The organism is Bradyrhizobium sp. USDA 3311 (genome assembly GCF_054062495.1).
In genome coordinates this window covers 7956597-8014267 of record NZ_JBSSFI010000001.1, presented here as the reverse complement: position 1 = coordinate 8014267, position 57671 = coordinate 7956597, and the positions used below count along the sequence as shown (strand labels likewise).

Annotated in this window: 48 protein-coding genes and 1 pseudogene (2 of these 49 cut by a window edge); 31 read left to right on the top strand and 18 right to left on the bottom strand. The window is 64.1% G+C overall.

The genetic code is table 11. From position 1 onward, the window contains the following. The 5 genes from ACVWW6_RS38190 to ACVWW6_RS38170 form a co-directional block, all read left to right on the top strand. Positions 1–750, top strand: partial view of an NAD(P)/FAD-dependent oxidoreductase gene (locus tag ACVWW6_RS38190; RefSeq protein WP_456682573.1) — the 3' portion only. 468 nt of this gene lie to the left of the window's left edge; the window shows 750 of its 1218 coding nt (coding positions 469–1218); its start codon lies beyond the left edge, outside the window; the stop codon is at positions 748–750. A 14-nt stretch (positions 751–764) separates the two neighbouring features. Next, positions 765–3470 carry a nitrate reductase gene (locus ACVWW6_RS38185; protein WP_456682572.1) on the top strand — a complete coding sequence of 902 codons (2706 nt, stop codon included), beginning with the start codon at positions 765–767 and terminating at the stop codon, positions 3468–3470. 276 nt (positions 3471–3746) lie between these two features. After that, entirely contained in the window at positions 3747–4586 is an 840-nt protein-coding gene (locus ACVWW6_RS38180; protein ID WP_456682571.1) for an aldo/keto reductase, read from the top strand. A gap of 187 nt (positions 4587–4773) precedes the next feature. Next, complete coding sequence (locus tag ACVWW6_RS38175; RefSeq protein ID WP_028174794.1) at positions 4774–5715, top strand: DMT family transporter; 942 nt, start codon at positions 4774–4776, stop codon at positions 5713–5715. Between the two features lie 60 nt (positions 5716–5775). Next, the gene (locus ACVWW6_RS38170) at positions 5776–6855 is read left to right on the top strand and encodes a zinc-binding dehydrogenase (RefSeq protein WP_456682570.1); all 1080 of its coding nucleotides are present in this window, start codon (positions 5776–5778) and stop codon (positions 6853–6855) included. Positions 6856–7045: 190 nt separating this feature from the next. On the opposite strand, the gene ppk2 is transcribed toward ACVWW6_RS38170, so the two are convergent. Together ppk2 and ACVWW6_RS38160 are read right to left on the bottom strand one after the other, a co-directional pair. After that, positions 7046–7966: a polyphosphate kinase 2 gene (gene ppk2, locus ACVWW6_RS38165; protein WP_028174795.1), complete on the bottom strand. Its 921-nt coding sequence runs from the start codon at positions 7964–7966 to the stop codon at positions 7046–7048. A 96-nt stretch (positions 7967–8062) separates the two neighbouring features. Continuing rightward, positions 8063–8524: an Lrp/AsnC family transcriptional regulator gene (locus tag ACVWW6_RS38160; RefSeq protein WP_027546512.1), complete on the bottom strand. Its 462-nt coding sequence runs from the start codon at positions 8522–8524 to the stop codon at positions 8063–8065. A 133-nt stretch (positions 8525–8657) separates the two neighbouring features. On the opposite strand from ACVWW6_RS38160, the gene ACVWW6_RS38155 reads away from it, so the two are divergent. After that, positions 8658–11021 (top strand): transketolase, encoded by a 2364-nt coding sequence (locus tag ACVWW6_RS38155; protein ID WP_456682569.1) that lies wholly within the window; start codon positions 8658–8660, stop codon positions 11019–11021. Positions 11022–11270: 249 nt separating this feature from the next. Further along, positions 11271–12701, top strand: coding sequence for an aldehyde dehydrogenase family protein (locus ACVWW6_RS38150; protein WP_161535906.1), 1431 nt, complete (start codon positions 11271–11273; stop codon positions 12699–12701). Between the two features lie 218 nt (positions 12702–12919). Here the strand turns inward: ACVWW6_RS38150 and ACVWW6_RS38145 are convergent, their stop codons facing one another. After that, positions 12920–13888: an SMP-30/gluconolactonase/LRE family protein gene (locus ACVWW6_RS38145; protein WP_161535905.1), complete on the bottom strand. Its 969-nt coding sequence runs from the start codon at positions 13886–13888 to the stop codon at positions 12920–12922. 91 nt (positions 13889–13979) lie between these two features. On the opposite strand from ACVWW6_RS38145, the gene ACVWW6_RS38140 reads away from it, so the two are divergent. The 3 genes from ACVWW6_RS38140 (at position 13980) to ACVWW6_RS38130 (ending at position 16321) form a co-directional block, all read left to right on the top strand. After that, positions 13980–14804 carry an NAD-dependent epimerase/dehydratase family protein gene (locus ACVWW6_RS38140; protein ID WP_271558339.1) on the top strand — a complete coding sequence of 275 codons (825 nt, stop codon included), beginning with the start codon at positions 13980–13982 and terminating at the stop codon, positions 14802–14804. Between the two features lie 328 nt (positions 14805–15132). Further along, positions 15133–15429: a hypothetical protein gene (locus tag ACVWW6_RS38135; protein ID WP_028174799.1), complete on the top strand. Its 297-nt coding sequence runs from the start codon at positions 15133–15135 to the stop codon at positions 15427–15429. A 112-nt stretch (positions 15430–15541) separates the two neighbouring features. Beyond that, positions 15542–16321, top strand: coding sequence for a hypothetical protein (locus tag ACVWW6_RS38130; RefSeq protein ID WP_028174800.1), 780 nt, complete (start codon positions 15542–15544; stop codon positions 16319–16321). Between the two features lie 52 nt (positions 16322–16373). Here the strand turns inward: ACVWW6_RS38130 and ACVWW6_RS38125 are convergent, their stop codons facing one another. Beyond that, positions 16374–17279 (bottom strand): transglutaminase family protein, encoded by a 906-nt coding sequence (locus tag ACVWW6_RS38125; protein ID WP_011085605.1) that lies wholly within the window; start codon positions 17277–17279, stop codon positions 16374–16376. 193 nt (positions 17280–17472) lie between these two features. Here ACVWW6_RS38125 and ACVWW6_RS38120 point away from each other — a divergent pair, with 193 nt between their 5' ends. Together ACVWW6_RS38120 and ACVWW6_RS38115 are read left to right on the top strand one after the other, a co-directional pair. Beyond that, on the top strand, positions 17473–17736 hold the full coding sequence (locus ACVWW6_RS38120) for a GlsB/YeaQ/YmgE family stress response membrane protein (protein WP_028174801.1): 264 nt from the start codon (positions 17473–17475) through the stop codon (positions 17734–17736). A gap of 23 nt (positions 17737–17759) precedes the next feature. Then, positions 17760–18173 carry a hypothetical protein gene (locus ACVWW6_RS38115; RefSeq protein WP_456682568.1) on the top strand — a complete coding sequence of 138 codons (414 nt, stop codon included), beginning with the start codon at positions 17760–17762 and terminating at the stop codon, positions 18171–18173. 44 nt (positions 18174–18217) lie between these two features. Here the strand turns inward: ACVWW6_RS38115 and ACVWW6_RS38110 are convergent, their stop codons facing one another. Both ACVWW6_RS38110 and ACVWW6_RS38105 read right to left on the bottom strand, forming a co-directional pair. After that, a complete protein-coding gene (locus ACVWW6_RS38110; RefSeq protein WP_456682567.1) occupies positions 18218–19147 on the bottom strand; it encodes a hypothetical protein in 930 nt (309 codons plus the stop codon). Positions 19148–19372: 225 nt separating this feature from the next. Then, positions 19373–20056 carry a GntR family transcriptional regulator gene (locus ACVWW6_RS38105; protein WP_060912985.1) on the bottom strand — a complete coding sequence of 228 codons (684 nt, stop codon included), beginning with the start codon at positions 20054–20056 and terminating at the stop codon, positions 19373–19375. 175 nt (positions 20057–20231) lie between these two features. On the opposite strand from ACVWW6_RS38105, the gene ACVWW6_RS38100 reads away from it, so the two are divergent. The 4 genes from ACVWW6_RS38100 to ACVWW6_RS38085 all read left to right on the top strand — a co-directional run bounded on the left by ACVWW6_RS38100 (position 20232) and on the right by ACVWW6_RS38085 (position 25132). Further along, positions 20232–21950 (top strand): IlvD/Edd family dehydratase, encoded by a 1719-nt coding sequence (locus tag ACVWW6_RS38100; RefSeq protein WP_456682566.1) that lies wholly within the window; start codon positions 20232–20234, stop codon positions 21948–21950. A 61-nt stretch (positions 21951–22011) separates the two neighbouring features. Continuing rightward, positions 22012–23007, top strand: a complete 996-nt coding sequence (locus ACVWW6_RS38095) for a TRAP transporter substrate-binding protein (protein WP_011085611.1) — start codon at positions 22012–22014, stop codon at positions 23005–23007. 209 nt (positions 23008–23216) lie between these two features. Beyond that, positions 23217–23795, top strand: coding sequence for a TRAP transporter small permease (locus tag ACVWW6_RS38090; RefSeq protein ID WP_028174806.1), 579 nt, complete (start codon positions 23217–23219; stop codon positions 23793–23795). Next, entirely contained in the window at positions 23792–25132 is a 1341-nt protein-coding gene (locus ACVWW6_RS38085) for a TRAP transporter large permease (RefSeq protein WP_028174807.1), read from the top strand. The genes ACVWW6_RS38090 and ACVWW6_RS38085 overlap by 4 nt, the downstream gene beginning before the upstream one ends. A 2-nt stretch (positions 25133–25134) precedes the next feature. On the opposite strand, the gene ACVWW6_RS38080 is transcribed toward ACVWW6_RS38085, so the two are convergent. After that, a complete protein-coding gene (locus ACVWW6_RS38080; protein ID WP_028174808.1) occupies positions 25135–25929 on the bottom strand; it encodes an enoyl-CoA hydratase/isomerase family protein in 795 nt (264 codons plus the stop codon). 228 nt (positions 25930–26157) lie between these two features. On the opposite strand from ACVWW6_RS38080, the gene ACVWW6_RS38075 reads away from it, so the two are divergent. Then, complete coding sequence (locus ACVWW6_RS38075; RefSeq protein ID WP_456682565.1) at positions 26158–27378, top strand: NAD(P)/FAD-dependent oxidoreductase; 1221 nt, start codon at positions 26158–26160, stop codon at positions 27376–27378. 51 nt (positions 27379–27429) lie between these two features. On the opposite strand, the pseudogene ACVWW6_RS38070 reads toward ACVWW6_RS38075, so the two are convergent. Beyond that, a pseudogene (locus ACVWW6_RS38070) lies at positions 27430–28339 on the bottom strand (ribokinase). A gap of 17 nt (positions 28340–28356) precedes the next feature. Continuing rightward, entirely contained in the window at positions 28357–29250 is an 894-nt protein-coding gene (locus tag ACVWW6_RS38065) for a sugar kinase (RefSeq protein ID WP_011085617.1), read from the bottom strand. Positions 29251–29474: 224 nt separating this feature from the next. Here ACVWW6_RS38065 and ACVWW6_RS38060 point away from each other — a divergent pair, with 224 nt between their 5' ends. The 9 genes from ACVWW6_RS38060 to ACVWW6_RS38020 all read left to right on the top strand — a co-directional run bounded on the left by ACVWW6_RS38060 (position 29475) and on the right by ACVWW6_RS38020 (position 38964). Continuing rightward, positions 29475–30323 (top strand): VOC family protein, encoded by an 849-nt coding sequence (locus ACVWW6_RS38060; RefSeq protein ID WP_028174812.1) that lies wholly within the window; start codon positions 29475–29477, stop codon positions 30321–30323. A gap of 179 nt (positions 30324–30502) precedes the next feature. Beyond that, entirely contained in the window at positions 30503–31210 is a 708-nt protein-coding gene (locus ACVWW6_RS38055; protein WP_171463747.1) for a TetR/AcrR family transcriptional regulator, read from the top strand. Positions 31211–31514: 304 nt separating this feature from the next. Next, positions 31515–32324 carry an ABC transporter permease gene (locus tag ACVWW6_RS38050; RefSeq protein WP_404523350.1) on the top strand — a complete coding sequence of 270 codons (810 nt, stop codon included), beginning with the start codon at positions 31515–31517 and terminating at the stop codon, positions 32322–32324. 51 nt (positions 32325–32375) lie between these two features. Further along, the gene (locus tag ACVWW6_RS38045; protein WP_456682564.1) at positions 32376–33368 is read left to right on the top strand and encodes an ABC transporter substrate-binding protein; all 993 of its coding nucleotides are present in this window, start codon (positions 32376–32378) and stop codon (positions 33366–33368) included. A 118-nt stretch (positions 33369–33486) separates the two neighbouring features. Further along, positions 33487–34335 carry an ABC transporter ATP-binding protein gene (locus ACVWW6_RS38040; RefSeq protein ID WP_456682563.1) on the top strand — a complete coding sequence of 283 codons (849 nt, stop codon included), beginning with the start codon at positions 33487–33489 and terminating at the stop codon, positions 34333–34335. Positions 34336–34339: 4 nt separating this feature from the next. After that, positions 34340–35728, top strand: a complete 1389-nt coding sequence (locus tag ACVWW6_RS38035) for a hypothetical protein (protein ID WP_456682562.1) — start codon at positions 34340–34342, stop codon at positions 35726–35728. 5 nt (positions 35729–35733) lie between these two features. After that, positions 35734–36885 carry a Gfo/Idh/MocA family protein gene (locus ACVWW6_RS38030; RefSeq protein ID WP_011085624.1) on the top strand — a complete coding sequence of 384 codons (1152 nt, stop codon included), beginning with the start codon at positions 35734–35736 and terminating at the stop codon, positions 36883–36885. Positions 36886–36895: 10 nt separating this feature from the next. Further along, complete coding sequence (locus tag ACVWW6_RS38025; RefSeq protein ID WP_456682561.1) at positions 36896–38101, top strand: dihydrodipicolinate synthase family protein; 1206 nt, start codon at positions 36896–36898, stop codon at positions 38099–38101. After that, positions 38101–38964 (top strand): sugar phosphate isomerase/epimerase family protein, encoded by an 864-nt coding sequence (locus tag ACVWW6_RS38020; protein ID WP_456682560.1) that lies wholly within the window; start codon positions 38101–38103, stop codon positions 38962–38964. Before ACVWW6_RS38025 ends, ACVWW6_RS38020 begins: the two co-directional genes overlap by 1 nt. Before the next feature lie 28 nt (positions 38965–38992). Here the strand turns inward: ACVWW6_RS38020 and ACVWW6_RS38015 are convergent, their stop codons facing one another. Genes ACVWW6_RS38015 through ACVWW6_RS38005 form a run of 3 tightly spaced genes read right to left on the bottom strand, consistent with a single transcriptional unit; the run spans position 38993 to position 41957 of the window. Then, positions 38993–40642: a DUF5939 domain-containing protein gene (locus tag ACVWW6_RS38015; protein WP_456682559.1), complete on the bottom strand. Its 1650-nt coding sequence runs from the start codon at positions 40640–40642 to the stop codon at positions 38993–38995. Next, positions 40530–41141 carry an ABC transporter substrate-binding protein gene (locus ACVWW6_RS38010; protein ID WP_231166667.1) on the bottom strand — a complete coding sequence of 204 codons (612 nt, stop codon included), beginning with the start codon at positions 41139–41141 and terminating at the stop codon, positions 40530–40532. Before ACVWW6_RS38010 ends, ACVWW6_RS38015 begins: the two co-directional genes overlap by 113 nt. A 60-nt stretch (positions 41142–41201) precedes the next feature. After that, entirely contained in the window at positions 41202–41957 is a 756-nt protein-coding gene (locus tag ACVWW6_RS38005; protein WP_304551519.1) for a hypothetical protein, read from the bottom strand. 948 nt (positions 41958–42905) lie between these two features. Here ACVWW6_RS38005 and ACVWW6_RS38000 point away from each other — a divergent pair. Together ACVWW6_RS38000 and ACVWW6_RS37995 are read left to right on the top strand one after the other, a co-directional pair. Continuing rightward, positions 42906–43142 (top strand): hypothetical protein, encoded by a 237-nt coding sequence (locus ACVWW6_RS38000; protein ID WP_011085631.1) that lies wholly within the window; start codon positions 42906–42908, stop codon positions 43140–43142. 520 nt (positions 43143–43662) lie between these two features. After that, positions 43663–45384: a SulP family inorganic anion transporter gene (locus ACVWW6_RS37995; protein WP_456682558.1), complete on the top strand. Its 1722-nt coding sequence runs from the start codon at positions 43663–43665 to the stop codon at positions 45382–45384. A gap of 147 nt (positions 45385–45531) precedes the next feature. Here the strand turns inward: ACVWW6_RS37995 and ACVWW6_RS37990 are convergent, their stop codons facing one another. From ACVWW6_RS37990 to ACVWW6_RS37980, 3 genes are all read right to left on the bottom strand, one after another. Beyond that, positions 45532–47205, bottom strand: coding sequence for a Spy/CpxP family protein refolding chaperone (locus ACVWW6_RS37990; RefSeq protein WP_271558361.1), 1674 nt, complete (start codon positions 47203–47205; stop codon positions 45532–45534). Positions 47206–47509: 304 nt separating this feature from the next. Further along, a complete protein-coding gene (locus tag ACVWW6_RS37985) occupies positions 47510–48697 on the bottom strand; it encodes a 6-phosphofructokinase (RefSeq protein WP_028174826.1) in 1188 nt (395 codons plus the stop codon). 90 nt (positions 48698–48787) lie between these two features. Beyond that, a complete protein-coding gene (locus tag ACVWW6_RS37980) occupies positions 48788–49933 on the bottom strand; it encodes a fructose-1,6-bisphosphatase (protein ID WP_304565964.1) in 1146 nt (381 codons plus the stop codon). Positions 49934–50554: 621 nt separating this feature from the next. On the opposite strand from ACVWW6_RS37980, the gene ACVWW6_RS37975 reads away from it, so the two are divergent. Next, positions 50555–50917 (top strand): hypothetical protein, encoded by a 363-nt coding sequence (locus ACVWW6_RS37975; protein WP_038965801.1) that lies wholly within the window; start codon positions 50555–50557, stop codon positions 50915–50917. Between the two features lie 535 nt (positions 50918–51452). On the opposite strand, the gene ACVWW6_RS37970 is transcribed toward ACVWW6_RS37975, so the two are convergent. Next, the gene (locus ACVWW6_RS37970; RefSeq protein ID WP_162603502.1) at positions 51453–53159 is read right to left on the bottom strand and encodes an adenylate/guanylate cyclase domain-containing protein; all 1707 of its coding nucleotides are present in this window, start codon (positions 53157–53159) and stop codon (positions 51453–51455) included. 173 nt (positions 53160–53332) lie between these two features. Here ACVWW6_RS37970 and ACVWW6_RS37965 point away from each other — a divergent pair, with 173 nt between their 5' ends. Then, on the top strand, positions 53333–54199 hold the full coding sequence (locus tag ACVWW6_RS37965) for a hypothetical protein (RefSeq protein ID WP_456682557.1): 867 nt from the start codon (positions 53333–53335) through the stop codon (positions 54197–54199). A gap of 378 nt (positions 54200–54577) precedes the next feature. On the opposite strand, the gene rocD is transcribed toward ACVWW6_RS37965, so the two are convergent. Both rocD and ACVWW6_RS37955 read right to left on the bottom strand, forming a co-directional pair. Then, the gene (gene rocD / locus ACVWW6_RS37960) at positions 54578–55792 is read right to left on the bottom strand and encodes an ornithine--oxo-acid transaminase (protein WP_456682556.1); all 1215 of its coding nucleotides are present in this window, start codon (positions 55790–55792) and stop codon (positions 54578–54580) included. A gap of 194 nt (positions 55793–55986) precedes the next feature. Further along, the gene (locus tag ACVWW6_RS37955; protein WP_456682555.1) at positions 55987–57219 is read right to left on the bottom strand and encodes a cytochrome P450; all 1233 of its coding nucleotides are present in this window, start codon (positions 57217–57219) and stop codon (positions 55987–55989) included. Positions 57220–57324: 105 nt separating this feature from the next. Here ACVWW6_RS37955 and ACVWW6_RS37950 point away from each other — a divergent pair, with 105 nt between their 5' ends. Beyond that, a protein-coding gene (locus ACVWW6_RS37950; RefSeq protein ID WP_456682554.1) for a phosphonopyruvate decarboxylase crosses the window boundary here: on the top strand, positions 57325–57671 show its 5' portion. The gene runs 196 nt beyond the window's last position; 347 of the gene's 543 nt are visible here — the first part of the coding sequence; its start codon is at positions 57325–57327; its stop codon lies off the right edge, out of view.

The following is a 57671-nucleotide window of genomic DNA, read 5'->3' as shown; positions in this document are numbered from 1 at the left end:
TTGGAGGCGGCCTATGGACTTGCCAAGGCCGGCGCCCCGGTGACGCTGCTGCATCTGATGGACCGGCTGATGGAGCGCCAGCTCGATGGGCCGGCCGCCGATCTGCTCAAGACGCTGGTCGAGCGCAAGGGCATCCGCATCCTGCTCAATGCCAGCACGAAGTGCATCCATGGCGACGGCCACGTCGAGGCGGTCGAGCTTGCCGACGGCAGCCGCATCGAGGCCGATGCCGTGATCTTTGCCGCCGGCATCAGGCCCAATGTCGCGCTGGCCAAGGACGCCGGTATCGCGGTCAACCGCGGCATCGTGGTCAACGACGTCATGCAGACGGCGTCACCCGACATCTTCGCGCTCGGCGAATGCGCCGAGCATCGCGGCACCTGCTATGGCCTGGTCGAGCCGGCCTATGAGCAGGCGCGCGTGCTGGCGCGGCATCTCGCCGGCCGGCCCGCCGCCTATCAGGGCAGCGTGGTCTCGACCAATCTGAAGGTCTCGGGCGTCAGCGTGTTCTCCGCAGGCGACTTCATGGGCGGGGAGGGCAGCGAGAGCCTCGTGCTGTCAGACCGCAGGCGCGGCACCTACAAGAAGCTCGTCATCGCCGACGGCCGGCTCACCGGCGCGGTGCTGATCGGCGATACCGTCGATGCGCTCTGGTACCTCGAGCTGATCCGCAACCGCGACAAGGTGGCGGCGATCCGTACCGACATGATGTTCGGCCGCGCGCTCGCGCGTCCTTCCAAGGCGGCTTGACAAGGCAGCTCGATATGACGGCGATCGACCCGAAGCTCCGGACCACCAAGACCACCTGCCCCTATTGCGGCGTCGGCTGCGGCGTGCTCGCAACGCCGGACGGCAAGGGCGGCGCGGCGATCGCCGGCGACCCCGATCATCCCGCCAATTTCGGCCGGCTGTGCTCCAAGGGCTCGGCGCTCGGTGAGACCGTCGGGCTGGAGGGCCGGCTGCTTTACCCGATGATCCGCTGCAAGGGCGTGCTGGAGCGCGTTGCCTGGAGCGATGCGCTCGACCACGTCGCCCACCGCATGCAGCACATCGCGGCGCGCGACGGTGCCGACGCGGTCGCGTTCTATCTCTCCGGCCAGCTCCTGACCGAGGATTACTATGTCGCCAACAAGCTGATGAAGGGCTTTGTCGGCACCGCCAATGTCGACACCAATTCGCGGCTCTGCATGTCGTCCTCGGTCGCCGGCCATCGCCGCGCCTTCGGCGCCGACACCGTGCCCGGCTGCTACGAGGATCTCGACCAGGCCGACCTACTGGTCTTCGTCGGCTCGAACGCGGCGTGGTGTCACCCCGTGCTGTTCCAGCGCATGCTGAAGAACAGGCAGGAGCGCGGCGCCCGCATGATCGTGATCGACCCGCGCCGCACCGACACCGCGAGCGACGTCGATCTGTTCCTGGGGCTGAAGCCCGGCACCGACACCGCCTTGTTCTCGGGCCTGTTCGTCCATCTCGCCGACAGCGGCGCGCTGGACCAGGCCTACATCGCGAGCAACACGTCGGGCCTCGACGACGCGCTGGTGCGCGCGCGCAACATCGCCGGCAGCGTCACTGCGACCGCGCTGGCCACAGGCCTCTCCGAGCAGGACGTCGCGACCTTCTTCAAGATGTTCCGTGACACGCCGCGCGTCGTCACGCTCTATTCGCAAGGGGTCAACCAGTCGGCGCAGGGCACCGACAAGGTCAACGCGATCCTCAACTGTCATCTCGCCACGGGCCGCATCGGCAAGCCGGGCGCCTCGCCGTTCTCGCTCACCGGCCAGCCCAACGCGATGGGCGGCCGCGAGGTCGGCGGCCTCGCCAATCAGCTCGCCGCGCACATGAATTTCACGCCGCCGGACATCGACCGTGTCAGGCGGTTCTGGAAGGCACCGCGCATCGCTACCCATGAGGGGCTGAAGGCGGTGCAGCTGTTCGAGGCGATCAACCGCGGTGAGGTCAAGGCGCTGTGGGTGATGGGCACCAACCCCGCGGTGTCGCTGCCCGACGCGGACTTCGTGCGCGAGGCGCTGAAGAAGCTCGAGCTGTTCGTGGTCTCCGAGAACGTGCTCTCCAACGACACGGTCGAAGCCGGCCCGCACGTGCTGCTGCCCGCGCTCGCCTGGGGCGAGAAGTCGGGCACGGTGACCAACTCCGAACGGCGCATCTCGCGCCAGCGCTCGTTCCTGCCGGCGCCGGGCGAGGCGCGGCCGGACTGGTGGATTCTCAGCGAGACCGCCAAACGTCTCGGCTTCGGCGACAGTTTTGACTACAAATCCGCCGCCGATATTTTCCGCGAGCACGCGGCGCTTTCGGCGTTCGAGAACGATGGCAGCCGCGATTTCGACATCGGCGCGTTGACCTCGCTATCGAACGAGGCCTTCGACGCCTTGAAGCCCGTGCAGTGGCCGGTGCGCGAAGGCGGGGCGCCCGGCGAGCGCTTCTTTGCGAGCGGTGGTTTCTTCACCAATGACGGCAAAGGCCGTTTCGTCGCGCCGGAGGTGCCGGCGCTGCGTAGCGAGACCGGTGCGTCGCGCCCCTTGCGGCTTAACACCGGGCGCATCCGCGACCAGTGGCACACCATGACGCGCACGGGCCTCAGCCAGCGGCTGGGCGCGCATCTGCCCGAGCCGTTCGTCGAGGTCCATCCCGACGACGCCGGCAAATTCGGCATCGCCCATGACGGCTATGCCCGCATCACCACCGATTACGGGCAGTGCATCCTGAAGGTGGTCGTCAGCGATCGGCAGCAGCGCGGCACGCTGTTCGTGCCGATCCACTGGAGCGCGATGAATGCCTCGCACGGCCGCGTCGGCGCGCTGGTGCAGTCCTTCACCGACCCGTTTTCGGGCCAGCCGGAATCCAAGGCGACGCCGGCCGCGATCGCGCCCTATGAATACGTCTTCCGCGGCTTCGCGCTGTCGCGCAAACAGCTCGACCTGCCGCCCAATCTGCTGTGGACGCGGGTCACGGTCAGCGGCGGCTTCGGCTATCTCTTCGCCGACAATGCCGACCTGTCGCGCTGGCCCGCCTGGCTCGAGGGTGTCGCGGGCGAGGATGTCGCCGAGTACCGCGATTTCGGCGGCGGCGTCTATCGTGCGGCCTCGTTCGCGGGCGATCGCATCGAGACCTGCCTGTTCGTCGGACCCGCCCATGATGCCGGCGACTGGGAGGTGGTGAAGAGCCTGTTCGTGGCCGATCAGGTCACCGACGACCAGCGCCGCATGCTGCTGTCGGGCAAGTCCGGCGAAGGCGCCGCCGCGACCGGCCCGATCGTCTGCGCCTGCTTCGGCGTCGGCCGCGGCACCATCTGCGACACCATCGCGAGCGGCGCGCGCACGACGGCCGAGATCGGCGCCAGGCTCAAGGCTGGCACCAATTGCGGCTCCTGCATCCCCGAGCTGAAGCGCCTGATCGCGACGACGGAGGTCGCGCCAGTGAAGCAGGCCAAGGTGGCCGGCGCGGCGGGTTAGCGGTCGGCTCTTTCCATCGTCATAGCGAGCGCAGCGAAACAATCCAGCGTCTCTCCGTGGAGACAGCCCGGATTGCTTCGCTGCGCTCGCTATGACGATGTTGATGCATTGCGCAAGCTAGCTCCCCATCGTCGTCCTGGCGAAAGCCAGGGCCCATTATCCCGGTCAGCGTGGCGAAGGCACGCTGGGGCCACCATCTACTGCAACAACACCTCCTTGTGCTAATGGGTCCTGGCTTTCGCCAGGACGACATGAATATCGAAGATCGGACCGCACATGAACACAAACCCCTTCGGCAAGACCGGTGCCAACGTCTCCGTCATCGGGCAGGGCACCTGGTATCTCGATCATGGCGATCGCAAGCGCGCGATCGCGGCGCTTCAGCGCGGGCTCGATCTCGGCATGACCCATATCGACACCGCCGAGATGTACGGCGATGCCGAGCTGGTCATTGCGGACGCGATCGCGGGCCGGCGCGACGAGGTGTTCCTCGTCTCGAAAGTGCTGCCGAGCAACGCCTCGCGCCGCAGCACCATCACGGCGTGCGAACGCTCGCTGAAGCGGCTCAAGACCGATCGCCTCGACTGCTATCTTCTGCATTGGCGTGGCTCCTATCCGCTCGAAGACACCGTCGCTGCGTTCGAGGAACTTGTGAAGGCCGGCAAGATCAAATCCTGGGGCGTCTCCAATTTCGATGTCGACGATCTCGACGAGATGCTCGACGTCGCGGGCGAGGGCCGCATCGCCTGCAATCAGGTGCTCTATCATCTCAAGGAACGCGCGATCGAGCATGCCGTGATTCCGTGGTGCGAGCGGCACGGCGTCGCGGTCGTCGCCTATTCGCCGTTCGGCCATGACGATTTTCCGGCAGGCAACAGCAAGGGCGGCGCCGTGCTGGCGCGCATCGCGGAGGCGCGGCGCGTGACACCGCGTCAGGTCGCGCTGAGCTTCCTCACCCGTGCGATTACGGTGTTCGCGATCCCGAAGGCGTCGTCGGCGGAACATGCCGGCGAAAATGCCGCTGCCGGCGATCTCGTGCTGACGAAAGAGGAGATTGCGGCACTGGATGCGGCGTTTCCGCGCGGTCCGAAGCCGCGAGGTCTGCCCATGCTGTAGTGCAGCAAGCGCGCATTCTTAATGGAGTATTGACGCGCGCAGCCCTCAGCGCATATCGGCATCCTGTTTTCGGAAGTTGTGAACGCGGCGCATTTGTCGTTTTTTACGAGCGCTCGATTCGCATTTTTCCCGAGTTCCAGCCGTGACCCCGCCGCCAGCCGCAGCCGCAAGGCTCGACAGTATTTCCGTGTCCATGCCCGAGAAGAAGCATGTCGGCCGCCGCGCACCTGCGCGCGTCGATCATCCCTTCAAGGGCATCGCGCTGATCCTGTTGTCGACGGTGTTTCTCGGCTGCTCCGACATCACCGCGAAATATCTTTCGACCAGCCTGCCGTCGATCCAGATCACCTGGATCCGCTTCCTCACCTTCGCGCTGATGTTCACGCCCGTGATGCTGCCGGCTTCGCCGCTCTACGCGATGCGCACCCAGCGCCTTGGCCTGCACGTGATGCGCGGTGCGGCGCTGCTCGGCTCCTCGCTGTTCTTCATCACCGGCCTGCGCTTCCTGCCGATCGCGGAAGCTTCCGCTACCGGCTTCGTCGCGCCGCTGTTCGTCACCGCGCTCTCGATCGTCTTCCTCGGCGAGAAGGTCGGCATGCGCCGCTGGTTTGCGACCGCGCTCGGTCTCATCGGCGTGCTCATCATCCTGCGGCCGGGCACCAGCGCGTTTCATCTGGCGGCGTTCTTCCCCGTGGTCTCAGCGGCCTGCTGGGCCGGCACGCTGATCCTGACGCGCATGATGAGCGGCCGCGAAGCGGTCATCACCACCATGGCCTATTCCTCGTTGACCGGTCTTGCGATCCTGACCGCGATGGTGCCGTTCGTCTGGGTCACGCCGTCCTGGACCGCGATCGCGCTCGGCATCTTTATCGGCGTCGCCTCCACCGCGGGCCAGTGGATCGTCGTGCTCGCCTATCGCTACGGCGACGCCTCGGTGCTCGCGCCGTTCTCCTATACGCAGCTGCTCTGGGTCAGCATTCTCGGCTTCTTCATCTTCGGCGAGGTGCCTGATGTCTGGACCGTCGTCGGCGCGGCCTTCATCGTCGCCAGCGGTCTCTACATCGCCCATCGCGAGCGCGTCCGCCGGGCCCAGCTCCTGGTGCTGGAAGAGCGTTCGCCGAACGCCTGACGCAAGTGCGCGCATCGCGCGTCGTGCTATCAATGCCTCCAACAACACGGGAGGAGCCGGATGCGCGCTGCGATCTTCAGGAACGGTGAGATTGTCGTTGGCCAGATGGTCGAGCCGAAGCCGGGCCCTGGCCAGGTGCTGGTCAAGACGCTCGCCTGCGGCATCTGTGGCTCCGACCTGCATGCGCGCCAGCACGCCCACCGCATGGTGGAGATGGCGCGGAAGGTTGGCCGCAAGCCGATGGACCTTACCCGCGACGTCGTGTTTGGTCATGAATTCTGCTGCGAGATCGTCGACTACGGCCCTGGCACCGGGCGCAAGCTCAAGCCCGGCACCCATGTCTGCTCGCTGCCGGCACTGGTGACGCCGCAAGGCATCGAGGGCATCGGCTATTCCAACGACAATATCGGCGGTTATGCGGAAGCGATGCTGCTCAGTGAAGCGCTGCTGCTCGAGGTGCCCAACGGTCTGGCTCCCGAACCTGCCGCACTGACCGAGCCGCTCGCCGTCGGCGTCCACGCCGTCGCCAAAGCCAATATCAGCGGCGGCGAGGTGCCGCTGGTGGTCGGCTGCGGACCGGTCGGGCTCGCGGTGATTGCCGCGCTGAAGATCAGGGGGCTGCATCCGATCGTCGCCGCCGACTATTCGCCGGCGCGGCGTGCGCTCGCAGCTCAGCTCGGCGCCGACATCGTGGTCGATCCCAAGGTGTCGCAGCCCTACACGGCCTGGGCCGAGCACGCGCAGATGTCAGACGCCGAGAAGGCGGCGCGACCGCCGTTCCAGGCGATGCTGCCGGCGCTCAAGCCCGCTATCATCTTCGAATGCGTCGGCGTGCCCGGTCTGTTGCAGCAGGTGTTCGAGGGCGCCCCGCGCGATGCCAGGATCGTCGTGGTCGGCGTCTGCATGGAGAGTGACAGAAACGAGCCCATGCTCGGCATCATGAAGGAGCTCAACGTCCAGTACGTGCTCGGCTACACGCCGGAGGAGTTCGCAAGCTCGCTGCGCTTGATCGCGGAAGGGCAGGTGGACGCCGCAGCCATGGTGACGGCCGAGGTCGGCCTCGACGGCGTCGCAAAAGCCTTCGCCGACCTCGCCAATCCCGAGGCGCACACCAAGATCATCGTGCAGCCGTGGCGGTAGCTGTGCAGCCGCAACGGCGGTGGGCTCCCTCCCCCGCTTGCGGGGGAGGGTTGGGGAGAGGGTGCTTCCTCATCGGCAGTCCCAGTGTGGAGAGAACCCTCACCCGGCGCTATGCGCCGACCTCTCCCGCAAGCGGGAGAGGTTGACCGAGCTCGCGGCTGCTCGCCTCGCCTCAGGAGCAGGGCCTCGCTCAATACTTCGCAGGCACATACATCTCCGGCGGAACTGGCCCGCGGTGATAGTCGGGGTTGCGCATGCGCGGCGGCAGCACCACCGGCACGCGTGCGACCTCCTGGTACGGGATCTGGCTGAGCAAATGCGCGATGCAGTTGAGCCGCGCCCGCTTCTTGTCCACGGCATCGACGATCCACCATGGCGAGTCGGGCAGGTGGGTGTGCTCCAGCATCGTCTCCTTGGCCTTGGTGTACTGCTCCCAGCGGCTGCGCGCCTCGACGTCCATCGGGCTCAGCTTCCACTGCTTGAGCGGATCCCTGATGCGCATGCTGAAGCGGAACTGCTGCTCGTCGTCGGTGATCGAGAACCAGTACTTGACCAGGATGATGCCGGAGCGGATCAGCATCCGCTCGAACTCCGGCACCGTCTTGAAGAACTCCTGGTACTGATCTTCGGAGCAGAAGCCCATCACGCGCTCGACGCCAGCGCGGTTGTACCAGCTGCGGTCGAACAGCACCATCTCGCCGCCGGCGGGAAGATGCGCCACGTAGCGCTGGAAATACCATTGCGAGCGCTCGCGCTCGCTCGGCGCGGGAAGCGCGGCGACGCGACAGATGCGGGGATTGAGCCGCTGGGTGATGCGCTTGATGACGCCGCCCTTGCCGGCGGAGTCGCGGCCCTCGAACAGCACCACGACCTTCTTCTTTTCGCTCTGCACCCAGTCCTGGAGCTTGACCAGCTCGCCCTGCAGCCGCAGCAGCTCACGGAAATAGAGCCTGCGATCCACCGTCGGGCGGAGCGTGCCGGTCTCGTCCAGCAGCTCGTCGAGCCTGCTGTCATCGAGCTCCATCTCCAGCTCTTCGTCGAGATCGTCGGTCATTTCCCGGATGATGCGCTCGCGTTTGGCCATTTCAGGGGTGCGGTCCGATGCGGTCATGGGTCCTTCTTTCGGCAGGGTGCCTGTCGCCCGTGACCATCGGCGGGGTTTATTGCGCCCTTGTGACACCGGTTCCGAAATAACCCGGCGGGGCCATCAGACCGGCAACGCGATCGAATATTTCACCTGACTGAGCGCAAAGCTCGACTCGATCGAGGCGATGCCGTCGAGCCGGGTCAGCTTGGTCTTCAGGAAGGTTTCGTAGGAGGCGAGGTCGGCTGCGACCACGCGCAACAGATAGTCGCGGTTGCCGGTCATCAGATAGCACTCCAGCACCTCGTCCCATTTCGAGATCGCGCGCGCGAAGCGGTTGAGGTCCTCCTCCTTCTGTCGCGCCAGCTTGATCGAGATGAAGACGCTGACATGCAGGCCGAGCGCCTTCTGGTCGACGGTCGCGATATAGCGCGAGATGACGCCGCGCTCCTCCAGGAGCTTGACACGGCGATGGCAGGGCGACACCGAGAGCCCGACCTTGTCGGCGAGCTCCTGCATGGTCAGCCGGCTGTCGTTCTGGAGGTAGCTGAGGATCTTGCGGTCGATGGCGTCGAGCTCGGGCATTGGGATGAAACCTGGGTCAGGGGGCATTCGATTGGTAAAATATCCCAATATCGGCAGGTATGGCGCGAAAAATTGAGAAGTTTGGCGGGGCCGGCAGGCGTATCATCGGGGCGTCATTTTCCGGAGCATCGCCATGCCCGTCGATTCCGCGCGCCTCGAAACCCTGACCGCCCTCAGCCGCAAGGCGCTGTGGCTGTCGTCATGGACCATCCACCACGCCAACCATATCCGTGCGAACGCGGACGGGTTGAAGGTCGGCGGCCACCAGGCCTCGTCGGCCTCGCTCGCCACCATCATGTCGGCGCTGTATTTCCATGTGCTGCGCCCTGAGGACCGCGTCGCGGTGAAGCCGCATGCGAGTCCGGTGTTCCACGCCATCCAGTATCTGTTCGGCCGGCAGAGCCGCGAGAAGCTGGAGAATTTTCGCGGCTTCAAGGGCGCGCAGTCCTATCCCTCGCGCACCAAGGACGTCGACGACGTCGACTTCTCGACCGGTTCGGTCGGCCTCGGCGTCGCGCAGACGCTGTTCGCCTCGCTGGTGCAGGACTACGTCAAGGCGCATGGCTGGATGAAGGACCGCCGCGAAGGGCGGATGATCGCGCTGGTCGGCGATGCCGAGATGGACGAGGGCAATATTTTCGAAGCGCTCGCTGAGGGTTGGAAGCACGGCCTGCGCAACACCTGGTGGGTGGTCGACTACAACCGCCAATCGCTCGACGCCGTCGTGCGCGAAGGGCTGTGGGAAAAGTTCGAGACCATGTTCCGCAATTTCGGCTGGGACGTCGTCATCGTGAAATACGGCCGCCTGATGCGCGAGGCCTTTGCCGAGCCCGGCGGCGAGGCGCTGAAGAGGTGGATCGACAATTGCCCGAACGCGCTTTATGCGGCGCTGTGCTTCCAGGGCGGCGCGGCCTTCCGCAAGCATCTGCACGACGAGATCGGCGACCAGGGGCCGATCACCAAACTGATCGACAAGCGCAGCGATGAGGAACTGCTGGCGCTGATGTCGAACCTCGGCGGCCATGACATGGCGAGCATGCTGGAGGCGTTCGAGTCCATCGACCACGACCGTCCGGTCTGCTTCATCGCCTACACCATCAAGGGCGTGGGCCTGCCGTTCCAGGGCCACAAGGACAACCACGCCGGCCTGATGACGGTCGCGCAGATGGAGAAATATCGCGAGAGCCAGAGCATCCGCCCCGGCTACGAGTGGGACAAGTACGAGGGCCTCGCGCTGGCTCCCGCCGAGCTCGATGCCTTCCTTGCGCGCGTGCCGTTCAACCAGGACGGCCGCCGGCTGACCGCCCCGGTGGTCGAGGTGCCCGCGCAACTCGCCTTCAAGCCGGCGCCGCAGATGTCCACCCAGCAGGGCTTTGGCCTCGTGCTGAACGAGATCGCGCGCGGCGACAGCGAGCTCGCCAGGCGCATCGTCACGACCTCGCCCGACGTGACCGTTTCGACCAATCTCGGCCCGTGGGTGAACCGGCGCGGCCTGTTCGCAAACGCCGAGAAGGCGGACTTATTCCGCAGCGAGAAAATTCCGTCCACCTACAACTGGGACGCCTCGCCCAAGGGCCAGCATCTCGAGCTCGGCATCGCCGAGATGAACCTCTTCATCATGCTCTCGGCGCTCGGCCTGTCGCACCAGATCAACGGCGCGCGGCTCTTGCCGGTCGGCACGCTCTACGACCCCTTCATCGAGCGCGGCCTCGATGCGCTGAACTATGCCTGCTATCAGGATGCGCGCTTCATGGTGGCGGCGACGCCGTCAGGGATCACGCTTGCGCCCGAGGGCGGCGCGCATCAGTCGATCGCGACGCCGCTGATCGGCATGGCGCAGGATGGCCTCGCCTCGTTTGAGCCGGCCTTCGTCGACGAGCTCGCCGTGATCATGGGCTGGGGCTTCAATCACATGCAGCGCGATCCGGGCGAGGGCGGTTCCGTCTATCTGCGGCTCTCGACGCGCAGCATCGAGCAGGCGCAGCGGATCATGACGCCGGAGCTTCAGCAGGGCATCACCGATGGCGCCTATTGGCTGCGCAAGCCGGGCCCCAATGCCGAGCTCGTGATCGCCTATACCGGCGCGATGGCGCCCGAAGCGATCGAGGCGACCGGCTTCATCGGCGAGAGCCGGCGTGACATCGGGCTGCTCGCGATCACATCGGCCGACCGCCTGCATGCGGGGTGGACCGCAGCACGGAAATTGCGGCGTGACAGGCGCGGCGTGCAGCACCTCAGCCATATCGAGAAGCTGCTGGCACCGCTGCCGCGCGACTGCGGCATCGTGACCGTGATCGACGGCCATCCGTCCGCACTCGGCTGGATCGGCAGCGTCCGCGGCCACCGCGTCGAGGCGCTCGGCGTCGAGCAGTTCGGCCAGACCGGCAGCATCGCCGACCTCTACCGCCACTACGGCATCGATGCCAACGCCATCATCGATGCGGCCGAAAGCCTCACCACCGGCGCGCCGGTGCTGCATCGGAAGATGGCGGTGTAGTGGAAGTAACTACGTCGTCATTCCGGGGCGCGCGTTAGCGCGAACCCGGAATCTCGAGATTCCGGGCTCGGCTCTTCGAGCCGTCCCGGAATGACGCCTGAGGGAGCCTTGCCTCGTTCCCGCCATCGGCTCATATATCCTCCGTCCGCCGCAACGCTGGCCCCGCATATGGCGGGTTCAATTGCCGGCGCTTTCGTGCAAGGATGCCTGCCGAAACGCCCCCACCATGCCCCCAAGAAGAGGTTAACGATGGTCAATCGCATGCAATTCTACATCGACGGCGCCTGGGTCGATCCCGCCGTCAAGAAGTCCACCGCCGTGGTCAATCCGGCGACGGAAGAGGCGATGTACGAGGTTGCGCTCGGCTCCAAGGCCGATGTCGACAAGGCCGTTGCCGCCGCCAAGCGCGCCTTTGCAACGTTCTCCCAGACCAGCCGCGAGGAGCGCGTCGCGCTGCTCACGAAAATCATCGAGATCTACAAGGGGCGCCTCAAGGAGATCGGCGCCGCCGTCTCCGACGAGATGGGCGCACCGCTGCCGATGGCGGAGAAGCTGCAGGCCGGCGCCGGCCTAGGCCATCTCATGACCACGCTCGACGTGCTCAAGAACTATCATTTCGAGGAGCCGGTCGGCACCGCCATGGTGCTGCGCGAGCCGATCGGGGTGGTCGGCATGATCACGCCCTGGAACTGGCCGCTCAACCAGATCGCCTGCAAGGTCGCGCCCGCACTCGCCGCCGGCTGCACCATGATCCTGAAGCCGTCGGAGTTTACGCCGACCTCGGCGCTGATCTTCGCGGAAATCCTCCATGAAGCCGGCGTGCCGAAGGGCGTGTTCAACCTCGTCAACGGCCTCGGCCCCGAGGTCGGCGCCGCCATGAGCGAGCATCCCGATATCGACATGATCTCGTTCACCGGCTCGACCCGCGCCGGCATCGACGTGGCCAAGCGCGCCGCGCCGACCGTGAAGCGCGTCAGCCAGGAGCTCGGTGGCAAGTCGCCGAACGTCATCCTCGAAGGCGCCGACCTCACGAAGGCGGTGACCGGCGGCGTGATGCACATGTTCAACAACTCCGGCCAGTCCTGCAACGCGCCCTCGCGCATGATCGTGCCGCTGTCGAAGATGAAGGAAGTCGCCGCGATCGCGAAGGCCGTCGCCGACAAGACCAAGGCGGGGGATCCGCGCGCCGAAGGCACCACCATCGGCCCCGTGGTCAACCGCGGCCAGTGGGACAAGATCCAGGGCCTGATCAAGAAGGGCATCGACGAGGGCGCAACGCTCGTCGCCGGCGGCCCGGGCCTGCCCGAAGGCGTCAACAAGGGCTTCTACGTCCGTCCGACCATCTTCGCCGACGTCACTCCCGACATGACGATCGCCCGCGAAGAGATCTTCGGACCGGTGCTGACCATCATCGGCGCCAAGGACGAAGCCGACGCCGTGCAGATCGCCAACGACACGCCCTATGGTCTCGCCGGCTATGTCTCGGCCGACACGGTCGAGAGCGCCAAGCGTGTCGCCCGCCAGATCCGCGCCGGCAACGTCAACCTCCAGGGCGTGCCCAACGACCGCACCGCACCGTTCGGCGGCTACAAGCAGTCCGGCAACGGCCGCGAGTGGGGCAAGTACGGCCTCGAGGACTTCCTCGAAGTGAAGGCCGTCGCCGGCTTCAACGCGGCGTAAGGCTTAGCGCCTGAACCAACATGACGCCGGAGCGGGAAACCGCTCCGGCGTTTTTCGTTTGGTCTCTCTCCCGTCATTCCGGGGCGTCGCGAAGCGACGAGCCCGGAATCCATTTTGCCTCGAGCGCTGCCGCACGATGGATTCTCAGATGCGCAATTGCGCATCATAGCTCGCGCCGAAGACGGCGCGCCCCGGAATGACGGAGGAGAGAGCTGCGCCTATCCCCCCAGCGCGCCTTGCGTGTTCACATACAGCGCGTAGATCGACTGGCTCGCCGCCATGAACAGGCGGTTGCGCTTGACGCCGCCGAAGCAGAGATTGGCGCAGCGTTCGGGCAGGGCGATGCGGCCGATCATGACGCCGTCGGGCGCGAACACCACGACGCCGTCGAGCTCGGGATCGCCCATGCCCCAGCCGCACCAGAGATTGCCGTCGTTGTCGCAGCGCATGCCATCAGGCGTGCCGGGACCTGCGTCGATGTGCACGCGCTTGTTGGAGATCGTGGTGCCGTCGGCTGAGACGTCATAGGCGAGGATCTTGCGGTTCGGCACGCCGCGCGATTCCACGACATACAGAATCTTCTCGTCCGGCGAGAAGCACAGCCCGTTCGGCCCGAGCACGCCCTCGGCGACGATGGTCGCCTGGCCGGCTGCGGGATCGAGCCGGTAGACATTCGGCTCGATCTCGGGCTCGGCCTTGTAGCCTTCGTAATTGCCGAGCAGGCCGAAGGTCGGATCGGTGAACCAGACGGAGCCGTCGGATTTCACCACGACGTCGTTCGGCGAGTTCAGCCGCTTGCCGCCGAAGGAATCCATCAGCACCGTGATGCTGCCGTCATACTCGGTGCGGGTTACGCGGCGCCCGCCATGCTCGCAGGTGACGAGCCGGCCCTGGCGGTCGCGCGTGTTGCCGTTGGCGAAATTGGAGGGCTTGCGGAACACCGAGACGGCGCCGGTCTCCTCCTCCCATTTGATGATGCGCTGGTTCGGGATGTCGCTGCACAGGAGATAGCGGCCGTCGCCGAACCACACCGGACCCTCGGCCCAGCGCAGGCCGGTCGTCAGCCGTTCCACCGCCGACAGTTTCAGCCAGTATTTTTCGAAGCGGGGATCGAGTGCCTTTATCGCCGGATCGGGGTAATAGGTCGCCGGCCGCCAGCCTTGAGTGTGGGACGATGCATCGTTCATGTGCAGGTCTCGTTGTTGCGTTCCCTCTGTCCAAGTCTGCTAGCATCAGTTATCTACGGCCGCAAATCGGTCACCACAGGCGAGGGAAGACATGCCGCGTATTTTGATGACGGGAGCTTCGGGCGGAATCGGCACGAGCCTGCGAAAGCTGCTGCCGCCGATCTATCCGGATCTCCTGCTCTCCGACATCAAGCCGCCCGCCGATCTCGGCGCGAACGAAAAATTCAAGGCGGCGGATCTCGCCGATCTCGCGCAGTGCGAGGCGATCTGCGAGGGCGTCGACGGCATCATCCATTTCGGCGGCTATTCGGTCGAGGGCCCCTGGAACGACATCCTCCAGGCCAACATCATCGGCGGCTACAATCTGTTCGAGGCGGCGTACCGCAAGGGCGTCAAGCGCGTGGTGTTCGCCTCGTCCAACCACGCCGTCGGCTTCTATCCCCGCCACCACAAGATCGGGACCGATGTCACCCCGCGCCCCGATGGCCGTTACGGCGTCAGCAAGGTGTTCGGCGAGGCCGTCGGTGCGCTCTACGCCGACAAGCACGGCCTGAAGGTGACGTGCCTGCGCATCGGCAATTTCGGCGACATGCCGCTCGACCAGCGCCGGCTCTCGATCTGGCTGAAGCCCGACGACCTCGTGCAGCTCTGCCGCATCGGGCTCGAACATCCCGACATCCATTTCGAGGTCTTCTACGGCGCCTCCCTCAACGAGCGCGCCTGGTGGGACAACCACCGCGCCTACGAATTCGGCTATCGCCCCACGGGACGCGCCGAGGATTTCCGCGAGCACGCGATGGCCGAGCAGGCCAAGCTGAAGCCGGATCCGGTCGGCGACCACTACCAGGGTGGCGCATTCTGCAGCAACGAGTTCGACGGCGATGCGAGCCGCATCATCGACTGGACCAAGCGCTAGCGTCGTTGCCTGGAGGAATGCAGGTGCGCTCTCCCGGCCCCGCTTGCGGAGCCGGGAGAAATTCACTCGTGCGGTGAGCGTTGGGATTCCCGGTGGGGCGGGCCAGACTGGTGGAGGGGCCCCATCCCGAGTTGACGCGCATACGATCGTGATGGCGGCAGATATCCGAACGGCTCCTTGCGACTAACGTCTGTGTGCACACCGTAGAGTTCCGGATTTCCGTTTTTGGAAATAGGCGTTCTATTGTCGGAACACGTCAACGTTTCTTCTATGCATTGCGTTGCGCGGAAGTGACCGCCCTTTTCATTCTAGCGATTGTGGAAGCAAGATGCGCAAGATGGTTCTGTCAGGGGCCGCGGTGTTGACTGTCGTTCTCGTCGCGGCAGCATCCTGGCCAACGCCACGTCCGGATGTGGATCGATTCGGGGACAGTGTCTACGAAACCATCTGGTTCTGGCGCATCCCGGCCTACGCCTACAATCCGGCCTGGCGCGTGCGCTGGATGTGGAGCGATCCGCTCCGCGCGCAGGCAAGATGCTGCCGGATCACGCCGCAGCCAGTGTCCGGACCGGACTTGCGGGTTCCTCCGGCCGGTCAGACGATCGCGCGCTTGGCGGGCAAGTAGAGCGGCTCGCTGATCAAGAGCTTCATGGGACCGCGCGCTGAAATTCGCGCTTTCCACCTTGCGTGTGAATCGCAAGGGTGCCGAGCGTCTGATACGATCTTGAGGCGTCCGGGTGCGTCGCACGCTGCTGCCAGGCAGGCGCGTGGTTCCAGATATCTTGCATTTCTCTTCAAATGAGTTCCTTGCTTTAAGCTTAACCAGAAACCTGATCTTCGATTTACAGAAGCAATTCACAGTTTACCTTGTTCTTGAATCGGCAATTCAAGGACGCCAAACAATGCGCCGCTTAGCGCCCAACCTATGTCTTGTTATTGTTCTGGCGGCATCCAGTTTCAGCGCGCATGCCGACGAGAACAAATCTGGCGGCAGCTCCGCGTCGCTTGTTCCCCGCGCCAGGATCGAATGTTCGCTCAAGCGCAAGCCCGGCGAACCTCTCGATCCCCCGTCAACGGCGGCCATTCCCCACGCGGAATCCTTCGTTGCGAGCGAGCATTTCAAGGAGGACATCACGCCGACCGCGCCTGTCAAGATTTCGTGGCTCGGCGCGACCTTTGCGCGCCGGTTCGCCGTCAAGGTCGAAGCCGCGGACGATACGTCTCTGCAGACGCATGTTTTGAACAATCCCTCGAATTCCGGGCAGATCCTCGGCGAGCTGGGCGCTCGCGCCGAGAGCAAACTTGCCGACATCTGGTGTCTCTTGAGGCTGCAGGCCAACGGCGAAAGCGGGGCGCTGCAGACCAGCTCCGCTCCCAACCTCTTCTTTGTCCGTGACGGCGCGGGCGATCTTGGCGTGGTTGATGCCCTATGGGGTGGCGCTGGCTGGGAAATCGGGGCCAGTCCGGTCGGAAACCAACGGGCATGGACGTCAGGCACGCGCGTCTTCTCTCACTGACATCATCCGGCCCTCGCCCGGCCTCGGGACGTTTGACCGCCGCGCCTGTGGCCTATCCCTCCGAAGGATCGAGCATTTCGCTGAGCTTGCGAACGGCGACATTGATCGACATGCCGAGGTAGTCGCCGGAATCGCCGAACCACGAGCCGGCCAGCGGCACGGCCTGCCCCGGATGCCGCGCTATGGCCACCGGGATGAGGTCGAAGCCGGCGCTCAGGCTGTTCGTTGGATCGTAATCGAGCCAGCCAGCGCCGGGCAGGAATACCTGCACCCATGCATGGGTGGCGCCGGAGCCGGTCATCCCCACGGCGCCGCCGTCGAGCGCGGCGTCATAGAGATAGCCGCTGACGAAGCGCGCGGCAAAGCCGAGGCGGCGCAACGTCTCGATCATGAGCCAGGCGAAGTCCCGGCAGGTCCCGGATTTCGTACGCAGCGTCTCGCCGGGGGACTGGGTGCCTTCCGCATCTCTTCCGCGATAGCTGAACTCGCTGCGAAACAGGCCCAGCATCCGGCGCAGCACGTCGGCGGTCCGGTCCTGATCGCCGGCAACGAAGCTCTTGGTCCACGCCGCATGGCTGCCGTCTGGATCGTCGGCATGCGGACGCAGGTATCCTGCAAGATCGGTCCACTCATCCGGCGTGTACTGCACGGGGACTTCCTCGGCCCGCGGCTCCAGCGGAAACGTCTCCAGCCCCTTGACGCCGAAATAGATGCCGCGAACCTTGAAGGTGAAGGTCAGCTCGCTGCCGGGCTCGCTGAAGTCCATCACGGTGACGGCATTCGAGCGGGCGTCGGTGATCCAATGCACCTTTGATGGCAGACTGGTCGACGCGGACCAGCGAAGCAGCCGGGTGGAGGCGCCGCGCCGCGGCAGGAACATGGCCCGGTGCGTGCCGAACGTCACCGGCTTTGCATAGCGATAGGTCGTCGTGTGCGTGATCTCGCCGATGATCGCCATGCATCATCCCGCTTCGCGTTGCGGAGCTCGTTGAGCGCCGTCTCACCAGGAAGAGCAGCCTGCAGCTTTCCGCTCGGCTGCTTTGGCCCATTGATCTAGATCAACGTCGTTCCCGGCGTCGTCTGGCCCATCAAGCGATCACGCATTCCTTCAGACGTTTGATGTCTCGAATTGACCGAATGGAGCGATGGACATGAGCATCCTTTGGACGATCATCATCGGATTTCTCGTCGGACTGGTCGCGAAGTTCATCATGCCCGGCGATAAGTCCGAGCCCAGAGGGTTCATTTTGACCACGGTCCTGGGAATTGTCGGCGCGTTCGTTGCGACCTGGCTCGGCCAGGCCGTGGGATGGTACCGGTTCGGGGAGGGCGCCGGCTTCATCGGAAGCGTGGTCGGTGCCATCATCCTCCTGTTTCTGTACGGCCTTTTCATGAGTCGTCAGGGGCGCGCCTGATCGATCCACATGATCGGCCGAGCATGAAAATCAAACTGCCAGCCGTCTCGTTGCTCGTACTAATCGTGTCAGGGCCGGCGCAGGCCGCGACGCTCAGCGAGGCCGAAGCAACGTTCCTCGACCAGCTCGTCACCGCATCCGCGGTGCTGGAGCAGCGATGCACCGGCTATGAGGTCGATGGTGCCGGCAGCGTTCAACTCGGCGCGCGACTTCTCGGCAGCCCCGATGCCGCGATGGCGATGATCGACGCCTATGCTGCGGCCATCAAGGCCCATGACGGCGAGAGCTACGATCCCGGAAAATTCCGCCCAGAGGTGGCCGAGTCCGCCGGAAGGACATTCAGGCGGGTCCGGACGGACTTGATCAGGAATCCGAAACGGGCCTGCGCCGGTCATGGCGAGACCAGCGTGGCGCGCGGCCTGTTGAGACGGTACTGAATGGTCATTGCGCGCCCGGCGACGAGCGAAGCGCGTCACCGAAATCAGCCGCTGGCGATGTCGCGGCTTATCTTTTGCAACCGCGCGAAAGCTGCCCACGCTTTTGGATATTCGGCGTGTCTTGAATCGATCGTGAGCAGCGCGCGGCATGCCTCGTTGATGTCCTCCGGTGATGGGCGCATCGAAATGTCGGCCGACGACTCCGCCTGCTTCCAGCGGTCCTCGACGTCTTTCGCCAGGGCCAGTGCTTCGGACGGGGTTCGTTTCCGGGTTGATCTCGCCAATGCGTGATCCGGAGGAAATGTGGGCCACGCGGCCGGAGGTCGATCGGCTTGCCACTCACTCTCCTTGGCGACCCCACGGTTCGCGGTCGGGCTTGGTGGCTGTCCATTTGCAGCATCGGGCGGAACGGTCCGGGCGGCCAGCTCGCGGACCTGCTGCTCCATTGTGCCGCCAGATGACGATCCGCCCGCCGACGGTGCAGGCGTCGTGAGGCCGGGTGCAACCGACATGCGCACGTCGGGGGCGACTTTCTGAACGGTTCTGACGACCGACGACACGCCGGGTGACAGAGCCGGTCGCTGCTGCACGACCTTGTCCTCCTCAGTCGGGCAAGGTCTGTATCCCGAATGCTGATGCGTGATCCGACCGTCGTCATCGATGCGGGCAAAATCAATGGCCACGGTATAGACGAAAGCGGTTCCGATGGACTGGCCGGACTTGTCCCTTGCCTCGACACCGCCGCAAACATACCTCGCCGCGCCGGCCTCGATTGAACGCAATGCGCTGAATTTGGCCGAGTCCGGATCGATCAGCGCTTTTCGGACTGCTGCGCGCGCTTTCATATGTTCCGAGGAGAACGTGCTGATCAAGACGTCCGGGTTGATGAAAGCGGGCTGGTAGTACCACACATACTCCCCGGCAAAAAATGCTGCGCCAAAGGCCGTTGCGATCAGGAGACCAGGTACATTCATGCGATTGCTCCGGGCAATGGAACCCGGCATGGTTGTTATTTGTTCTAGAAACCATTTGGGATAGAGTCCTCTAACAACCCGTTAATCGGTTGAGCGATTGAGCAGCTTCTACCAGAAGATTATCGTCTGGTTGGATGAGTTCCGCCGGGTTCCATTGCCCCGGCGAGTGGTTCATCCTTCTCCGCATCGGCTGTTGCTGCGCCGGCGGGCCGACAGGCGCACGCGCTAGCGCTCGGTTTCGCCAGAAATCCGCGCCAGATAATCCGACTTGCTGAACTGCATGTGATCGACGCAGAGCTGCGCCAATGCCCAGCTGTCGCGGCCCTTCAAGAGCTCGATCATCAGCTCGTGCTGGCGCCGCGATTGCGCGAGCCCGTCGCGGTCGGCGAGGTTCTTGGCGCGCATCGGCAGCGTCAGGTTCATGTAGTCCTGGAGCGAGCGCACCAGATAGGGATTGCCGCAGGCGGAGAACAGCGCGAGGTGGAAGGCGTCGTTGGCTTCATGGATGCCGCGCAGGTCCTGCACGTCGGCCTTGGCGCAATATTGCCGTTGCAGCGTGGTCAATTCGTCGATCAGGCCTTGCGGCGCGGGCAGGGGGATCATCAGCGCGGCCTGCCGGGTCAGCATCTCCCGGACCTCGTAGATCTGCCGAACCTCCTCGGCCGAATAGAACCGCACGGTGGCGCCGACATTCTTCTCGCGGCGGACGATGCCGCGCCGCTCGGCAACCACCAGCGCCTGGCGCACGAAGTGGCGCGAGGTGCCGTAAGCCGACATCAGCGCGTCCTCGGTCAGGCGCGCGCCGGGCGCAAGGCGGCCGAAGATGATGTCCTCCTCCAGCCGCGCGACCACGTCGTCCGGATCGTCGCGCCGGACCGTCATGGCGTCTGCGGTGTGAATGTCGGACATCCTCTCAGCCTTCAGCACCGGGCCGGTCCGTCCTGTGGAGCAGGGAAGGGTCGGATTGTCAATAATTTGTGTCGCGGGCGGTGTCAGGAGCCGGAAATTGCCACCATAGGCGCCTGCGTTATTGACAATCAGGGGGTAGCCTGTACGACAATGGCAAGGTGAACGGAGTGGCATGATGACGAGTGGCTTGCGCAAGGGTCTGACGAGCTATGGCGATGCCGGCTTCTCGCTGTTCCTGCGCAAGGCGTTCATCAAGGCCATGGGCTATTCCGACGACGCGCTGGAGCGCCCGATCGTCGGCATCACCAACACCTACAGCGACTACAATCCCTGCCACGGCAATGTCCCCCAGATCATCGAAGCCGCCAAGCGCGGCGTGATGCTGTCGGGCGCGATGCCGTTCGTGTTCCCGACCATCTCGATCGCCGAGAGCTTTGCGCATCCGACCTCGATGTATCTGCGCAATTTGATGGCGATGGATACCGAGGAGATGATCCGGGCACAGCCGATGGATTCGGTGATCGTGATCGGCGGCTGCGACAAGACGCTGCCTGCCCAAGTCATGGCCGCGATCAGCGCCGATCTGCCGACCGTTGTCATCCCGGTGGGGCCGATGGTGGTCGGCCACCACAAGGGCGAGGTGCTCGGTGCCTGCACCGATTGCCGCCGTCTCTGGGGCAAATATCGCGCCGGTGAAATGGACGATGCCGAGATAGAGGCGGTCAACGGCCGCCTCGCGCCGTCGGTCGGCACCTGCATGGTGATGGGCACGGCCTCGACCATGGCCTGCATGATCGAAGCGATGGGCCTGTCGCTGCCGATGAGCGCGACGATCCCCGCGCCGCATGCCGAACGCTTCCGCCTCGCTGAGGCGAGCGGCAGGGTTGCGGCCGAGATGGCCAAGACCAAGGGCCCGAAGCCGAGCGAGCTCTTGACGCCGGCATCCTTCAAGAACGCGCAGGTCGTGCTCCAGGCGATCGGCGGCTCGACCAACGGCCTGATCCATCTGACGGCGATGGCGCATCGCTCGCCGCACCGGCTCGATCTCGAAGTGTTCGACCGGATCGGCCGCGAGGTGCCGGTGCTGGTCGATCTCAAGCCGTCGGGCGAGCACTACATGGAGCATTTCCATCACGCCGGCGGCGTGCCGAAATTGCTGGCGCAGCTCGGCGATCTCGTCGATCTCGACGCGAAGACCATCACCGGCCAGACGCTGCGCGATATCGCGGCGAATGCGGAAGACGTGCCCGGCCAGGACGCGATCCGTCCGCGCAATAATCCGATCAAGAAGGAAGGCGGCCTTGCCGTCCTGCACGGCAATCTCGCCCCGCGCGGTGCCGTGATCAAGCAATCGGCTGCGAGCCCCAAGCTTTTGCAGCACACGGGGCGCGCGGTGGTGTTCGAATCCGTCGAGGACATGACCTTGCGGGTCGACGATCCCGATCTCGACGTGACCGCCGACGACGTGCTGGTGCTGCGCAATGCCGGCCCGAAGGGCGCGCCGGGCATGCCGGAGGCGGGCTATCTGCCGATCCCGAAGAAGCTCGCGCGCGGCGGCACCAAGGACATGGTGCGCATTTCCGACGCGCGGATGAGCGGCACGGCGTTCGGCACCATCGTGCTGCACATCACGCCCGAGTCCGCCGTCGGCGGGCCGCTGGCGCTGGTGAAGAACGGCGACATGATCCGGCTCGATGTTGCCAGGCGCAGCATCGAGCTGCTGGTCGACGCCGCCGAGCTGGAGCGCCGGCGCGCCGCCTTGAAGCCGGCGGCGGCGCCCGAGGAGGCGCGGCGCGGCTACGCCTGGCTGTTCAACGAGACCATCATGCAGGCCGACGAGGGCTGCGACTTCGATTTCATGCAGAGGACTGGGAAGCAGACCGAGAAGGGGTGACCAACCACCCGAACGAACGCCCAGACCGCTGAAGCGGCGGGCGATAAAACAGGGGGAAACGATGATTGCACGATCCATGCGTGGGTTGGCGGTTCTGTCCGCCATGCTGTTCGTCACGGCGGCCGGGGCGCAGGAGGTGAAGCATTATCGCTTCGCCTACGACCAGCCGCGCAACACCGGCTATTCGATCGCGGGCGACCTCTTTGCCGACAAGCTCAAGGAATTGAGCAAGGGCACCATGATCATCGACCAGTATCCCGGCGCGCAGCTCGGGCAGGAGCCGCAGGTGCTCCAGCTCGTCAAAGCCGGCGACGTCGAGTTCGCCATCATCTCCTCGGCCAACACCGCGACGATCTCGCCGCAGGCCGGCGTGATGTCGCTGCACTTCCTGTTCCGCGACGAGAACCACGTCGTCAAGGGCCTGGCCGATCCCCGCGTGTTCGAAGCGCTCAAGACCATGATCGACGAGACCACGCAGGGCCTGCACGTGATCGCGACCGGCTCGCAGGGCGTGCGCCATATGTACAGCAGGCGGGAAATCCACAATGTCGGCGACGTCAAGGGCCTGAAGGTCCGCGTCCAGGCGACCGCGACCGAAGACCTGATGTTCCCGGCCTATGGCGCCCAGACCGTGCACATGCCGTTCGGCAGCGTCTACACGAGCTTGCAAACCGGCGTGGTCGACGTCGCCGAGAACAGCATCAACGTCTACCTCGTCAACAAGCACTACGAGGTCGCGCCGGTCCTCAACATCACCGAGCACGAAGCCAACAACGCGCTGGTGTTCATCTCCGACAAGCTCTGGCAGAGTCTGTCGGCGGAGCAGAAGGGGTGGGTGCAGGCGGCGGCCAACGAGATCAGCACCAAGGAGCCGCAGAAGGCGTTCGATCTCGAGCGCACGGCGGCCGACAAGCTGAAGAAGATGGGCGTCAAGATCGTCGACAATGTCGACAAGAAGAGTTTTACGGCAATCGCCGATCCCTATCTCGACAAGCTCGCCAAGGAGCTCGGCCCGCATGCCGAGAAGATCAAGAATTTGATCCGGTCGGTTAACTAACGTGATGCCGGAAGACGGTGCGCTCCTTCTCCCGCTCGCGGGAGAGGGTAGGGGAGAGGGTGTCTCCGCGGAGAGACTCCCAATGAGGAGGCTGCCCTCGCCCGGCGCTCCGCGCCGACCTCTCCCGCAGGCGGGAGAGGTTCACCCAACCAGCAGTCGCCGATTCAACTGAAGCATTCTGCACTAGGCCCGGGACGACGGGGACGTAAATGGCCATCGCCGACAAACTGCTCGTTCAGCGCCAACGCCACCTGAAATGGCGCGGGCTCGACTGGCTCGAGCTTGCGCTGATGATCCTGTGCGGCGTGCTCTGCTTCGGCTTCTCGCTGTCGGTGACCGCCGACATCGTCACCCGCACCATCGGCCATCCCTGGCTGTGGCTTCAGGAAGTCACCTCGACTCTGTTCATCTACGCGATCTTCGTCGGCACGGCGGCCGCGACGCGGCGCAACGATCACCTCTATCTCACTGCCATATCCGAGGCGATGCATGGAACGCCACGGCTGATCGTCGAAGTCATCATCCGCCTGGTCGTGCTCGGCGTCGCCTTCTGCCTGATCTGGTACGGCTACCAGAACTATCTCCGCGGCTTCGGCAGTTTTCGCCTGCCGTCGGGCACGCCGATCGCTTCGCTCTACGCGATCATCCCGCTCTCGGGCGTGCTGATCGGCCTGTTCACCATCGAGCAGCTCGTCAACGGCCTGCGCAACGGCTTTGACCATCCCGAGCCGCCGGGCGAGGATGCCGCGCCCGGCCTTACAGAGGCGCAGATGAGGGCGCAGCCATGAGCGCACCTGTCGTCCTGGCGTTGATGTCGATCTGCTTCCTGTCCTTCGGTTATCTCGGCGTGCCCGTGCCGTTCTCGCTGATGGCCGGCGTCTTCATCGGCGCGATCCTGTCCGACGTCTCGCTCGCCGCCATCATCCAGAAGATCTTCGACGGCGTCGATTCCGAGGCGCTGCTGGCGATCCCGTTCTTCCTGCTGGTCGGCGAGCTCATGAGCTCGGCCAATGTGGTCGTGCGGATCGCCAACCTGTCGGTGTCGTTGGTCGGGCACATCAGGGGCGGGCTGTCCCAGGTGGTCGTCGTCTTCAGCATGTTCTTCTCGGAGATGTCGGGCTCGACCACCGCCGACGTTGCGGTGATGAGCCGCGCGCTGGGTGGCCCGATGAAGCGCGAGGGTTATGAGCCCGCTTTCATCGCCGCGATCATCGCATCCGCCTCGACGATCGCCGCGCTGGTGCCGCCGAGTATCACGGCGGTGGTCTATGGCGCGGTCGGCAACGTCTCGATCGCCGGCCTGTTCATGGCTGGCGTGGTGCCGGGCCTGATGATCGGCATCGGCCTGATGATCTACTGCTACTTCTTCGGCCCCTCCGGCCTGCGCAAGCCGCGCGCGCCGCTGCGGCAGGTGGTGTTCGCGGCCGGCGATGCGGCCCTGCCGCTGATGATCCCGGTGATCCTGCTAGGGGGCATCTTGACGGGCTGGTTCACGCCCACCGAAGCCGGCGTCGTCGCGGTGGCCTGGATCGTCCTCGTGGTCATCCCCGCGCTCAACCGCGGCCACTTCAGGAAGATCCCCTATGATTTCTGCCTCGCCGGGCTGATCTTCTCGCTGCCGCTGATCACCATCGGCGCCGCCAACGCCTTCGGCTGGATGCTCGCTTACTTGCGCGGCGCCAGTTACATCGCCGAATTGATCACCTCGATCGCGGGTCACGATCCGCACCTGATCATGCTGCTGATGGTGCTGCTGTTCACCGTGGTCGGCGACTTCATCGAGCCGGTGCCGACCATCATCATCTTCATGCCGCTGGTCAACACGCTGACCGAGGCGGGCGACATCAATGCCGTGCATATGGGGGTGGTGCTGATCGCCACGCTCGCCTTCGGCCTGATCACGCCGCCTTATGGTTTGGTGCTACTGATGGCGTCGAAATTCGTCGGCATCAGCTTTGCCAAGGCCCTGCGCGCCGCATTGCCGATCTATGTGGTATTCCTGGCGACGATCGCGTTCGCGATCTATTTCCCGAGCGTCGTGCTGTGGCTGCCGCGCCACGTGCTGCCGGAGTCGGTCGGCTGCTTCAAGTCGCCGGCGGGGACGGGCTATATCTGTCCGCAGTAGCGCTACTTGCCCTTGCTCGTGAATTTCTTCACGGCGAGCCGAAACTCCTCCGTGTTCATCGCCATGATGATCTTGTGCTCCTCGGCGTCGAGCTGCTGTTTCACTGGCGTGGTGGCCGCCTGGTAGACCAGCGACTTGGTGCCGGCGATCGCGGCAGGCGGGTTCTGCGCCAGACGCTCGGCGAGCTGCCGCGTCGCCGCCTTCAGCTCGGTCGCGGGAACGATCTTCGCGACCAGGCCCCATTCATGGGCCTGCTGCGCGGTAAAATTGTCCTCCGACAGGAAGATCTGGAGCGCGCGGCGGGAGCCGACCGTGCCGACGATGCCCACTGTAGAGCCGCCGTCCGGCGACACCCCGATCTTGGCATAGGCCGGCGTGAATTTGGCGTCCTCCGCGGCGATGCAGAGATCGGTGACGAAGGCGAGGCCCATGCCGGCGCCGGCGGCCGAGCCGTGGACGCTGGACAGCGACAGCTTCGGCATGCGCCGGATCGTCTCGATGAAGGCGTGATAGTGCTTGAGCAGCTCGCCGACGACAGGCGTCACCGTGCCCGCTTCGGCCGCAGCTCCAATCGTCTGCAGATCGCCGCCGGCCGAGAAGGCGCGGCCTTCGCCCTCGATCACCAGAACCCGGATGGCGTCGTCGCCCTCGATATAGGAGGCGAGCTGCTCGAGCTTTTGCGCAATGGCAAGGTTGATCGAGTTGAACGCGGCGGGGCGGTTGAGCGTGATGGTCGCGATCGGGCCGTCGATCCGCAGCAAGGCGGGATCGTCGGGTTGGGAGATGGGAGCTGGCATCTTGGAAATCCCCGGCATGAGGTCGTTCGTGCAACTAAATCGCAGAAGGCGAGGGGAGACAATCCCCGCGCGCCGCTCTTGCGCAAGGCGGAACGATAGGCTCAAATGGGGCCGCCTTCGTTGAGGGACGGACACGAGCGCCGGCTCCTCCTAGGCTAGCCAAGCCAATATCAGCATGAGAGGAGACGACATGGGTCACGCTCGTGTCTCCGGAAGTGGGCTGTTCCAATGACTGGCGGTCCGGTGATCATTGTCGGTGCCGGCCATGGCGGCTACCAGGTCGCGGCATCCCTGCGGCAGGCGGGTTTTTCCGACCGCGTCTGCCTGATCAACGACGAGGCGCATCTGCCCTATCAGCGGCCGCCTCTGTCCAAGGCGTACATCAAGGGTTCGGCCGGGCCGGAGAGCCTGATGTTCCGGCCGGAGAAATTCTATGCGGATCAGAAGATCGAGCTGATCGCGGGCCGCGCGGTCTCGATCGACCGCGCCGGGCGCAGGCTGCATCTCGCATCGGGCGAGATGCTTGATTACGGCCACCTCGTGCTGGCGACAGGCGCGCGCAACCGGCTGCTCGATCTGCCCAACGCCAATCTGCCCGACGTCAAATATCTGCGCATCCTCGACGACAGCGAGGCGCTGCGAAAGATCATGGCGTCGAAGACGCGGGTGGTGGTGATCGGCGCCGGCTTCATCGGCCTCGAATTCGCAGCGACGGCCCGGATCAAGGGGCTGGAGGTCGACGTGCTCGAGCTCGCCCCGCGCGTGATGGCGCGCGCGGTGACCCCGGAGGTCTCGGAGTATTTTCAGGCGCGGCATCGTGAGGCCGGCATCCGCATTCATCTCGGTGTGCAGGCAACCAGTATCGAGGCCGAGGACGGCAAGGTCACCGGCGTCTCCTTGAGCGACGGAAGGCATCTGCCCGCCGACCTCGTCGTGGTCGGCGTCGGCGTGCTGCCGAACATCGAGCTCGCGGCCGAGGCGGGGCTGCCGGTTGCTGCCGGCATCATCGTCGACGAATATCTCTCGACGGCCGATCCCGACATCTCGGCGATCGGCGACTGCGCGCTGTTCGCCAGCCCGCGCTTCGGCGGCTCGCTGCGGCTGGAATCGGTGCAGAACGCCACCGATCACGCCCGCTGCCTCGCGGCCCGGCTGACCGGCGACCGCAAGCCTTACGACAGCCATCCCTGGTTCTGGAGTGACCAGGGTGACGACAAGCTCCAGATCGCGGGCCTCACCACCGGCTACGATCGCGTCGTTCTGCGCGGCGATCCCGCCAAAAAGGCGTTCTCGGCGTTCTGCTACAGGGGCGACAAGTTGGTCGGCATCGAGTCCATCAACCGGGCCGGCGATCACATGTTCGGCCGCAGATTGCAGGGCATGGACCGCTCGATCACGCCGGAGCAGGCCGCAGACGAAAGTTTTGACCTGAAGAGCGCGCTGGCGTGAACTCTACTCCCTCTCCCCGCAGGCGGGGAGAGGCGGAGGAAGCGCCACGCTCTACAGAACGGCCGCCACTTCCGCGGCCGTCGGCATCGACGGCCCCGCGCCCATGCGCTGCACGCTGATCGAGGCGGCGGCGTTGGCGAAGGCGAGCGCCGTGCGCAGGGGGACTTCGTCGGCGAGTTGCGCCGCGAGCGCGCCGACGAAGCAATCGCCGGCGCCGGTGGTGTCGACCGCCTTCACCACGCGGCCGGGCACCGCAAACTCCTGGTCGCCGGCGAGGGCGAGCACGCCGCGCTTGCCGAGCGTGACGCAGATGGTCTGGTCCTCGCGCGCCTGAAGCTGCCGCGCGACCTGGATGATCCGCGCGGCCTCGTCGTTGTCGGACAGCTCGGTGCCGGCGAGGAAGCCGAGCTCGGTCTCGTTCAGCACGAGGATGTCGACCAGCTCAAGCAGCTCGCGGCCAAATTTTTGTGCCGGCGCCGGGTTCAGCAGCGTGGTGGGCCTCCGCCGCCCGCGCCCGCCGGAAGAAGGCGGCAATCGTGGGGAGCGGAATCTCGAACTGGCTGATGGCGACATCGCCTTTGACGAGCGGCACGACACTGACGTCGTCGGCGCCGACCAACGCATTGCTGCCGGGAATGACCACGATGGTGTTGTCGGCCGCCGCAACCGTGATGATGGCGGTGCCGGTGTGCGCCTCCGCCGTCTCCTGAACGTAGCCGAGATCGATGCCCTGACCGCCGAGGAACGCCCTCAGCTCGGCGCCGAATGAATCCTTGCCCAGGCGGCCGATCAGCGTGGTCCGGGCGCCGAGCCGCGAGGCCGCGACGGCCTGGTTGGCGCCCTTGCCGCCGGGGAAATACAGCACTTGCTTGCCGGCGACGGTTTCGCCGACTTTTGGATGGCGGTCGGCCGTCGCCACCACATCCATGTTGATGCTGCCGGCGACGTAGACGCGCCCCATTTGAACCTCTGCGAAGACTAGGCTTTGACCTCGAACTCGTGCCTGACTTTGGCGATGTCGACAAGGGTCGGCAAGCCGGCCTCATTGCCGAGCCGCTGGATCTTGAACGTCGAAGCGGCGCGGGCAAAATCAAAGTGCTCGCGCCAGCTTTTGCCGGGATGGGCGAGGTAGGAATAGACATAGGCGCCGTGGAAGACATCGCCGGCGCCGTTGGTGTCGATCACGCGCTCACGCGGGATCGGCATCGCCGGCATGATCTCGACCGCGCCTGTCTCGTTGTACCAGAGCAGACCCTTCTCACCCATGGTGACGCCGCCGATCTTGCAGCCGCGGCTCTTCAGGTAATCGAGCATCTTCTCCGGCGTCAGGTCCATCTGCTCGCAAAGGCGCTCGGCGACGATCGCGACGTCGATGAATTCCAGGAGCTCGTGCGTGTTGGTGCGCAGGCCGCCGCCGTCGAGCGAGGTCAGGATGCCGGCCTCGCGGCAGACTTTTGCATAGTGGATCGCCGCATCGGGCTGGTGGCCGTCGATGTGCAGCGCGCGGCAGCCGCCGAGATTGAGGATCGGGAACGGATGGATGTGCTCGTCGTCGCGGCAGCGGACGATGGCGCGCTTGCCGTCCTTGGGCATGATGAAGGACAGCGAGGACTGGTTCACCTTTCGCGCATGCAGCGAGATCGCGTATTTCGCGCACATGTCCTGGAACATGCGCCCCAGCCAGTCATTGGCCGCCGTGGCGATCAGGTCGGGCACGATGCCGAGCTTGGCGCAGCAGAACGCCGCCGTCACCGCATTGCCGCCGAAAGAGACCGCGTAGTCGGTCGCCACGTGCTTCTCGTCGCCGGTCGGCATGTGGTCGGTGAGGAAGACGACGTCGATATAGGTCTGTCCGATAAAGAGAGCCTGCATTGGTTGTCCGTGATGCGCTGGGTGGTCCCGGCCGGCTGCTTACCTTAGCACCGCTTCGGCGGGAGCCAAAAATATTCGCAGAGCCAAAATATTTGCAGAGTCATGGCGATAGGCGCTTGAGGTCGGTATGGGGCCGGAATACGACCGTGGCAGGGCCAGCGTTGCCCGGGCAGAGCCGACGCCCCCAGGACGTTCGGTTCCGGCTCCGTCGGGAGGGAGGGAACATGATCACCGGCCTCGATCACGTCGTCGCTTTGGTCAGGGATATCGGTGCAGCCAAGGCGGCCTATCAGACGCTGCTCGGCCGCGCGCCGGCCTGGCAGAACTCGGGTGAGGGGGCCGACCGGGTGCTGTTCACTCTCGAGAACATGACGATCGAATTGATGGCGCCGAGCGGTTTCAGCGTGACCGCCGACCGGATGCGCGCGCTGCTCGACGACCAAGAGGGCGTGCTCGCCAGCCTGTGCTTTCGTGTCGCAGACATGAGCAGGATGCACCGGCGGCTGGAGCGGGTGGCCCTGAAGCCGGATCCGGTTGCCGAGGTCGAAAGCAGCGATTCTGAATCCGATGCCGTCCTGCATTGGAAACGCACGCGCGCCGCCACCGAACTCACGCGCGGCGTGCGGATGTTCTTCCTCGAGCTTGCCGAGGAGCGCCCCAGATCGGTCGCGACCGACATCGCGCCGATCGACGCGCTCGACCACGTCGTGATCACCACCGAGGATTCCGAGCGCGCCGCCGCGCTCTATGGCGCGCGGCTCGGGCTTGATCTCGCGCTCGACCGTTCGCACCAGGATTGGGGGCAGCTGATGTTCTTCCGCTGCGGCGACCTCATCGTCGAGGTGGTGCGCCGTCCTGTGGCGGGCGGTGACCTCGCGCATGACCGTCTCTGGGGCCTGAGCTGGCGGGTCGCCGACATCGACGCCACGCGCGCCCGCCTGATCGCGAGCGGCCTCGACGTTACCGAGGTGCGCAACGGCCGCAAGCCCGGCACGCGGATCATGACGGTGAGGAACGGCACCTGCGGCATCCAGACGGTGCTCCTGGAGCGCTCGCCGAAGCCGGCGGATTGAGGGTGTCATTCCGGGGCGTCGCGCAGCGACGAGCCCGGAATCCATTCATCCATTGACCCTGCTGCACGATGGATTCCGGGCTCGCGCCCAACCGGGCGCGCCCCGGAATGACGAAACATTCTCAAACGCCCGCCCGCGTGTTACACGCGTACTTTGAGAGCCCCCAGCGAGCACCCGGTTTGGCAAAGGCAAAGAGAACTCTGAAATGGCAGCGCGATCCCGAGGGGATGCGGCTGCGCATTCTCGAGGCCGCCAAGCAGGAGTTTTCCGCCCATGGGCTTGCCGGGGCGCGCGTCGACCGCATCGCGGCCAAGGCCGGCGCCAACAAGCGCATGCTGTACTATCACGTCGGCAACAAGGACGAGCTCTATCTCGCGGTGCTCGAAGGCGCCTATGACAAGATCCGCAGCGAGGAGCGCGGGCTCGATCTCGAACATCTCGATCCGCCCGAGGCCATCCGCCGCCTGATCGAATTCACCTGGGGCTATTTCCTGCGCAACCCCGAGTTCCTCTCGCTGCTCCAGACCGAGAACCTCGCACGCGCCAAGCACCTGAAGCGCTCGACCAAGGTCAAGTCGATGCACTCGCCCTTCGTCGAGATGATCGGCACCGTGGTGCGGCGCGGCGTCGAGAGCGGCGACTTCCAGGTCGCGGTCGATCCGGTGCAGCTCTACATCTCGATCGCGGCGCTGAGCTTCTTCTATCTCTCGAACTCGGCGACGCTGAGCGTGATCTTCGGCCGCGATCTGCTGGCCAAGGACGCCAAGGATGAGCGCCTCGCGCACATGGCCGGCCTCGTGCTGGCCGCGCTGACGGGGCGGTCCACGGAGTTGCTGGAGATCGTCAAGGCGCCGAAGAAGCGTGCCGCGGTGGTGCAGACGGTTTAAGGCAAACTCTTTCCCCATCGTCGTCCTGGCGAAAGCCAGGACCCATACCGCGTGATCTGTCGATTGTATGCGGCGCTAATCCGGAACGACCAGTCTTCGCCAAACTTCTCCCTGGGGTAATGGGTCCTGGCTTCCGCCAGGACGACATCGGGGATTTGGCGCGGCCTTCAATCCCCAAACGCCGTCAAACTTGCCCGGAACTCCCGCGCAAAACGTCACAGGGAAAGGTCTGGACAGTATTTATCCAACGAGTTAATTTCTCCCAAGTGCGAACGAGAACGAAGAAGAATGCCGGGAGTGAGACGTGGCTGAATTGAAGCCGCAGAGTGCGGTGTCCAAGATGCTGAATGCGGCCTGGGTTCGGCCGTTCTTGTTCCTGGTCGTCATCGTGATCGCCTGGGATCTGGCGATCCGGCTGTTCAGGATTCCCGCCTATCAGATCCCGTCGCCGGGCGATGTCATCGCGGTGCTGCGCACCGAGTGGCCGGAACTGCTGCGCCAGTCCTGGCCGACCACCTATGCGACGGTCTGCGGCTTCCTGCTGTCGGCGCTGTTCGGCATTCCCGTCGCCATGCTGATCGCGGGCTCGAAGACGGTGGAGAGCTACGTCTATCCGCTGCTGGTGTTCTCCCAATCCGTGCCGAAGATCGCGATCGCGCCGCTGTTCGTGGTCTGGTTCGGCTTCGGCATCATTCCCAAGGTCATTTCCGCTTTCCTGCTCGGCTTCTTCCCGGTGGTGGTCTCCGCCGTGCAGGGCTTCAAATCGGTCGATCCCGACATGGTCGATCTCGCGCGCGCGATGCAGGGCAGCCGCTTCCAGGTGTTCCGTGCGGTGAACCTGCCGCATGCGCTGCCGGCGATCTTCTCAGGCCTCAAGGTCTCGGTGACGCTCGCCGTGGTCGGCGCCGTCGTCGGCGAGTTCGTCGGCTCCAATTCCGGCATCGGCTACGTCATGCAGCGCTCGATCGGCACGTTCGACCTGCCGACGATGTTCGCAGCGCTGGTGATCCTCGCGCTGCTCGGAGTCGTGCTGTTCTGGATCGTGGACCGGATCGAGAAGCTGGTCATTCCCTGGCATGTCAGCCAGCGCGAGGACGTGATTTTCGCCTCTTAACTTAAGCAACGGCCACCAACGGCCGAAACATAACGACAAGGGAGAGTGACGATGAAGCGGTGGATTGGGGCTGCATCGGTGGCGCTGATGGCGTTGGCGGCGATGCCGGCGCAGGCGGCCGACAAGGTCGTGCTGATGCTGAACTGGTACGTCTATGGCGAGCACGCGCCGTTCTATTACGGCAAGGCCAAGGGCATTTATGCAGCCGAGGGCATCGATCTCGAGATCCAGGAAGGCCGCGGCTCGGCTGCGACGACGCAGGCCGTCGCCGCCAAGACCGCCGATTTCGGCTATGTCGACGTGCCCACCATGATGCGCGCCGCCATCAAGGGCGCGCCCGTGGTCGCGACCGGCGTCCTGCTCCAGACCTCACCGATGTCCGCCATGGGCTTCGTCGACAAGAACATCAGGAAGCCCGAGGACATCAAGGGCAAGACGGTGGCGATCACGCCGGCCGACTCCATGACCCAGATCTGGCCGCTGTTCCTGAAGAAGACCGGCCTGAAGGAGAGCGACTTCCAGACGGTTGCGGGCGACGGCCAGACCAAGCTCAACGCAGTCATCAACGGCCAGGCCGATCTGCTGCTCGGCTACGTCATGGACCAGTCGATGAAGATCAAGGACGCGACCGGCAAGGACGTCTATCCGATCAAGTTCGCCGACTACGGCATCAACATGGTTTCGTCAGGCATCATCGCCAACTCCGATTATGTGAAGGCCAACGCCGATCTCGTCCGCCGCTTCATGTCGGCGACGACCAAGGCGGTCGAGGCCGCCGAGAAGGAGCCGAAGGCCGCGGCGCAGTCGATCCTCGATGCCAACCCGAAGGGCGGCAAGATCGACACGCTGACGCAGGGCTTCGAGCTGACCATTCCGCTCTACCGGACCGCGGAGACCAAGAGCAAGCGGCCGTTCCAGGTCACCGAGCAGAACATGACCGAGACCGTCAACCTGCTGGTCGAATATGGCGGGCTCGACGCCAAGGCCAAGGACAACCCGAAGGCCTTCTACACCAACGACTATCTGCCGAAGAGCGGCTCGTGAGCGACACACACCGTCATTCCGGGATGGTCCGAAGGACCAGACCCGGAATCTCGAGATTCCGGGTTCGCCCTTTGGGCGCCCCGGAATGACGGGCATATCGTCGAGTGGACCTGGTTAGATGAACCCAGCAACAAGGCCGAATGACACCGTGCAGCCGGCCGCGCATCTGAGACTGGTGAGCGACCGGGCCGCCGGCGAGGCGTCGGGCATCAAGCTATCAGGCGTGTCGAAGACCTACCGGACGCGCGACGGCGACGTGCCGTCGCTGCGGCCGCTCGATTTCCACATCAACGAGGGCGAGTTCTTCGTCGTGGTCGGCCCAAGCGGCTGCGGCAAGTCCACGCTGCTCAAGCTGATCTCGGGACTGTTGCCGCCGTCGGCCGGCGAAATCCTGGTCGAGGGCGAGAAGGTGACGAAGCCGCACGGCAATGTCGGCATCGTGTTCCAGAACGCCCTGCTGCTGCCCTGGCGCAACATCCTGTCCAACGTGATGCTGCCGATCGACATGAAACGGCTGCCGCGGCAAAAATATCTCGACCGCGCCAAGGCGCTGTTGAAGCTGGTCGGGCTCGAAGGCTTCGAGAAGAAGCTGCCGTGGCAGCTCTCCGGCGGCATGCAGCAGCGCGCCTCGATCTGCCGCGCGCTGGTGCACGATCCCAAGATCATGCTGATGGACGAGCCGTTCGGCGCGCTCGATGCGCTGACGCGCGAGCGCATGAATGTCGAGCTGATGCGGATCCAGCGCGAGACGAAGAAGACGGTGCTGCTGATCACGCATTCGATTCCCGAGGCCGTGTTCCTCGCCGACCGCGTGCTGGTCATGACCGAACGGCCCGGCGCGGTCGCCGCGATCTACGACGTACCGCTGCCGCGTCCACGCTCGCTCGACGTGATGGCCGACCCGGTCTTCACCGAACTGGTGCAGCGCATCCGCAAGCATTTCTTCTCGCAAGGGGCATTGGATTAAAACCATGGCGCCGCGCCTGAAGCTTCGAGATATTACCTTCTTCGAACGTCCCGTGCAGTTCGCGCGGCCGTTCCGCTTTGGCGCGATCACCATCAACGCGACGCCGCAGCTGTTCGTGCGGGTCGAGATCGAGGTCGAGGGCAGGGGAAGCGCCGTCGGCGCCAGCGCCGAGCTGCTGGTGCCGAAATGGTTCGACAAGCGGCCGGAGTTTTCTCCGGCGCAGACGGTCGACGGTCTGCGACGATCCCTGGAAATTGCGGGCGGGCTTTATCTGGCGCGGACCGGGTTCCTGACCGCGTTCGATCTCCATGCCGCGTGCATTGGTGCCCAGATCGCGACCTGCGCGAAGAAGAACATTCCGGCGCTTGCGGCGGCTTATGGCCCCGCGGAAATCGACAAGGCGATCCTCGATGCGCTGCTGCGCGGCGTTGAGACCGACTTTTTCGACGGAATGGCCGGCAACGTTGCCGGCATCGATGCGCGACTATCGCCCGACCTGAAGGACGCGGAGATCGCGGCGTTTCTGTCCAGTCGGAAGCCGTTGCCGCGCGTTGCTATCAGGCATACCGTCGGCCTCGACGATACCGTGGAGGGCAAGGGCGGCGTCGCCGACGCGCATGAGAACGCCGGCGCGAGCTACTTCAAGCTGAAGCTGTCGGGCGATCCCGCAGCCGACGCAGCGCGATTGGCGCGGATCGGCAAGGAGCTCGATACACTTGAGCGCCGCTACAAGGTGACGCTCGATGCGAACGAGCAATACGCCGATCTCGCGGCGTTGCAGGCCCTGATGGATCGGCTCGATCATGATTCCGCGTTGCGGCCGATTGCCTCTCGGTTGCTCTATGTCGAGCAGCCGATGCCGCGTGACATCACCCGGCAGTCGCCGCTCGGCTCGCTCGCCGCGCGCGGCTTCATCATCGATGAGGCCGACGATTCCTACGATGCCTTCCCTGCCGCTCGGGCACTCGGCTATCACGGTATCTCCTCGAAATCCTGCAAGGGGCTCTACAAGTCCATCGTCAACGCCACGCGCGCGGTAAAATGGAGCGGGGGCGGCGAAAAGTTCTTCGTCACCAGCGAGGACCTCACCTGCCAGGCTGGCCTTGCCGTGCAGCAGGACCTCGCACTCGGTGCCTTCCTCGGCGTCACCCACGCCGAACGGAACGGCCACCACTACGTCGACGGCTTCGGCGACGCGCCGGCCGCCGAAGCTGCGGCCTTCGCGGCTGCGCATCCCGATCTCTATGCCGATGCCGGGCAGGGCATCCGGCTTTCCATTTACAACGGCGATCTCCTGACGGGATCGCTTCATGCTGCGGGCTTTGCGACGTCGGTCCATCCGGACTGGTCGGCGCTCCGCCCGCTCGAACAGCCAACATCACCTTGGGAGTAATTGGCATGACCACCCAACGCCTCGGCCTCATCATGAACGGTGTCACCGGCCGCATGGGGCTCAACCAGCATCTGATCCGCTCGATCGTCGCGATCCGCGACCAGGGCGGCGTCCGCTTGAAGAACGGCGACCGCATCATGCCCGATCCGATCCTGGTCGGCCGCAGCGCCGAGAAGGTCGAGGCGCTTGCAAAGCGCTTCAACATCGCGCGCTGGACCACCGACCTCGATGCGGCGCTGGCCGACAAGAACGACACCATGTTCTTCGACGCCGCGACCACGCAGGCGCGGCCGGGCCTGCTGACCCAGGCCATCAATGCCGGCAAGCACGTCTATTGCGAGAAGCCGATCGCGACGAACTTTGAAGAGGCCCTCGAGGTCGTCAAGCTCGCTAATTCCAAGGGCGTCAAGCACGGCACCGTGCAGGACAAGCTGTTCCTGCCCGGCCTGAAGAAGATCGCCTTCCTGCGCGACTCCGGCTTCTTCGGCCGCATCCTCTCGGTGCGCGGCGAGTTCGGCTATTGGGTGTTCGAGGGCGGCTGGCAGGAGGCGCAGCGGCCGTCCTGGAACTACCGCGACGAGGACGGCGGCGGCATCATCCTCGACATGGTCTGCCACTGGCGCTACGTGCTCGACAACCTCTTTGGCAACGTCCAGAGCGTGGTCTGCATCGGCAACACCGACATCCCCGAGCGTTTTGACGAGCAGGGCAAGAAGTACAAGGCGACCGCGGACGATTCCGCCTACGCGACCTTCCAGCTCGAGGGCGGCGTCATCGCCCACATCAACATGTCCTGGGTGACGCGCGTCTACCGCGACGACCTCGTCACCTTCCAGGTCGACGGCACGCACGGCTCGGCGGTCGCCGGCCTTTCCGATTGCATGATCCAGGCGCGGCAGGCTACCCCGAGGCCGGTGTGGAATCCGGACGAGAAGCGGCTGCATGATTTCTACGGCGACTGGCAGAAGCTGCCGGACAACGTCTCCTACGACAACGGTTTCAAGGAACAGTGGGAGATGTTCATCCGTCACGTCTACGAGGACGCGCCCTACAAGTTCACGCTGCTCGAAGGCGCCAAGGGCGTGCAGCTCGCCGAATGCGCGCTGAAGAGCTGGAAGGAGCGGCGCTGGATCGACGTCGCCCCGATCAAGGCCTGAGGAGGGAAGCATGAACAAGCCCGTCCTGCCCAAGCCTGCTCCTTCAATGTCGTCCTTGTCGCTCAAGCTGCCGAAAGCGGACCGCTCGATCGAGACCTACCGGCTCGCGGCCTCGCGCACGTTCCCGGCGAGGCTCGAAGGCCCGCTGAACCGAATCGCGTTCTCGGCCGTGCACACGGTCGCCGATCCGTTCGCCGACAACGATCCCTGGCTCTCGGTGTCCGTTGACTGGGACAAGACCATCGCCTTCCGCGAGCATGTCTGGGACCTCGGTCTCGGCGTCGCCGAAGCCATGGACACCGCGCAGCGCGGCATGGGGCTGGACTGGCCGACCTCGCTGGAGCTGATCACGCGCTCGGTCGCCGCCGCCAAGCGTCGCAACGCGCTGGTGTTCTCCGGCGCAGGCACGGACCATCTCGCGGTGGAGGATGCCAGGACCATCGACGATGTGATCCGGGCCTATGAGGAGCAGATCTCGGCGGTCGAGAAGGTCGGCGGCCGGATCATCCTGATGGCGTCGCGCGCGCTGGCAAAGCTCGGCCGCAATGCCGACGATTATGCGAAGGTCTATGACCGCGTGCTGTCGCAGGTCCGCGAGCCCGTGATCATCCACTGGCTCGGCGACATGTTCGATCCTGCACTGACGGGATATTGGGGTACCAAGGACCTCGACAAGGCCATGGATGTTGCGGTGGCCGTCATCAACGCCAACGCCGCCAAGGTCGACGGCGTCAAGGTCTCGCTGCTCGACAAGCAGCGCGAGATCGACATGCGTCGTCGCCTCGACAAGCGCATCAGGATGTACACCGGCGACGACTTCAACTATGCGGAGCTGATCGCCGGCGATAGCCAAGGTTTTTCGCACGCGCTGCTCGGCATCTTCGACGCCATCGCACCGGCGGCATCCTACGCGCTGTCGCGGCTCGCTGCCGGCGACGAGGCCGGCTTCCACGACGTGCTGGGACCGACCGTGCCGCTGTCGCGCCACATCTTCAAGGCGCCGACGCGCTTCTACAAGACCGGCGTGGTGTTCATGGCGTATCTGAACGGCCATCAGGATCATTTCACCATGGTGGGCGGGCAGGAGAGCGCGCGCTCGATGCTGCATCTGGCCGAGCTGTTCCGGCTGGCCGATCAGGCCGGCCTGCTCGCCAATCCTGAGCTGGCGACGCGGCGGATGACGACGGTGCTGGCCTCGCACGGGATCGAATCCTGATGCGCGATTTCTCGTCCGACCACCGCTGGCTGTCGCTGAATACGGCGACGGTCCGCAAGCAGGGTGACCTCGTCGAGATCATCGATGTCTGTGCAAAGCACGGCATCCGCGCCATCGATCCCTGGCGCGACCAGGTCGCATCCGTCGGTCTTGACCGTGCCGCCCGCGCGGTGCGCGATGCCGGCCTCGAGCTGTCAGGCTATTGCCGTGGCGGCATGTTCACCTCCGATGCCTCGCGCCGGGGCGAAGTGCGCGACGACAACCGCCGCTGTGTCGATGAAGCCAAGTCGTTGGGCGCGCCGTGCATCGTCCTCGTCGTCGGCGGCCTGCCGCAATATTCGCGGCCGGGGAGCGAGCCGTCGAAGGACATCGCGGGTGCGCGCGGGCAGGTCGAGGAGGCGCTTGCCGACATGCTCGATTACGCCAGGCAGGCAGGCCTGCCGCTGGCCATCGAGCCGCTGCACCCCGCCTACGCCGCCGACCGCGCCTGCGTGAACACCACAAAACAGGCGCTCGATGTCTGCGACCGGCTCGACCCCGGCCGCACCGGCATGCTCGGCGTCGCACTCGATGTCTATCACATCTGGTGGGACCCGGAGCTGATGAGCCAGATCGCGCGCGCGGGCAGGGATCGGCTGCTTGCCTTCCATGTGTGTGACTGGCTGGTGCCGACCAGAGACATCCTCAACGACCGCGGCATGATGGGCGACGGCGTCATCGACATCAAATCGGTGCGCAAAGCGGTCGAGGCGCAGGGTTTTGCCGGCTATTCCGAGATCGAGATCTTCTCCAACGACTGGTGGGCCAAGCCGATGGACGAGGTGCTGCGCACCTGCATTACGCGGCACAGGACGGTGGTGTAGGCGCCCCGCGCGCCGCCCTTGCCCTCGTTCAAGTCTGCGTCGGCGGGATTGTCATGCGATGGACCTCCATCTTTTGACCGATGCCCTTCAAGTTCTCGTAGTTGCGCGACACCGAGCGTGAATTGACGATGTCACCGACGCCCGGCGCCTCCATCACCGTTGCGCTGATGCAGACTTCGTCGACGTTGGCGAGACCTTGCACGCGTGCGGCGATATTCACGTCCTGTCCGAAATAGTCGATCCGGTCGTTGAGATTCACCGCAATCGCCCGCCCCCTGTGGACACCGACCTTGAGGCCCAGCGGCCGCGAAGCGGTTTGGTTGAATCGCGACAGCTCTTCGATCATCTCGATGGCGGCGCAAACGGCATCCTGCGGACGCTCGAACCCGGCCATGACCGCGTCGCCAATCGTCTTGATAATGGTGCCGGATCGTTCCCGGATGATCCTGTTCAAGATCTCGAAGTGTTGGCGAACCAGAAAATACGCGTTCACGTCACCGACGCTTTCGTACAGCGGAGTCGACTGCTTCAGATCGGTGAACAGGAAGGTCATGTCTGAGACCTTGATGCTCTCGCCCTCATCCACCAGCTGCGCCTTGTAGAGTTCGCGGAAGCTCGGGGTGAGCAGCAGCCGCTTGCCGGAAAGAAACGGTTCATACTCGACCAGATGGGGCGCGAAACCTGGGGGATACTGGACGAACCAGAAGCGACCGCGATCGTCGGTGCGGTTCTCGATCCGGATGGTGTGCTTGCCTGGGCTGAGATCGGCCGTCTGCCGGAACGAAAAGCGTCCGTCGCCGAGGACCATGTCTTTCGGTGCCGTCGGCCGGTCCGGCAGCAGAAAGCGACCCGACTCGAGCTGGACCAGCGTCTCTTGCGGCTCTGCCGGCTCCCCGTCCGCGAAGAAGACCAGAAGGAGTTTGTGGCTCAAATCCAGCACCTCGAAGCGGCCAGCCGTGACCTCGAAGTCGAAGCTGCGGTGCTCATGCGCCTCGATATCGGCGAATCCCCGTGAGAGCGCAGCAACGAGCTGCTGATGCGTCATTCCGTGCGGAGCGATGAAACCCTTGGAGAAGTTGTAGCGCAGGTAGAAATCCTCGACAGACAGCCTTTCGGGATGGCGGAATATGATGTCGCGGACGCCGCTCGAGACCGTAAATGCGACCTGAATGTAGTCGTCCAGCGCCACATCGTTGATCGCGTTGCAGAACGCGCACTGAAAGCGTGGATGGACCTGGTCGAGCTCGCGGAAGCTGCCGGCGACCTGCGGGCAATAGGCGCACATCAGCAGCCAGTCCATATCGAACAGGCCCACCTTGGCAGCGTGCACGAACAGCTCGATCGCGTCGGCCTCGGACATGCGGACGGCGCCGCCGTATTGGATGGGGTTGACGCGAAGAAGATCATAGTCGTCGGCGGTCCGGATGAAGTGCTCGAGCTCCGGCAGAACATTCGGTGCCCAGCTTCTTGCCGCTCCGAGCGCGGCGAGACGCTGGCTCAGGAGACTCTCGTTGACTGGAGACGGGACACTCATCTCACGCTCCCTGCCTGATGAGCTGACTACGCTATTGGTCTCCGGCCGAACTCCGCGACGGACGGCACCATCGCCTCGTCCGGCGCGATAGGCCCCAGGCTCTCGACGATCTCGAAACGGCCTCGCCGACGATGCTGCCGCCATTGGCGGTGACGAGCCGGCGGACCCTCTCGTTCATCACGTGCGGCCAGATGTAGTCTGCGGACGGCAGGTAGAATGTCCTGGCACCGGTCTTGCGCATCAGCCAGGGAATGAGCGGGTCGAGCTGCTGCGCCGGCACCGGGCCGGTGCAGAAGATCAGCGGGTCGCATTCCTGCCCTTCGTATTGCTCGGGGTAGATGTAGAGCGTCCTGCCCTTCACGACGGCGGGGCCCTTGATGGCCTGCCGCGTGGAGCTGTAGATGCCGCCGAAGATCACATCCACCTTGTCCTGCAACACAAGCTTGGCCGCCTTGGCCTCCGCGACCGCGTCGGTCGTTGCACCGTCCTCGAGGTAGAGTTCGATCTTCCGCCCCAGCAGGCCGCCATTGGCGTTGATCTCGTCAACCACCATCCTTGCCACGTTGGCGTTTGCGCGGCCCATGAACGAAAGTGCTCCGGTCTCCTCCGCGATCATGCCGACTTTGATCGACGCTTGTGTCATGGCAGACACTCCCCTGAGCTCTGTGCCCGCAAGTCGAGGCCGCTGCGCACACCAGGAAATTCAGCGACCGACTAGTGCTACGGCCTCCTGCTCCTCGGCAGGTGCGCCTTCATTGGTCCGCACAAATACAAAGCGGGATACCACAGAGATCTGTGCGTCGGCGCTGCCATCCTGGCCGATGAGAATGAGTCCCGCTCCGCCATTGGCTACATTCAAGATGACGGGGGCGCCCTTCCACGTCCTGATCGGCTCCATTCCGATGATGAGAAATTCGCCGATCGGCTGGTCAAAATATTGCAGCCTCAGCTGTGGCCCGACTTCTGCGGCCGCGAGTCCGAAACCCAGCTGCTTGGCGCGCGCATAAATGTCCGCCAGCGGCGCGGTATCGGTCTTAAAGCCGAGTTCGGCTGCCGAGACCGCAAAAAGCTTTACGCTTGTTTTCGTGTCGCGAAGGGTAAAGGTCGGTCGTGCGAGAATTTCGCCGGCCGAGTTTCCGATGCCGCAACCTACCGCATCCATTGCGTTACTGAGGGCAAAGAAATTTGCAAACGTCCCGATTGTGATCGTCTTCCACACGGGAACATCGACGGCGGATTTAATCGGGATTTGCGGCCTGTCAGCTGACGGAGCTTTCTTGAGCCTTAGTTGGTTCTGCAGGACATCTCGCGCCGTGCATTGAGCTCTGGCTTCGCTCGCAAACAGGAGAGTGCATGCGGTACAGAGCATCGCAACAATGAGAATGCCGCAGCGGCGCCATCCTGGCGAATGACACTGTATGGCACGGCAACTGACGTTCTTGCCAGCTGTTCGGTCCATAACGGACCTCTCTTGCGCTAATGCAGCGCCAAAAAATCAAACTGTCACTTCACAATGGTCGGGCCGGTTCACAGCAGAAAAGCCGTCGTTCTTGCAGCCTATAGAGTTTGGTCCCGGAAATCCCGCAAAGGTTCAGCGACGATGACGCGGGATGACGAACTCAATATGGGTCAGCGTGGGTGCACTTCTTGCGGAGGGGCTTGAGCGCACCAGGGTAGCGATAACGGAGCGGAAGGTGCGTGCCGCGACGGCAGCGGAGATCGAGCTGCAGCTCGTGTTGGTCAGCGAGCTGGGAGTACCACCAATGATGAGGTGGACAGCCATCAGCTTTCAGGCAGAATGTCATCACCCCGATGCCGCAGCCTCGCCACAGTATGTGCCAGATCGGATGTGGTAATCGGTGGCATCAACGATCAGCAGGCTCGGCGGATGTACCCACGCCTGATGATCTTGAATGGCCCCGACGTGTCATCCGTCGGGGCCATTGTTGTGATCGGCGTGTAAGACTGGCGAACTTTGCCGAGCCGGCGTGGTCCCGCCTGAGACCCGTTTCATTGCGGCGAAAGGAAAGACCGCCGGAAGGCGGTCTTGCAGTCCAATGTGCCGGGCCAAAATAGTTTCGGGATCAAACTTTGTCCGGCCCGGTCTAATTGCAAGTTAACCATCATCCAGGGAAGGCCGCTCACAATTAAGATTTCAGTCCTGAAATGGAATGCACCGGCGACTTAGGCCTCTGGGGGGCCGCCGGACGCGCTGCCATTCTGCCCAGCGCCTCTTGCTGCCGCCAATGTCCGCGTCGTTCGGCTCGACTATTTCGCGAAAAGTCAGACGATTGCGCTGTCATCGATTGACCGTCAAACACCGGACTATCACTCGTCAATTCAATCTGCAAAGCTGTGACAACACAAATGCGCCTGTAAACAAACAAGCGCGCGAAGGAGGTTCGCAGTGGAGAAGGTGCAACGCTTGCGTGCAATGGGTTCGCTGTGCCGTCAACAGGCCGCATACAACAGCATGAACAAATGGAAGCTGCTCGCAGAAGCAGAATACTGGGATCACCTGGCCGATCTCGAGTTGTCTTCCTACTTCCAGCAATGCAACGCCGCTGGCTCGGACGAGATGGAGCGGTCTCAAGCGATCACAAAAACGGATGAGGCTGGGCAGAAGACGATTCCCGCCGCGTGAGGTCGGAACGCGGCTGTCGGCTGCATCCCGTGCCGCCGCGCGTCTCACTGGGAGCCGCGGCCCGGACTTGCGTGTTCTCGTCGAGCGTCGAAGCTAGGTGATTACGTTACCCCACCTCGTTCGGCCGCTGCGCAATTGCGGCGAGCGAATGCGACGTCCCCCTCACGGGCCTGCGACCTGTTGCAGCGTGTTGAAGTGCGCCTTCTGGTCGCCGCTCAGCGTGGCATAGAACTCGCCCAGGGTGGGCTCGACCACTTTGCGGCCCTCAGCATGGCCCCTCTGAATTGACTTCCGCTTTCAGCGGCAGAACGGACATTGGTCGGACTTGCCGCTGGATCGACCCGGTCGCGGGTGCCCCCAAAACGGACATGCCGCTGGCAACATTGGAGCGAATGAGCGGGGATGTGACATTTTTCCACTTGCCGAGAGACGCAACAGCCTAGACTGGCTTCCAGCTGGGCCAATCGCGGCCAATGTGTGCGTTGCCAACGAGCCTGGCCGGATCTGGAAGTGACCCCCAATGAAGCATTGGATCGATTGGCTGCCGGCAATCGAAACCCTCCGCCGATATGAGGCGGCGTGGCTTCCGCGCGATATCTTCGCCGGACTCGTCCTGGCGACGATGCTGGTCCCGGTTGGAATTGCCTACGCGACAGCATCGGGCTTGCCTGGCATCGCCGGTCTGTACGCAACGATCGTGCCGCTGTTGGTCTACGCGTTGTTTGGCCCCAGCCGCATCCTCGTGCTGGGGCCTGACTCGGCGCTGGCAGCCGTCATCCTCGGCGTTGTCGTCCCACTGTCTGGCGGCGATCCTCTTCGCGCCGCGACGCTCGCTGCGATGATGGCGATCGTTTCGGGGACGGTATGCATTCTGGCCGGCATCGCGCGCTTGGGTTTTGTCACCGAGCTGCTCTCCAAGCCGATACGATACGGCTATATGAACGGAATTGCATTGACCGTCTTGATCAGCCAACTGCCAAAGCTCTTCGGCTTCTCGATCGAGAGCGAAGGACCTTTACGAAGCCTATGGGCGATCGCCGATGCAATCCTTGAAGGCAAGACAAACTGGGTCGCATTCGGGATCGGGCTCGGCACGCTGACGGTCATCCTGCTGCTCCGGAACAGCAAGCGGCTGCCAGGCATTCTGATTGCGGTAGTCGGGGCGACCGCTATCGTCGGCGTGCTTGATCTTGGGACCCGTTACGGCGTGGCGGTTTTGGGTCCTCTTCCGCAGGGCCTGCCGGGTTTCGCGATCCCCTGGATCACCTACGGCGATATCGTGCCGGTACTGATCGGCGGCTGCGCAATCGCGCTGGTATCATTCGCTGACACCAGCGTGCTTTCGCGCGCCTATGCCGCACGATTGGGCACCCATGTCGATCCCAACCAGGAGATGGTGGGGCTTGGCGCGGCCAATCTGGCAACCGGCTTTTTTCAGGGCTTCCCGATCAGCAGCAGCGCTTCGCGCACTCCCGTTGCAGAGGCCGCCGGCGCCCGTACCCAGCTAACCTCAGTCGTCGGCGCGCTTGCCATCGCCATCCTTCTGCTGGTGGCGCCAAACCTCCTTCAGCATTTGCCCACCGCTGCATTGGCGGCCGTCGTAATCGCCGCTGCGATCGGCTTGTTTGAGGTCACCGACCTCAAGCGAATCTATCGGATTCAGCAGTGGGAGTTTTGGCTATCGATGGTCTGCTTTGTCGGCGTGGCGGTGCTCGGAGTGATCCCAGGAATTGGTCTGGCAATAGCAATCGCAATCGCCGAGTTCTTGTGGGACGGTTGGCGCCCACACTCCGCCGTGTTGGGTCGCGCCCATGGCGTCAAAGGTTATCACGACATCACAAGATATCCGGATGCACGCCAAATCCCCGGGCTGGTCCTGTTTCGGTGGGATGCGCCGCTGTTCTTCGCCAACGCCGAATTCTTCAAAGAGCGCGTACTGGACGCCGTGGCGAAATCGCCGACGCCCGTACGCTGGCTGGTCGTTGCGGCGGAGCCTGTCACCAGCGTGGACGTCTCCGCCGGCGATACAATCGCCGAATTGGACGAGACATTGCACGCGCAGGGTATCGAGTTCTGCTTTGCCGAGCTGAAAGATCCAGTCAAGGACAAGCTGAAGAGATTTGGACTGTTCTCGCAGCTTGGCGAGCAATATTTCTTCCCAACCATCGGCGCAGCCGTTTCCAGTTACCTGGAAATCAATGGTGTAGAGTGGGAGGACTGGGAGGACCAAGCCAAACGTTAGGAAGTGGCATGCCGGGCTTGAATACACACGCCGATTGACCCCCGATTCCGGCCCTAATGCGAATATGCTTTTTGCAAAGCGCGCAATCTGTAACGGTGCGCACCTGCATCGTGCGGCACCGGACGTGTAGCTCCCGCGACGTCGCCGTCACGGGCCTGCGACCTGTTGCAGCGTGTTAAAGCGCGCCTTCTGCTCGCTGCTCAGCGTGGCGTAGAACTCGTCGAGGGCAGGTTCGACCAGCTTGGCGGCCGTCAGCATGGCCTCGAGCCGGCGCTGCATCGCCTCCAGCCGTCCGACCGGCGTCAGCGGCACATCGTTCGGGCAGGCCGCCTGCAGGCCCTCAACGCCTTTCGCCGTGGCCTCGCTGAGGCGGTCGAGCGCCTCCTTCTGCTTGCCCGCGGGGTGGAGCACAGCCTCGATCCTCTGGATCGGCAGCTGGGTCAGGCCGGACTTCGGATCGCCGCATCCCTCTCCACTGGCTTGCTGCTGCGGCGGCGAGCGGTCGCCGACATTGGGGCCGAGCGCGTTGAAGCGGGCCTGCTGCTCGTCACTGAGCGAGTTGTAAAAATTCTCCAGTGCCGGGCGCACGATCTTGACCGCTTCCAGCGTCGCGCTGACGCGGTTCATCATTGCGCGCAAGCGGCCGGGCGGAGTTAGTGCGTAAGTGTCCGCGCAGGAGTCCTTGAACACACCGGCAGCGTTGGCAGCCGCGGTCTTCAATTGGTCGAGCAGCGCGCGTTGCTCCGGCGTCGGCCGCACCGCCCGCGCGATATCGGCAAGCGGCCAGGCGGTGACGCCCTTGTCCGGTGTGCCGCACAATTGCTGCAGCGTTTGCGGGCTCACGCTGGCGCGCTGGCGCGCGCGGGAGCCGCCGCCGGCTTGCGGATAGTCGTACGGGTTGATGCTGGCATAGGCGGCGTAGGGGCTGTCACCACCCCAGAACACGGTGTCGACGAAGTCGTCATAGGCGTACGCCCAATAGCCCGGCTCGTAGGCATAGGACCAGAACGTGTAGTCAAAAATGTCGGAATAGGCGTAAGGCCAGAACACGGGCCCAAGCCACGCCACGAACACCGCGGGATGGCGGTGTCGCCAGGCCTGCCGGGGCGCCCAGCCGCTCTGGCGGGCGACGAGGGCCGCCTGGGTTTGCGCAGAGGCCTGCTCGCGGAAGCGCTCGGCAAACCGCCCGCGCTCGGCGGCTCGCGCGGCGGCCGCCGCTGCGGTTGCCGTAGCGGCTGCAGTGGGAGCCTGCAGTCCCAGCCGCTGCTGGCGCGCCAGATCCGTCTGCTGCGTGCGCTGCTCGCGCTGCAGCAGGCGGTTCTGCGTCTGGAGCATCCGTTGCTGCTCGCGTTGCGCCCGCGCGCCCTCCGGCTTTTGCGACTGCAATTGCTGCACGCGCTGCTGCAGGCGATCGATGCGGGTCTGGCGCTCGGCGGTCTGGCGCGACAGCACCTCGCGCTGCCGCTGCTGCACCATCTGCTGGCGTTGCTGGATCTGTTGCTGATGCTGTTGCGCGCGCTGGTCGATCTGCTCCCGTCGCGACAGCCGCTCGCTCACGGCCGGCGCTGCGCCTGGGCCGGACGGGGCGGCAATATGCGGCGTCGGCCGCGGTGCCATGGCCGGACGTTGCGGCGCTGCCGGCGCGCGATGGAATTCAGGCCGCGGCGCTGCCACGTGCGGGGCGACCCGCTGCGGCGGTGCAGCGAAGTGGGGCGTCGGGCGCGGCGGTGGTGAGGCGATGTGCGGCGCGGGATGTGGCGCCATGGCCGGGCGCTGCGGCATGGCCGGGGGATGGAATGCCGGCGCGGCGGGACGCGCCATGGCTGGGGGCGCCGCCGGACGTGCCATGGCAGGTGGTGGTGCCGGCCGGGCCGCCGGCGCTGCGGCCGGACCCGGTGGTCCACCTCTTCCGTGTCCCTGGCCGAGTCCCTGGGCGGACGCGCCGACGCTCGTCGCCAGCACCGAGACACCAACCAGAAAGGCCCTCAGGCAAACGCCACGCGGACGCATGATCGTCGCTCCCAGCTCGTAATCGCCCACGACTTTCAACGCACGGGTAGCGGAATCGTTCGTTGTCGGCCGCGGCCGGCATTGCGATCTTCCGACGCAGGCAGCTTCCGGCACGCTAAGACGCGCGGTTGAGAAAGATCGGCAGCCCCTGCTTGTTGGCGTAGATGGGGCGGTAGCGCTCCGTGTTGTAGCTGCTCGCAACGTCCAATTTGCGCGGACCGAGCTTGGCGTCAGGGATGGGCACGAGGTCGTAGCGGCCCTCGACCAGCGCCGACATGAGGCCGGTCTTGCTTTCCAGCATGGCATCGTAGGCCATGTTACCGAAAGTCAGGGCCACAAGCTTGTCGATGAAGTCCGGATCGCCCGATCGCAGATCGTAGGTGAGATCGGAGGTGATCGTCTCCTCGCCGGTGCGCTGCTTGATCTCGTCGGCAAGCGATTCCGCCACGTTGGCCTTCTTGCGGTGACCGTAGGCGTCAGGCTCGCCGTATTCCCGCAGCTTGTAGCCTTCCCACTGAGCTCCCTCGCTGAGCACGATCAGCGCGTAGTTGCTTGGATTGGCGCGCTTGTCCTCGATGAGCAACTGGATCAGCTTGTCGAGGTCGACCTTATGCTCCGGTATGAGGCATCGTATCGAGGTCGCATACGCGGTGTAGAGTGCCGTAAATCCGGCATCGCGGCCAAAGACGCGGAAAATGCCAATTCGCTCATGCGAGCCGACGGTGGTGCGCTGCCGCTGGATGGCATCGCTGGCGCGGGTGATCGCGGTCGAGAAGCCGATGCAGTACTCGGTGTTGCGGACGTCATTATCCATCGTCTTCGGGATGGCGATGATCTTGACGCCGAGTTCGTTGAGCTTGGCCGCATAACTGAGCGTGTCGTCGCCACCGATGGCGATCAGGTGTTCGATGCCAAGTCCCGAAAGGTTAGCGAGCACCCGGCTGGTGAGGTCCCATGTCTTTGTCGCGATGCCGCCGTTGGTGCTCAGCGAGACCGGAACCTCATTGCCGACGAGATGACCGGGCAGCTTTTGTATTTTGGAGGGATTGACGCGGCTCGAGTGCAGCACGGTGCCGCCGCGCCGGTCGATGGTTCGCGTGTTTTCACGGTTCAGCGGGATGACGTAGTGGGACCTGCTGTTTGGGTCGTCGAGGTTCAGGTGCGTGAGGGCCTCCCAACCACGGCGCAGACCGACAACCTCGATGTCGTCCTCACTGCCGCGATAAGTCACGCTTTTGATGACTGCATTGAGGCCGGCGACGTCGCCACCGCCCGTGAGAATGCCGATGCGTTTTCTTGCCATATCCACCTCCCGGATCGGCATGTCGTCATAGCGCCTGCATCTGTCGATTGAACGGTGAACATCGCTCCAGCTTGTGATTGGAGGCGGCCGCTACTCGGCCGCTTCCGGCTTGCGGTCGTCGCGCAGTCGAAAACGCTCCAGCAGTCCGGACACGGTGTCGCGGAAGCCGCCATATTCCAGTTCGGAATAGGGTAGCATGGCTGCGCCGGACCAGCCTTGGCTGCGCATCTCGATGGCCTTGCGCTGGGCACGCCGGCGGACCTCATCCCATGCCGGGTTGTCGAAGAAATCGGTGTAGGACTCGGCAAAGCGGCCTTCCCTGTCGATCGAAAAGCCGACGCAAGAAACGATCGGCAGGCAGTACATGCCGGTAACCGGCGTGTTGAGTGGCACCGGCATGAGCGGCATCACATGCGAGCCGCGTGCATCGCCGCCCACGAAGTGCGCTTTGGCGAACGGCGAGATTATTTCCTCCGGAGCTGGGAAAATCCCCTGGTTCCTGACGATCGCGACTGGATCATCCTTGCCGGTGTACTTGCCTGCGATCGCGTGGAGGCGCTGTGCCGAAACGGCCACGACGACCTCGCCATGGGTTCGAGAAATGATGCGATCGATGCCGAAGCGCTCGTTGTCGCGAAGCAGGGCGGCAATGTGGTAGCTGTCGTCGGGTGCGTCGAGCTCGAGGAGGCTGTCGCCGGCTGTGTTGTCCATGTCAATGACATGGAAACGGAATCCCTTGATCATCGGAGGCAGCATCAGCCCCGCGCAGTACATCGGGTCGGCAAAGGCGAGATAGAGCGGCAGGTTGTAGGCGCCGGGGCCGCATTTGTCGGCCGCGAACACCATGAAGGACTCCGCGGGTCGCGCGCCGGAGAGGCTGTGGTCGAAGCTGAGCTCGGCGACGCCTGGGCCGGCGCCGCGAATGTTCCCGGAAGGCGCGTCGGCGAGAAGATCCTGGCCAGCGCCATAGAGCCCGGAGGTTTTCGCGACCGAGGTGGCCGCGAGGAACGTCTTCCAGGCGAGTTGATGGACCTCGGAGCTTCCTTCGCCCCGTGTGTGCGTCATGATGATCGCAATGTCGTCGCCGGTGTGGCAGATGAAACCGTCGATCAGCAGACCATTGCAGATCGCCTTGGCAACCTCGCCCTCGACAGTCGCCATCATGCGTGAAGACGGTTTCGTATGCCCGCCAACGGAGCCAACGTCAGCTTTGATGACTGAAAGAGTGAGTCTCATGAGCGTTTCTCCGATCAGCGCAGCTCAGCGCCTCCGGCTGCGCCGGGCACGGCGCTGCTCATTCGCGGACAAAAACGTCCGTCGCTCCGATAGGTTCCACGCACCCGTTCATCCGGTTGCCGGGATCATGCCGAGTTTTGCCTTAGGACCATGCGTCACTACTTGCTGCGCTGCACGAGTCCGGTTCTGGACCCGAAGCCAACGTTTCGGGCGTTTGCCACCTCGCCCAGCGCGTCAATGTAACCACGCGCAGACCCATCATCAAAAAGTGGAAGACCCGAGAACCTGAGGGTGAAGCCCAGCTTTTTCGACTATCGCCTTGCAGCGAGCTAGCACCCCCAAAAGCGCGCTCTTGACCCTTGATCTAGATCAAACAGCGTTTGCGGCATTCTGCCCAATAGGCAGCATCCAGCGTGGTTTTCGATGTCTCCCGCAGAAGTCCGCCAGTCGGGGAAGATCGGAAGTGAGCGGCGCGCGGTCAAAGTGACGCGATTGACCCAAAGCCGTCCCAATCCTGGCGGTGCAATTTCCGCCGAAGTGGCACAGTCAGGCTCGCAAGCGTCGATAGGCGACTGCCAGACGTGGCATCTTGCGCCACGGTCCAACTGCAAGGAGCAAGCCATGATGAATCTAAAGGTTCTTGCCGCAGTCGTGATTGCGGCATCCGCCCTGTCCAGCTCTGCTGCACTGGCGCAGGCGGCCCTTTCCAATCCTGACGAATGCCAAGCTGAATTCGCGAGTTGCACGGGTCTTGGAACTGGGGGTACCCCCACCGGCGTCCATCGGCAATCAACTCGGCGCTCGGCGTATCGCCAGCCGGCGGCGGCGGCCGCTACCGTCGGCAGCTGGGGCAATTCCTACGCCATGTCCGGCGAGATGGGCTGGCACGGCAACTGGAATACGTATGCTGCCCGCAACGGCATCGTCTGCAAGCCCGGCACCTATTTCAAGGGTGCTGACGGTCTCCGGCATCTCTGCCAATAGGTCATCCGCTCTGATCAGGCGGCCCCAACGGGCCGCCTGTTTCATGCCGGAGAGTAGCTCTCGTTCTGAGTGGGCCAGCATGGAGGCAGGCAGGCGCTTGTCTGCCAGCTGATGACCGCTTCTGGCCCAGGCTGTGTGATAACCCTTTTGTCGACTGGCAGGTCGAGGGGCCCGGGATCGGTTTCGCGGCTAGAGTTGGCTCCGATACAAACTCCCCTACGCCTGCATCGCTTCCAGCAGCGTTCGGCAACCCAAGATCGCTATTACGCGTTTCATATTGTAGGCGAGCACATTGAGCGCCATCTCGGTCGCAACCTTGTGCCGTCTTCGCATCAGGAAGTGCGTCGCACCCATCCCGTCGTGCCGCGCGCCACGCATTGGCGCAGTCCTGAGCATCGAGAGTTCTACTTGACGGGCCTGCGCTTAGCCGCCGACGATGCGAAGTGACCGGCCCGCGCGCCAGATTTTTGAGCAGATCCCGGACTCGTCAGGGAAGGACTCGGAGCGGACAAATGGCTGGTTACGGTCCGCTCACTTATTTCTCAACGTGACGCCAGACACCGTCCCAGTCCGCGGCCGGAGGCGCGTGACCCAAATGCGCGATTCGTTCCAGAAAGACGCGCGTCGGACCGTCGTCGGGGATCTTGCACAGGCAGCTTTCGAACGCCGTCTGCGCAGTAGACCAGTTCCGGCTGCGATATGCGGCAAGTCCTTGCGCGAACAACACCCGCAATTCGTCCCGCGTGGATTCGAGCTCGCCGGCGCGACCCATCAACTCATAAATTCGCACCGGCTCGGTTTTTCCGGCGACCGTGATGGTGTCGATTTCGCGCGCTTCAATCGCGCCTTGTGCGAGCCGGAAAGTCTCCTCGCTGATGATGATGAGGGTTCCGTAGATCTTGTTCATGCCCTCGAGGCGCGAGGCAAGGTTTACGCTGTCGCCGATAACGGTGTAAGAACGAGCGGAATCCGAGCCGATGGTGCCAATCACGGCTTCGCCGGTGGCAATACCCATCCGGATCACCAGCTCCGGTGCGTTGCGCCGCATTCCAGTGATCTCCGGTACTTGCTCTCGCAGAGCGGCAATCGCGTCCTGCTGCTCCAGCGCCGCTCGGCAAGCATCGCTTGCATGTTCGTCTCCGTTTGAAAACGGCGGCACCCAGAACGCCATGACGGCGTCCCCGATGTATTTGTCGATGATCCCACGATGGCCGTGAATGACATTGGCCACCGCGCCGAAATAGTTGTTCAAGAGGTGAACGACGGCGCTGGCGGTTAGCTGCTCGCTGATGCCCGTAAACTGCTTGATGTCGGAAAAGAAGATGGTGAGGCTGCGCCGTTCGGCCTGATCCGCGCCACTGGCGATCAGCCGGCTGACGAGCCTGGGATCGACGAATTTTCCGAAGGTGTCCTTGACGCGGTCTCGCGCGCGCAACTCGTCGACCATCCGGTTGAACGAGAGTGCCAGCTCGCCGACCTCGTCGCGGGTGGCTATCAAAACCGGCTCGGCGTTCGTGCCCAGTTCAAGCGCCTTCGTGGTTGCGACAAGCTGACGCAGACCGGAGACCACGCGTGTCGATCCGATGGCGCTAACGCCCAGACCGATGCCGCATGCCGCAACGAAAAGGGCAAGGCTCAAATAGGTGTTCAACCGCTGCCTCGCGAGAACCCTGCGGGTCGACCGGTCGGTCAGATCGGCAAGCTCACGTCGAATCTGCGAGAGATCGGGGCCGAACGCCAGGGCGAATTTGGCAAATCCGCGCGAAATGGTCCGGGCCTCGTCGCGACGTCCCTCCGAGATAGCCGCAAGCGTGGCGTCCCCCACGGCGAGGAAGTCTTCCAGACTACGGCCCATGTACTTGAGGACGCCGGCCATGCGAGCCAGGTCGACGCGATCCTCAGTGTCGTAGCCGGGGTCGCCGGTTGCTTTGTGGAGCAAGGCTTCACCTGTCTTGACGGTATCGCGCAGCTCGTCGGCCGTTGCCCGCACTGCGGCCATCGCCGTCCGCTCCGTTCCAGCATCGGCTCGATCGGATATCAGGACACGCAAGACTTCGAGCTCGTATCTATCGGTAAGGACATCGAATTCAGAAACCATGCGCGATAACGGCAGCTCATATTCGGTGATGTTCCCGAGCTGATCGCTGTCGAGCTTTTGCGCGAAGCCGAGAACGCCGACGACTGCGCCGAAAATTGCCAGCAGAATGCCTGCAAGCAGAAAGATTTTCTTACGAATCGTCATGGTTAGCCATCGCCGCCACGGGTGAGCAAAAAGCGAAGACCGGGCGGACATGCAGTCCGCAACTCATCTAATCCTAAAGCAACGCCCTCTGACTACTCAAGGCCCCCCTTGAGCTTGCAATATGCTAATTTGAGCCGGCATGATCCCCGGTTTTTCAGCCCGGACGTTGCACCGTGACCGATGGTCGTCACCCGGCATGGACCGAGGAAAGCCGCTTCCGCGGTGCCCCCGACGATGTGGTTATCATCCCACTTGTTGTTATCACGCTCGCCACAAACAAGATCCTGCGTTTCGTTCTTTCGATCTTGATGCGGATGCTCGACTACGCCTTCCCTTTAGCAATGCAGATTGTCTGGCTTCCGCTCTTCGCGGCCAAGGTTCTTGGCGATGTCATCGTTACCGTCATAAACGGCGCGTTGCGCTTCCTTCTCCTATCCGAGGCGAAACGTCGACAGTGGAGTAGATCGATTCGCCGGAACTGGTTGTGGTTCCGGCGGAAGATTAGCTATCGGGCGTTCGAACAAGCTGTACATGATGCGTTTGAAGGCGGCATGGCATGGGTGTTCAGAGAATGCCGGCATCTCACGCCGAACACCGCATTGCTCGTGATCCTGTGCGCGGTACTTTGGCTGCCGATCTCTTTCGGGGCTGCAACGGCGATGCACGCGGTATTGTTTTCCAAGGTCACCTCCTGGCCAGCTTGGATGCAACTTTTGCATCCGCTCGCAACCGTCATAGCTAAGAGCAAGCTTTTGGTGCTACCGGTCTACCCGGCAGCCTGGCCGCAGGCCAAGAAACATCCATTCGTTCAGCTCGTATTCAAGGGCTACGAAACCATCAAGTGCGTGTATGTGATCAGAAAGGTCGGCTTTCGCTATCGGCAGGCAGAGATCGCCGGAATCGCGGCGGTTGAGAGGCTCGAGCGCACCGCCGGCCTCACATCGGCGGTGAGGTGGCTGCGCGAGACGCATGTCGCCGAACATTTCGGCGTCGAAAAGCCCACTCAGGAATTGCGTTCGTTCTTCGCGATGGTCAATTAAGTTTTCAGCTGAATACTACGAAGCGAAGGAACGGCAAGCGGGTGTCCCATCATCAAACAGCAGCAAGCCGCGAACGCTGAGGTGATCATCAGTCTTAAAACCGCCAACGGCCTCACCGTGCCGCCGTCGCTGCCTGGCTGCGCAACGAGGCGCAATTTGCTGCGATGCATGAGACCGGAAGTGGCCCATCGCGTCGTCTGGCCGCGGTGCGGAATTTGATCGCTACCAGGGTACAACGGACATTGGGCAAGCCTGCACCAATCAAGCTTGATTTCTGAGGACGCGCCCTGGCAATCGCCCACAACTTTCAGCGCACAGGTGGCGTAATGGCTCGTTGTTGGCCGCGGCCGGCATTGCGATCTTCCGACGTAGGCAGCTTCAGGAGAAATCCTGCGTCAGCGTCGTGGCGAACTGCTCCAGCGCCCAGTCGACCTCGTCGCTGGTGATCACCAGCGGCGGGGCGATGCGGATCGTGTGCCCGTGGGTGTCCTTGGCGAGGATGCCCTTGCCCTGGAGCGCCTCGCAGTAGCGGCGCGCGCGGCCGGCTTCGGGATTCAGCTCGACCGCCAGCATCAGGCCGCGCCCGCGTACCTCGCGGACCGTGTTGGCGCGGATGTCCTTCAAACCTTCCAGAAGGCGCGCGCCCTGCCTGGCCGCGTTCTCGATCATGCCTTCCTCGACCAGCACGCGCATTGCCGCGCGTGCCACCGCGCAGGCCAGCGGGTTGCCGCCGAAGGTTGAGCCGTGCTGCCCGGGTCGCAATGTCCCGAGCACTTCGTTGTTCGAGAGCACGGCCGACACGGGATAGAAGCCGCCGGACAAGGCCTTGCCGAGCAGGGTCACGTCCGCCTCGATTCCCTCGTGCTGTTCGGCGAGCAGCTTGCCGGTGCGGCCGAGTCCGGTCTGGATCTCGTCGAGCACCAGCATGACGTTGTTGGCCGTGCAGAGCTCCCGCACCTTGGTGAAATAGCCCGCCGGTGGAATGATGACACCGGCTTCGCCCTGGATCGGCTCGACCAGAAAGGCGACCGTGTTGGGCGTGATCGCTTGTTCGAGTGCCGCGGCGTCGCCGAACGGGATGATCCTGAAGCCCGGCGCGAACGGTCCAAAGTGTCCGCGGGTTTCAGGGTCCGTTGAGAAGCCGACGATGCCCAGCGTGCGTCCGTGGAAGTTGTCGGCGCAGACGATGATCTCGGCCTGGTCGTCCGGCACACCTTTCACCTCGTAGCCCCATTTGCGCACCGACTTGATCGCGCTTTCGACCGCCTCGGCGCCGCTGTTCATCGGCAGCACCTTGTGGGAGCCGGTCAGCGCAGCGATCTCCTCGTAGAACGGGGCGAGTTGGTCGTTGTGGAAGGCGCGCGAGGTCAGCGTCAGCCGGTGTGCCTGTTCCACCATCGCCGCCAGAATCTTGGGGTGGCAGTGGCCCTGGCTGACCGCGGAATAGGCCGAGAGGCAATCGAGATAACGGTTGCCGTCGGTATCCCAGACCCAGACACCTTCGCCGCGCGACAGGACGACCCCGATCGGTTCGTAGTTATGGGCGCCAAGGCGCGTTTCCGTTGCGAGGTAATCAATGACGGACGAGCTCATCTTTCGTCACTCCATTGCTGCGTGCCGGCGTCAACCGACTGCACCGCGCTCAAATCGGTCCGGGCCCGACGCGATGCGCGAAGCCGCTGGTTTGCCTCCCCTTGTCAAATGGTTATGCGGATCCACCGCGGCAATCTTCCGTTAGCCTCCGCTACTGTGCATGGGGTTGTTTTCAACATTTTTGTTTCGAGGCCTCAGCCGATCGCGCAGGGCACGCTCAAAAAGCCGCGGAACCGCACCCGTCCGCCGCGCACCGGCCGGCCGTTCACGGCGTAGTTCGGGAAGCGCGCCAGGAAGCGCGAGATCGCGATGGCGCCTTCGAGCCGCGCCAGCGCCATGCCGGCGCATTGATGCGCGCCGGTGGCGAAGGCGAGGTGCCGGTTCGGCGTCCGCGCAATGTCGAAGCTCTCGGGGGCCGGAAACTGCGCGGGGTCGCGGTTGGCTGCCCCGATGCACAGCGTCACCGACGTGCCGGCATCGAGCATGACGCCGCCGAGTTCGACCCGTTCGGTGGTCATGCGGTTGCCGAGCTGGTTGGAGCTCTCGTAGCGCAGCATCTCCTCCACCGCCGTCTTGATCATGTCGGGGTGGTCGATCAGCCGCTGCTTCTGATCGGGATGACGGTCGAGCGCGACGAGGCCGTTGCCGATCAGGTTGGTGGTGGTCTCGTGCCCGGCATTGAGCAGGAAGATGCAATTGTGCAGCAGCTCCTTCTCGGTCAGCCGCTCGCCGTTCTCCTCGCCGTTACCTTCTCCCTGGATCAGGCGCGTCAGCACGTCGCGCTCGGGATTGCCGGGCTTGCCGCGCCGGCGCGCGACCAGCGTTTCGAGATAGGCGAGAAAGTCCTTCACCGCCTTGTTGCCGCGCGCGGCCGCTTCAGGCGACACCACGGGTTCGAGGGCACCGAGGATCGCCAGCGACCAGTCGCGCAGCGGCGCGCGCTCGTCATGGGGAACGTCGAGCAGATTGCCGATCACCTCGATCGGGATCGAGGCGGCGAAGTCCTCGATCAGCTCGCAATGGCCCTTGGCAGCGATGGCGTCGAGCAGGCCGTCGACCAGCTTGATGAGATCGGCCTCCATCCCTGCAATCGCCCGCGGCGACAGTGCCCCCATGATCAGGCGGCGTACGCGGGTGTGTGCCGGCGGATCGTTGAAGACGAGGCTCGTGGTGTGGTGCTCGTAGAGCGGGGTGTTCCCGTATTTCGGCGCGAACTCGCGCTTCTTGTCGGAGCTGAACGACTTGGTGTTCTTGTAGGTGGTGACGAGGTCGTCATAGCGGGTCAGGAACACGGTGCCGTTCGGCAGGCGCTTGACCGGCTCGTTCTCCCGCAGTGCACGATAGGTCGGGTAGGGGTTGTCGTAGAACTCCGGCGTCAGCTTCTCGAGGTCGAAGCTTGCCGCCAGCTCCTTCGCATCTGCGTTCATCCCGTTATACTCGCCGGTTAGGGCCGATATGCCGTTTTTGTTGTTCTGGTCGACGCGAGCATGCGTCTACAGTCTTCGCACCTTGCTAGCCGACCGGACAGGAAAATGCACGCACGCACGGATGCTGCCGACACGGCTCCTTCATGGCCGGACGATATTTTCGCGACCTTGCAACGCTTCGAGGTCCGGCAGGTGCCTTACGTGCCCGATGCCGGCAATTCGAAGCTGATCCAGCGCGTGCTGGGGTCCTCCACGATGCGCGGCATTCCCTTGACGACGGAGGAGGAGGGCGTGGCGCTTCTCGCGGGCGCCTGGACGGGCGGCCAGCGCGGCGTCCTGCTGATGCAGTCGAGCGGGGTCGGCAATTGCATCAACATGCTGTCGCTGATCCCGATCCTGCGCTTTCCGTTCCTCACGCTGGTGACCATGCGTGGCGAGTGGGGCGAGTTCAA

Bases quoted from the DNA above. Each gene is read 5' to 3' on its own strand.
- ACVWW6_RS38180 (WP_456682571.1), top strand. From the start codon at position 3,747: ATGAACACAAACCCCTTCGGCAAGACCGGTGCCAACGTCTCCGTCATC.
- ACVWW6_RS38015 (WP_456682559.1), bottom strand. From the start codon at position 40,642: ATGGCGGCAGCATCGTCGGCGAGGCCGTTTCGAGATCGTCGAGAGCCT.
- ACVWW6_RS38100 (WP_456682566.1), top strand. From the start codon at position 20,232: ATGACGAGTGGCTTGCGCAAGGGTCTGACGAGCTATGGCGATGCCGGC.
- ACVWW6_RS38090 (WP_028174806.1), top strand. From the start codon at position 23,217: ATGGCCATCGCCGACAAACTGCTCGTTCAGCGCCAACGCCACCTGAAA.
- ACVWW6_RS38005 (WP_304551519.1), bottom strand. From the start codon at position 41,957: ATGGACCGAACAGCTGGCAAGAACGTCAGTTGCCGTGCCATACAGTGT.
- ACVWW6_RS37955 (WP_456682555.1), bottom strand. From the start codon at position 57,219: ATGAACGCAGATGCGAAGGAGCTGGCGGCAAGCTTCGACCTCGAGAAG.
- ACVWW6_RS38080 (WP_028174808.1), bottom strand. From the start codon at position 25,929: ATGCCAGCTCCCATCTCCCAACCCGACGATCCCGCCTTGCTGCGGATC.
- ACVWW6_RS38145 (WP_161535905.1), bottom strand. From the start codon at position 13,888: ATGAACGATGCATCGTCCCACACTCAAGGCTGGCGGCCGGCGACCTAT.
- ACVWW6_RS38125 (WP_011085605.1), bottom strand. From the start codon at position 17,279: ATGGCGATCATCGGCGAGATCACGCACACGACGACCTATCGCTATGCA.
- ACVWW6_RS38160 (WP_027546512.1), bottom strand. From the start codon at position 8,524: ATGCCCGAGCTCGACGCCATCGACCGCAAGATCCTCAGCTACCTCCAG.
- ACVWW6_RS37985 (WP_028174826.1), bottom strand. From the start codon at position 48,697: ATGGCAAGAAAACGCATCGGCATTCTCACGGGCGGTGGCGACGTCGCC.
- ACVWW6_RS37980 (WP_304565964.1), bottom strand. From the start codon at position 49,933: ATGAGACTCACTCTTTCAGTCATCAAAGCTGACGTTGGCTCCGTTGGC.
- ACVWW6_RS37975 (WP_038965801.1), top strand. From the start codon at position 50,555: ATGATGAATCTAAAGGTTCTTGCCGCAGTCGTGATTGCGGCATCCGCC.
- ACVWW6_RS38035 (WP_456682562.1), top strand. From the start codon at position 34,340: ATGGCGCCGCGCCTGAAGCTTCGAGATATTACCTTCTTCGAACGTCCC.
- ACVWW6_RS38020 (WP_456682560.1), top strand. From the start codon at position 38,101: ATGCGCGATTTCTCGTCCGACCACCGCTGGCTGTCGCTGAATACGGCG.
- ppk2 (WP_028174795.1), bottom strand. From the start codon at position 7,966: ATGACCGCATCGGACCGCACCCCTGAAATGGCCAAACGCGAGCGCATC.
- ACVWW6_RS38135 (WP_028174799.1), top strand. From the start codon at position 15,133: ATGCGCAAGATGGTTCTGTCAGGGGCCGCGGTGTTGACTGTCGTTCTC.
- ACVWW6_RS38010 (WP_231166667.1), bottom strand. From the start codon at position 41,141: ATGACACAAGCGTCGATCAAAGTCGGCATGATCGCGGAGGAGACCGGA.
- ACVWW6_RS38030 (WP_011085624.1), top strand. From the start codon at position 35,734: ATGACCACCCAACGCCTCGGCCTCATCATGAACGGTGTCACCGGCCGC.
- ACVWW6_RS38105 (WP_060912985.1), bottom strand. From the start codon at position 20,056: ATGTCCGACATTCACACCGCAGACGCCATGACGGTCCGGCGCGACGAT.
- ACVWW6_RS38115 (WP_456682568.1), top strand. From the start codon at position 17,760: ATGAAAATCAAACTGCCAGCCGTCTCGTTGCTCGTACTAATCGTGTCA.
- ACVWW6_RS38110 (WP_456682567.1), bottom strand. From the start codon at position 19,147: ATGAATGTACCTGGTCTCCTGATCGCAACGGCCTTTGGCGCAGCATTT.
- ACVWW6_RS38025 (WP_456682561.1), top strand. From the start codon at position 36,896: ATGAACAAGCCCGTCCTGCCCAAGCCTGCTCCTTCAATGTCGTCCTTG.
- ACVWW6_RS38045 (WP_456682564.1), top strand. From the start codon at position 32,376: ATGAAGCGGTGGATTGGGGCTGCATCGGTGGCGCTGATGGCGTTGGCG.
- ACVWW6_RS38085 (WP_028174807.1), top strand. From the start codon at position 23,792: ATGAGCGCACCTGTCGTCCTGGCGTTGATGTCGATCTGCTTCCTGTCC.
- ACVWW6_RS37990 (WP_271558361.1), bottom strand. From the start codon at position 47,205: ATGGCGCGTCCCGCCGCGCCGGCATTCCATCCCCCGGCCATGCCGCAG.
- ACVWW6_RS38060 (WP_028174812.1), top strand. From the start codon at position 29,475: ATGATCACCGGCCTCGATCACGTCGTCGCTTTGGTCAGGGATATCGGT.
- ACVWW6_RS38150 (WP_161535906.1), top strand. From the start codon at position 11,271: ATGGTCAATCGCATGCAATTCTACATCGACGGCGCCTGGGTCGATCCC.
- ACVWW6_RS38170 (WP_456682570.1), top strand. From the start codon at position 5,776: ATGCGCGCTGCGATCTTCAGGAACGGTGAGATTGTCGTTGGCCAGATG.
- ACVWW6_RS38185 (WP_456682572.1), top strand. From the start codon at position 765: ATGACGGCGATCGACCCGAAGCTCCGGACCACCAAGACCACCTGCCCC.
- ACVWW6_RS38120 (WP_028174801.1), top strand. From the start codon at position 17,473: ATGAGCATCCTTTGGACGATCATCATCGGATTTCTCGTCGGACTGGTC.
- ACVWW6_RS37970 (WP_162603502.1), bottom strand. From the start codon at position 53,159: ATGACGATTCGTAAGAAAATCTTTCTGCTTGCAGGCATTCTGCTGGCA.
- rocD (WP_456682556.1), bottom strand. From the start codon at position 55,792: ATGAGCTCGTCCGTCATTGATTACCTCGCAACGGAAACGCGCCTTGGC.
- ACVWW6_RS38075 (WP_456682565.1), top strand. From the start codon at position 26,158: ATGACTGGCGGTCCGGTGATCATTGTCGGTGCCGGCCATGGCGGCTAC.
- ACVWW6_RS38140 (WP_271558339.1), top strand. From the start codon at position 13,980: ATGCCGCGTATTTTGATGACGGGAGCTTCGGGCGGAATCGGCACGAGC.
- ACVWW6_RS37995 (WP_456682558.1), top strand. From the start codon at position 43,663: ATGAAGCATTGGATCGATTGGCTGCCGGCAATCGAAACCCTCCGCCGA.
- ACVWW6_RS38095 (WP_011085611.1), top strand. From the start codon at position 22,012: ATGATTGCACGATCCATGCGTGGGTTGGCGGTTCTGTCCGCCATGCTG.
- ACVWW6_RS38065 (WP_011085617.1), bottom strand. From the start codon at position 29,250: ATGCAGGCTCTCTTTATCGGACAGACCTATATCGACGTCGTCTTCCTC.
- ACVWW6_RS38040 (WP_456682563.1), top strand. From the start codon at position 33,487: ATGAACCCAGCAACAAGGCCGAATGACACCGTGCAGCCGGCCGCGCAT.
- ACVWW6_RS38155 (WP_456682569.1), top strand. From the start codon at position 8,658: ATGCCCGTCGATTCCGCGCGCCTCGAAACCCTGACCGCCCTCAGCCGC.